The organism is Microbacterium sp. A93 (assembly GCF_051842835.1).
This window is the reverse complement of sequence record NZ_JBPXMT010000002.1, coordinates 228,271-284,707: the sequence shown is the minus strand read 5'-3', so window position 1 is coordinate 284,707 and position 56,437 is coordinate 228,271. Positions and strand designations below refer to the sequence as shown.

The window sequence follows — 56,437 nt, the reverse complement described above, 5'->3', positions numbered from 1 at the left end:
GGACCCGGACGTGGCCACCGGTCTTCTCGCCTCGCATGCGGAGGTGTCCCGCCACGGGGTGGCGATGCTGGTGGCGCTGCGCTACAAGGATGTCTACCGGAGGGTGGGCGGCCGGTGGATGATCGCGGACCGCCTGATGTCCTACATGTACTACCTGCCGGTCACGGAGTACGCCGAAGGCCTGGGGGATCCGAACAGCATCCGACTCTACGTAGAGCCCCAGCAGTCCGACTGGCCGGAGGCCCTCTACTCGGAGAACGGAAGCGCCTGGCTGCGGGACTACATCTAAGCGACGATTGATCCCGCATCGATCCCACGGGGACCGACGGACCTCCGGCATCATGGAGATGCCGGAGGTCCGTGGTGGTGGTGCCGGGTTCGGTCGCGGGGTCGGTTAGGGCTGGCCGCCGTCGACCGGGATGATGGACCCGGTCGTGTAGCTGGAGGCATCGCTGGCCAGGTACAGGGCCGCACCGACGATCTCCTCCGGCTGCCCGCCCCGGCGCAGGGCGAAGGACTCGGACCGCTTCGCGAAGGCCTCATCGTCCCAGGACTTGCTCACATCGGTCAGGAAGGTGCCGGCCATGATCGCATTGCAGCGGACGGTCGGACCGAAGGTATGGGCCAGGCCGATGGTGAGGGCGTTGAGTCCGGCCTTCGCGGCGGCGTAGGGCAACACGTGCGGCTTGGGACGCACGGAGGCGGCGCTGGAGATGTTGATGATGGAGCCGCCGGCCCCGTCGGCCATCCGGGTCCCGATCAGGGCGGCGAGCCGGAACGGTCCCTTGAGGTTCACGTCGAACACCTTGTCGAAGAGCTCCTCGCTGACGGTGTCCACGGAGTCGTACAGTGGGGACATGCCGGCGTTGTTGATCAGGATGTCCACCGTGCCGAACGTCGAATAGGCCGCGTCGACGAAGCCGTCCAGTTCGCTCCAGCGACCCACGTGCACACCCAGTCCGGCGGCGCGGCACCCCGTTTCCGCCTCCAGCTCCCGGGCGAACTCCTCGCACGCCTCGCCGTTGCGGCTGGCGACGATGATGTCGGCTCCGGCGCGGGCCAGGCCGTAGGCCATGGCCCGGCCCAGGCCGCGGCTGCCGCCGGTGACGAGGGCGACCCGGCCCTTCAGATCGAAGGTGTTGGGCATCTGGGTATTCACGTAGTCCCCTAACTTGGTGGTCCCTCGCCCCTCGGCCGGTGGTGCGAGGTTCAGAAGTTCTCTCCGGCCTCGCCGAGGCGAGTGATGATCTGGTAATCTATTATCATTATTACTACCTATAAGTGTAGCACCGAGGGAAGAAAGCGAGACTGACATGGATCAGCCACTGTCGGAGAATCCGCGCCTGTTGGACGGGGTGCGGGTCGTTGAGCTGGGCTCGATGTATGCGGCACCCACGGCGGGTCGAATGCTGCGTGATTTCGGTGCCCAGGTCACCAAGGTGGAAGATCCGGTGGCCGGTGACATGGCCCGGCAGTGGCAGCCGCAGAAGGACGGTCTGGCCCTGGGTTTTGCCCGGTTGAACTCCGGCAAGCGTTCTGTCGGCATCGACCTGCGCCGCCCGGAAGGTCGCGAGGTGGCCCTGGAGCTCATCCGCGGGGCCGACGTCGTGATCGAATCCTTCCGTCCGGGGCGCCTGGACGCGTGGGGGATGGGGTACGAGGCCCTGTCGAAGGTCAACCCCCGGCTGGTCATGACCAGTGTCAGCGGATTCGGCCAGAGCGGGCCCTACAAAGCCCGGCCGGGCTTCGGGACGGTGGCCGAGACAGCCAGCGGCTACGCCCACCTCAACGGCTGGCCCGACACCCCGCCGACCTCCCCACCCTTCGGCTTCGCCGACTCCATCGCCGGCATCTCGGCCGCCTTCGGTGCGGCCATGGCCTTGTTCCGCCGCGAGGTCAACGGAGTCGGCACGCACGTCGACGTCGCCCTCTACGAACCGTTGATGTTCATCCTCGGCGACGCCCTGCTGAACTACACCTCCACCGGCACGATCATGACCCGGGTGGGGAACACCTCCGGCTCGGCCTCTCCGCGGGGCATCTACCAGGCCGGTGATGGCGCGTGGCTGTCCATCGCGGCCTCGGCCCAGACGATCGCCATGCGGCTCTTCGACGCCATGGAGCGGTCGGACCTGAGGGAGAACCCGAAGTTCGCCACCAACTCCGCACGCATGGACAACAACGACGAGCTCCAGGAGATCGTCAAGGCCTGGGTGGGATCCATGTCCCGGGACCAGGTGCTGCGGATCCTGGAGGAGTTCCAGGTGGTGGCCGCCGCGGTGAACGATTCCAGTGACATCGTCCAGGACCCGCATTTCCTGGAGCGCACCCTGGTGAAGCTGTCCGGAACCATCCTGGGCGACGCCCTGATGCCAGGGGCCATCCTGCATGCCTCCGACAGCGCCCGGCCCGTCTACGACGGGGTGCCGACGGTGGGCGAGCACACGATGGACGTCCTCGGCGGGGAACTGAACATGGACGAAGCGGCCCTGCGCCGGCTCGCCGCCGACGGCATCGTCTCGGGGGGCTGACGGATATGTCGCCGGCAACCATGCGTCCCCAGAAGACCGCCATGCTGGTCGCCCAGCGCATCGTCGCGGACATCAGGAAGAGCGGCTACACGGCGGGTGACCGGCTCCCGCCGGAGAAGACCATGCTGGAGCAATACCAGATCGGCCGGGGGACCCTGCGGGAGTCCTTGCGGTTCCTGGAACTCCAGGGGGTCATCGCCCTGAAGCCGGGCCCCGGCGGAGGGCCCGTCGTACAGCAGCCGGACAGCAGTGGGCTGTCCACCGCGCTGACCCTGCTGCTGCAGTTCGAGAACGCCCCGTTCCGGACGATCGCGGAGTCCCGGGAAGGCCTCGAGCCGATGATGGCCCGACTGTCGGCCACCCGCATGAGCGGTGAGCAGCTCGAAGAGCTCCGCTACAGCGTGGAGCAGATGGGTGAGTCCATCGAGGATGAGGACGTGTTCCTCGAGATGAACCGTCGCTTCCACGACGTCATCGCCCATGGCTCGGGAAACGTCATGTTCGGCCATCTGGTGGGCTCACTGCTGGGCATGCTGGACGGTAGCGCCATCGGCTTCGACTACCCCGTCCACCGCCGTACTGCCGTCTACGAGGCCCATGCGGCGATCTACCGGGCTATTGCGGACCGCGATCCCACGGCCTCCTTCGAGGCCATGCACGATCACATCTCCGCCTACTCGCGATATGCAGAGCGGAAGTTCCCGGAACTGCTGGACACCCCGATCTCCTGGACGTCGTCCTAGGAGGTTCGGGCAGACTCGGAGGACTCGGGGGAGGGGGCTTCGTGGGGGCCGTCAACGGAGCTGTTCCCTCCGTCGGCCGCTGAGGCACGGCCAGCGGCGAACCCCCGGGAATAGGCCTCGTCGGTACCGAGCCGGAACATGTCGTTCTCGGCCGGACGCACCAGGTGCCGAGCGGTGACGGCCGGGCCGCCGGCCTCCAGATCGGTCAGGACCAGGTGGCCCTGACCGCGGACCAGGGCCACCGGCCGTCCCGTGGCCTTGCCCTTGACCAGGTCGGCAGCCCCGGCGAGTTCGTCGGCCACCGCGGCGGCCGAAACCGCGAGGACGTTTCCGTGGGCGTCTGCCGTACCCCTGTAGTCCAGCAGGACGTGGAGCCCGGCCGCGCCGATGGCTACATCGGTCTGCCCCTCACGCCACGGCCGCCCGAGGGTGTCCGAGAGGATCACCCCGACCTCGGCCCCGAAGCGGGCGCGCAGGGCGAGGCATAGCCGTCGTGCGGAGGCATCGGGATCCTCGGGCAGCAGCAGGATCGTGCCGTCCGGGGTGTTGGAGTTGTCCACCCCGGCCGCGGCCAGGACCAGACCCAGGCGGTGCTGCACGATCCTCGTGATGCCGCCGGGATGGGGGCGGCTGGCCACGAGGCGCACCGTCTCCCGGGTGATGGCGGCTTCCCGGTCGTCGGCCGTGACCTGCCGGCCCTCCGCCTTGGAGACGATCTTGCTGGTCACCACGAAGATGTCCCCATCGCGGACCCCCTCGGGTGAGGCTGAGGCGGCGTCTCCGATCAGTGCGGCCAGGTCGTAGCCGGGATAGACCTCGGGGATCCCCTCCAAGGCCGTGATGGACAGACCGGTCATGGTCTCCCCTCTCTTCCGGATGGTTCCGGGACGTATCGGTTCGGGGGTGGAGAACCCTATTTATGACATTGATCAGCATTATAACGAGGAGGATCCTCAGACTCGATCGTGTGAAGCGGCAGGGCGCCCGTCCTTGACCGCTAGGACGGGTCAGCGGTTCAGGAAGGCGGCCATCAGCGCCTGGGCCTCGGCCGTCACCACGCGTTCGCCCATCATCGAGGCCTCACGGGCGCCGATCTCCTCGCGGGTGCCGGTGGTGCTCTGCCGCAGCAGCACCCGAGCCTCGCCGAGCGCCTCGGGCGCCCCGGCCGCCCACCCCGCGGCCACGTCGTGGGCGCGGGCCAGGGGATCGGCGGCGATCTCGGTCACGAGGCCTTGGGACTGGGCCTCGGCCGCGTCCAGCGGGCGGCCGAGGAGGGCGAAGGCCAGCGCCCGGTGCAGCCCCATCGCCCGGGGCAGGGACGCTGAGGCGCCGCAATCCGCGGTCAGCCCGATGGAGGGGTAGGCGTAGACGAACTTCGTGCCCTCGGCGGCGATGATCACATCGGCGGCCAGCATGATCCCCAGGCCTCCTCCGGCGACGGCTCCCTGGACGGCGGCGACCACCGGCTTCTTGAGTGATTCCAGCGTCTGGACGGCCGTATCGGCGGTGGCGGCGAGCTCTGTGAGGTATGGCCCCGGGGCGGAGGCTGAGGTGAAGGAGGAGATGTCCCCTCCGCCGCAGAATCGGGTGCCGGCTCCGCTGAGCAGGACGGCATGCACGTCAGGGTCGGCCGAGACCCGGGCGACGGCCTCGACCAGCGCCGAAGCGAGCGGCAGGGTGATGGTGTTGGCGGCCTCGGGCCGATTGAGCTGGATGTGACCGATGTGCTCAGACACGGTCAGCGTGACGGGCTGGGGCAACAGAGCCTCCGGAGTCGGCGAAACGGGGAGATCAGGAATTCTCCTCGGTAGTCGGAGGAGAACCGATGTGATCCACCTTACGGGAATCGGCGGAGGGGAATGGCGCTCGGGTACTGGGACCATGCCGGCAGCCGCATCCCACCGTCAGGCACCCTGCCCTCCACACCAGGGTGATGGATGACCGGCCCGGCCGAACCGGACTACTCAGGTCAACCATCGCCCTTCGGAAGGCGGACGCCAGCCGCCCCAGCGCGTGGGGCGGCTGGCGTCAGCGGTCAGGCGGGGGCGCCGGCCAGCTCCTGCCGGGCCGGGGCATTGGCCGAGAGGAACCTCCGGTAGGCCGGCAGCGTCAGGAAGTCCGGGTACTCCTCGGCCAGGGCGGAGCCCGCGAAGACCTCCAGCGCGTCGTCGAAGCGGTCTCCCTCGCCGCGCTCGATCCGACCGAACTCCTCGTCCATCAACTCCTGCACCCATTCGCGGGTCGCGGTGCGCGTCCCCCCGTCGGTGAGCTGCACGGTGGACCCGGCGTTGATCCACTGCCAGATCTGCGACCGGGAGATCTCCGCGGTGGCGGCGTCCTCCATCAGGTTGTTGATGGCGGCGGCGCCGTTGCCCCGCAGCCAGGACTCCACGTACCGAATCCCGACCTCGATGTTCATCCGTACCCCGCCCTCGGTGATGGAACCCGGGGTCTGGGACACCGCCAGCAGGCCTTCGGCGTCCCGCTGCACGTCCTCCCGCTTGGTGGTGCGGATCTGGTTGCGCGTCTCACCCAGCACCGCGTCGAAGACCTCCATGGCCACGGGGACGAGGTCCGGGTGGGCCACCCAGGAGCCGTCGAAGCCGTCGCCGGCCTCGCGGGTCTTGTCCTCGCGCACCTTGGCCAGGGCGTTCTCGTTGGCCTCGGGGTCCTTCCGGTTCGGGATGAAGGCCGCCATGCCGCCGATCGCCGAGGCGCCCCGCTGGTGGCAGGCCCGCACGAGCTGGTCGGTGTAGGAACGCATCATCGGGGCGGTCATGGTCACGTCCGCCCGGTCCGGCAGCACGAACTCGTCGCCCCGGTCCCGGAAGTTCTTGATGATGGAGAAGATGTAGTCCCAGCGCCCGGCGTTCAGGCCGGCGGAGTGGTTCCGCAGCTGGTAGAGGATCTCCTCCATCTCGAATGCGGCCGTGATCGTCTCGATCAGCACGGTGGCGCGCACGGTGCCCTGCGGGATCTCGAGGTAGTCCTGGGCCACCACGAAGATGCAGTTCCACAGCCGGGCCTCGAGGTGGTTCTCCGTCTTCGGCAGGTAGAAGTAGGGCCCCACGCCGCGGCGCAGCAACTCCTTGGCGTTGTGGAAGAAGTACAGCCCGAAGTCCACCAGTGCAGCGGACATCGGCTCGCCGTCCACGAGCAGGTGGTCCTCCTCCAGGTGCCAGCCGCGGGGGCGCACGATGATCGTCGGACGGTCCACCAGCTGCACCCCGCCGAGCGTGTACTCCTTGCCCTCGGGGGAGGTGAAGTCGATCTGGCGACGGATGGCGTCCCGCAGGTTCACCTGGCCGTTCAGCATGTTGGACCACGTCGGCGAGGAGGAGTCCTCGAAGTCCGCCAGCCAGCACTTCGCGCCGGAGTTCAACGCGTTGATGGTCATCTTCCGGTCCACCGGCCCGGTGATCTCCACGCGGCGGTCCTTCAGGCCTGGGGCCAGCGGGGCCACGCGCCACGAGTCGTCCTCGCGGATGGTGCGGGTCTCCGGCAGGAAGTCCGGGGTGTATCCCTCGGAGATCCGCTGCCGCATCTGATCACGCTTGGCCAGCAGCTCGGCCCGGCGGCCGTTGAAGCGGCGGTGCAGGGTGGCCAGGAAGTCGAGGGCATCCGGGGTGAGGATCTCCTCCTGGCGGGGCTGGTGCGGTCCGGTGATGGTCACGGAGTTGAGGGTGATGGACTGGTCGGTGGGGTACATGGGATTCTCCTCGGGGAGTCGTGCGCCCCCGGCTGCGGTGCCGGCGGCGCGGGCGCGCGGTGCGCGCCCGGGAAAAGCGGGATGAGGGTGAAGAGCCCCAGGGCTGGTGGCGGGGTGAAGCGGGGAAGAACAAGGGGCGACGCCGGCCGGTCGGGTGGGGGCCGGCGTCGCCCCTTGTCCGGGTGGTTCAGGTCCGGGTCAGAACTGACCGGCCTCGGTGGAGCCGGCGAGCGCGGTGGTGGAGCTCTCCGGGTTCAGGGCGGTGGAGATGGCGTCGAAGTAGCCGGTGCCGACCTCGCGCTGGTGCTTGGTGGCGGTGTAGCCGCGGGCCTCGTCGGCGAACTCACGCTCCTGCAGCTCCACGTAGGCGGACATCTGGCGCTCCTTGTAGCCGGTGGCCAGATCGAACATGGAGTGATTCAAGGCGTGGAAGCCGGCCAGCGTGATGAACTGGAAGGTGTAGCCCATGGCGCCGAGCTCGCGCTGGAACTTGGCGATGGTGGCGTCGTCCAGGTTCTTGCGCCAGTTGAAGGACGGGGAGCAGTTGTAGGAGAGCATCTGGTCCGGGAATTCGGACTTGACGGCCTCGGCGAACTTCTTGGCCAGCTCCAGGTCCGGGGTCCCGGTCTCCATCCAGATGAGGTCGGAGTACGGGGCGTAGGCCTTGGCGCGGGCGATGCAGGGCTCGATCCCGTTGCGGACCTTGTAGAAGCCCTCCGCGGTGCGCTCGCCGGTGATGAAGTCCGCGTCCCGGGAGTCCACGTCCGAGGTGATCAGGGTGGCGGCCTCCGCGTCGGTGCGGGCGATGACCACGGAGGGGACATCGGCGACGTCGGCCGCCAGGCGCGCGGCGTTCAGGGTGCGGATGTGCTGACCGGTCGGGATGAGGACCTTGCCGCCCAGGTGGCCGCACTTCTTCTCGGAGGCCAGCTGGTCCTCCCAGTGCACGCCGGAGGCGCCGGAGGAGATCATGGACTTCATCAGCTCGTAGGCGTTCAGCGGGCCGCCGAAACCGGCCTCGGCGTCGGCGACGATCGGGACCAGGTAGTCGTCCACCGTCTGGACGCCCTCGGAGAACTCGATCTGGTCGGCACGCATCAGGGCGTTGTTGATGCGGCGGACGACCTGCGGCACCGAGTTGGCCGGGTAGAGGGACTGGTCCGGGTAGGTGTGGCCCGAGAGGTTGGCGTCGGCGGCGACCTGCCAGCCGGAGAGGTAGATGGCGCGCAGCCCGGCCTTGACCTGCTGCACGGCCTGGTTGCCGGTGAGGGCGCCCAGGGCGTTGGTGTAGGAGCCCTCGGCGTGCTCGGCGGTGAGCTGGCTCCAGAGCTTCTCGGAGCCGCGGCGGGCCAGGGTGTGCTCCTCCTGGACCCGGCCGCGCAGCTTGACGACGTCCTCGGCGGTGAACGTGCGCTCGGTGTTCTCCCAGCGGGGGTTGTGGTCCCAGTCGTGCTGGATCTGCTCGGCGGAGGCCGGGGTGTGCTGGTTGGTCTGCTCGGTCATGGCAGGCTCCTGTGGGTCTCGACTGTGGATCTGGGGTGTCGAAGCGGTGTATCGCTGCTTCGTTGAGATCCAGTCTTGACCGAACTGGAGTGCCGCGGGCCGAAAATCCGGCGAAAGTTCCGTCTAGTCTGACAGCTGTCAAAAATACTGGGGTTTGTCGGATCTGCCGCCAGCGGCCAGGCTCACCGCGGTTGGCGTCGGCATGATTGTCAGTTCTTGTCGGGCGGCCGGCCGGCCTCAAGGTCTCCGTCAAAGAGGTCCACGTCGGCGAAGCCGGTCACCCTCGGGGGTTTCCCGTCCGTGACCTGTGGGATGACGGGCTGGACGGGGCCGGTGGGGGCCAAGGCCTCCGCCAGAGAGCGGGCCGGGAGTAGGGCCCGGAACTGCGCCCACGTGGGCGGCATCAGCTGGTGCCTGCCGGCACGGAAATCGGCCAGGGCGCCGGCCGCGGTCGTCCATCGGCTGTCGACCCCCTCGAAGGACAGGGTGCCGGGAGACTGACCCGCCGGCAGCGCGGCCGCGAAGAAGTAGGTGTCGTAGCGCCGTGGTGGCCCCTCCGGGGTGATCCACCGGGAGAGCGGCCGCATGCCGGTCACCTCCGGGCGCAACTCGTGCTCGGCCAGGAGGGTACCGAAATCCAGTCCGTGGTGCTCGATCTGGATCCGGACGTCGGCGGGGAGTCCCGTCAGGGTCTCGGGCCGCGCCGGGGTGCCGTCACGATGCCGTGCCAGGAGTACGCCGGTCTCCTCGAAGGTCTCCCGCACGGCGCCGGCGAGGACCATCCCCGCGGCGTCCGCCTCCAGTCCGAGCAGGGCCCCCCAGGCGTCCAGGTCGGTGCCCTCCCACAGGCGGTCGGGGAGTTCGTCCGCCGGGTCGATGCGGCCGCCGGGGAACGCTGAGACGCCGGCGCTAAAGACGAGCTGGGTCGAGCGGGTGATGGTGAAGACCTCGGGTGCCGCGTCCCCGGTGGGACCACTGGTGCCGGGGCGTAGCAGCAAGATGCTGGCCGCCTGAGGGACGGGAAGGCTCACTGTGCTGCTCCTGTGGTTCCAGTTGGTCTTGTTGCTCCGGTGGCGCCGGCCCCCGCCAGGGAGCGGAGGGCCATCCCGGCCAGGATATCCCCGGCTGCCGTCTGGTCCGTGTCTCCGACGGCGCCACCGGGGGAGTGGGCCGCGACCCGGTCGGCGCTGTGCGGGGTGGAGTTGAGCAGGCCGAAGGTGCCCAGCAGGCGGACCTGGCGCTCGCCGTCGTCGAGCGCCGGGCCGAGGGCGGCCAGCACCCCGTCCCAGAGCTGGACATACTCTCGCTGCAGCCGGCGCACGACCTGGTTGTCCTCGGCCGAGAGCGACGGCAGCTCGCGATCCTGGATGCGGATCACGTCCGGGTCCGTGGTGGCGAAGTCGAGGTGGAATCGGACGAGTCGTTCGAGGGTCTCGGCCGGGCCGCTTCCGTCCTGGGCGTCCGCGGCCAGGATGGCCCGGCATCCGGCCAACAACCGCTCGGAGGCATCCACCAGGATCTCCGCCAGCAGCGCGTCCTTGGATGGGAAGTGCTTGTAGAGGGCGGGCCCGCTCATCCCGACGGTCTCACCGATTTCGGCCGTGGATACCGCGGCGAATCCGCGCTCGGCGAAGAGTTGGGCCGCGGACTCCATCAGGGCGGCACGGCGGTTGGCCTTCTGGGTGGCCCTCCAGGTTGCGGTCATCTGTTCCTCCGGGGTGCGTGTGGCTCCAGTGTAGACAATTTCGGTTACCACCCGATAACCTGATTTCAGTTACCGCCTGATCACCCAAAGGACGGCGACGTCGATGTCGACAACCTACCCAGGCCTGATCGCCGAGCTGCGCGAGCGGCGGGCCACCGCGGCCCTCGGCGGCCCGGAGCGATCCCGTCAGAAGCACACGGATCGCGGCAAGATGCTGGCCCGGGGCCAGCTTCTGTGGCCTTGAGGGGGCTAGTGGTTCACCACGCGATCAGCCGGAGACGCCGGTTGACGATCATGGGAGAAAGGTCTTGACGATGGTTGCCATGTCACCTCGGCGAGGTCGTTAGTGAGCACTCTTGTCGGCGGACCCTGGCCCTGTCCGGAAGGTCCGCCCTGATGAGCGTGTTCGGCCAACCACGGACTCGGGAAGCGGATGAGTCGTGCGGACCGCATCTCGGTGGGCAACCCCATATGCGTGCGAGAAGTCCAAAACGATACAGAACGCATACCTGGCCTGCTTTACGAGTGCTGGCGTATATGGTCTTTACTGTGCATCTGGAGCGGATTCGAAGACCATGACATCGGGTGCCAGTCAAGCGTGAAGGACATGGGTGTTATGGAAGTCATGCCGACGAATGATCGGTCCGAGGGCAGTCACCGGGGAGTCGAACGCATCGCGCGTATTCTGGGACTTGCCGCTGCGTCACCGACGGGCGTACGGCTCACCGACGTCGTCGACCGACTCGAGGCGCCGCGATCGTCTGTCCACAGCCTGCTGAAGGGCATGGTTGCGGTCGATTTTCTCGTAGTCCGCAACAATCGGTATGCAATCGGCCCCGGAATCAGGCGACTGCTCGCGCCCTATCGTGCCTCCTCGATTGTGGAGATGGCGAAAGACGACATCGAATCTCTGAGCCGAAGGTTCAATGAGACGGCCCTGCTCGGCACCGTCATAGACAATTCAGTGGTCTATCTCTTCCAGTCGGAGAGCACCGAGCTGATCCATTACGCGGCACGTCTCGGTGAACCTCGTCCCCTGTATCCGACAACAATCGGGAAGCAGTTCTTGGCGTCACTGACCGACGATGACCTGGCTGATTTCCGTGCTACCCTCGAGGCCGAAGACGCGCATCGGGTAGTCGATGAGATCGCCGAAACCCGACGCACGGAGCTGTCGTTCAACCGCGAAGAGACTGTCAAGGGAACGACAGCAGTGGCCGCTGCAATCCGCGGAGGTGACGGGGAATTCATTGGAGCGGTCAGTGTCGTCGGGCCCGTCTATCGGATGGACGAACACCAGCTCGCACAGATCGGGCCGGAGGTTCTCGCCGCTGCGCATCGCATCAGTTTTCGTTTGGCAGTACAGGAATCAGCCGACCCTGCGAACTGACAACCGCAATCCTTATGGCGGGTCTCGAAAAGAGGGCGTGCAGATACTGCGTCATCGAAGTCCCCAGGCCACGTCGATCTATGTCAGAGCCGATCAGCCTTGGTCTTGGAAGCTGCTGGGGCCACACCTTTTGACACCGTTCCTGCGACCCGCAGGCAGCAGCGGCGTGACCCGACAGCCGAGGCCGGCACGACCAAGGACTCTACAAAGGGTCACTCCGCGTCGGGAGCCTGAGTAACCCCTGCTTTCCGAGGCGCAGAAGCCCGACCAGACCAGAACCAAGCGGGCGTCCAGAAGCGGCTCAGTGGATCACGGACTATTAGGAAGCTACTCTTGGCTGGGCCGCGGCCACCTGTCGCAGTATGGCCTCGGTATCGGATCCACGAAGAGACGGGCCTGTAGCTACCCTTCCGGGCGTCCGCGAAAGCTTGATCGGAATACCGACTGTTCGGTACTCGCCCAACTCTAGAACCATCTCACGATGCTGGGCATGCGGGGACAACAGAGCCTGCCCAATGTCCTGTACTGGCGACGCTGTGACTCCGTGTGCCAGGAGTTCTGCGCTCAGTTCGTCTGGGTCCCAATCCTGAATTTTGGACGCCAGAACTTCTCTGAGATCCGCGATGTTCTCCAGCCGCTGCTCATTGGTGGCGAATTTGCTGCTTTCCGAGAGCTCTTCAACCCGAAGCACTCTGCACAGTGCATCGAATTGGCGGTCATTTGCCGCAGCGATGAAGAAGGCTCCCCCAGCAGTGGAGAAGGTTTCGTAGGGAGCGATCGAGGGGTGGGCGGCTCCGGTGCGCACCGGCAGTTTGCCACTGGTAAGCCAGTGTGCGGAATGCGGGTGGAGCAGGCTCAACGAGGTGTCGAAAAGCGTGCATTCAACGATCTGACCTAGTCCAGTGCGCGCACGCTCATACAGTGCCATCAGGATGCCCGAAAATGCATTCATGCCAGTGACCATGTCGACAATGGGCACGCCGAGGCGCATGGGGTCACGGTCCGCCTCTCCATTGATGCTCATCATCCCGCTGTACGCCTGAAGCGCCGCATCGTAGCCCGGCATTCCTCCGAGCGGGCCGTCGTCGCCGTATCCGCTGATGCGGCAATAGATCAGTTCTGGCTTGTGAGGCTGCAAGTCACGTTCAAAGTCCATGCCCCATCTGGCCATGGTTCCAGGCTTGAAGTTCTCGATCACGACATCTGCTTGTTCCACTAGCTCCCAGAGAATCTCTCGGGAAGACTCCTCACGCAGGTCGAGGCAGATGTTCTGCTTGTTGCGATTGACCGAGTCATAGTAGGAGCTTGAACCTTGTGGAAGGATCGTGCCCCACCCACGTGTATCGTCGCCGCTCGGAGACTCGACCTTGATCACCCGAGCCCCGTGGTCGCCGAGCAGTTGACCGCACAGCGGTCCGGCGAGAATTCGAGATAGGTCCAGAACTCGAATGCCGGCCAGCGCACCGTAGTCCTCCGACTTCGACTTTTCCTTCATCGGGCGCCGGCCCTCACTAGGGGCTGGTCCCATGCCAACCATTCTTGCTTGAGTTGGGCGCGCAGCACTTTGCCAGAGTCGTTTGTCGGCAGCGGCTCATCGCGGAACAGCCATTTCGAGGGGATCTCGAATCGGCCCAACTGACGTCCGGCATGCAGTTCCAACTCTTCCTCGGTTGGAACCGCTCCCACCGGAACAATGACGGCACCGACGACTTCGCCCATATCCGGGTCGGGCAATCCGACGACACTGACTTCCAGCACTCCGGGGTGGGTGTTGAGAACGGACTCCACTCGAGCGGCTGAAATATTCTCACCCCCGCGGATGATCACGTCTTTCAGACGCCCTGAGATGAACAGATGTCGGTCCGGCCCGACCCGTCCCAGGTCACCGGTGCGGAACCAGCCATCGGCATCGATCCCAGATTCTTCCTCGCCCCAATAGTGCTCCATGCAGGCGGGGGAGCGGACGAGAATCTCTCCATTGCCGTCCTCATCGGGCTTGTCGATGCGTACTTCGACAACGGGGGCGAGTCTCCCGGAAGAGCCAGGATGGGCTCGCATCGAGTCACCTGCCCCTGTGCTCACCACTCCACCGGCTTCAGTCAGCCCATACGTCTGACCGACACCTCGGGAGGCGCCGGGGAACGCGGCATGGACGCGCTTCAAGAGCCCTTGGTCGACGGGGGCTCCGCCCAAGATGATCGTGCGCATGCTGGCGAGGTTGAGCTCGTCATGACCAATTTGCTGGAGCATCCGTTCCATCATGGTCGGCACCCCGGAAAACATGGTGGCCTGGTGATCCGAAATCAACCGCAGCACTGCGGATGGATCGAACCGTCCCTCGAGGAACACGATCTTGCTCCCAGTCATGAGTGGGACAAGGACTAGCTGGATCGCTCCGATGTGGAACAGTGGCAGGCCCACCAAGGTCACGCTCGGTCGGGCGTCGTCGGGAACGTCCTGGGGTAGTTTGCGTGCGACACCGAGCAACGTTTGTAGATTCGAGACGAGCGCGCGATGCGAGAGAACGGCCCCTTTGGGGAACGCCGTAGTGCCGGCCGTGAAGAGGATGACAGCTGGCTGGTTCTCATCGAAGTCTGCCCACCGAGCCTCATCCGTCCACGGCACGGAGGTATCGGCTGCTTTCCCAAGGTCAGTGGTCAAGAGCACAGGAATCTGTTCCGGCACGCGATGGCGACGCTCGTCGTCCGTGACGATCAACGCAGGATTCACCGCTTCTACCGCGTGTGCCACCTCGTCGCTCGACCACCAGCCGTTGAACGGCACCGCTACCGCGCCCACCTCAAGGATGGCGAAGAATGTTGCAACCCATTCGGGGGAGTTGGCCGCCAGGATGCCAATTCTCTGGCCTGATGTGACGCCTCTAGACCGCAACACCTCTGCAGTCTGATGTACCAGTTGCTCGTGTTCACGAAATGTCATCGTTCGGGCGCCGTGCACGATGAACGGGCGGTCGGCCCATCGACGCGACTCAACGATCGCTTCAAGGATCGAGGCGGGACGATGTCTATAGACGAGGCCGGGATGTCCATTCCAAGCACTCGGTTCTACGGTGTATCCCCATGTCGGATGCGTGTTCATGTGTTGCTCCAGTGCAGTTCTCGTGAATTCTTATATGTGAACTAGTTTCCCTGAATAAGAAACTATGCCCAAGCAGCGGGGCTGTCAAGGTTGGCTGCGGCGCGACATGGACGTCCGATCATGGGCTGCTCAACCTCTTGACAGCGTGTGTGACGAGCGTCATGATTCTCTCAGTAGGAACACAAGTTCATAAATATGCACAACGTGTTTCGGCTAGCACAAGGACAATCTGGACTAACAACAAAGGAGCTTGCATGACCACGCTCGAGGAAACGACGGAACGACAATTCGCATCGATCAGCGACGACCAGGTCGCACATCTGCGCTCAATGATCGGATTGCCTATTCGCAGTGACCGGCCCCATATCACTGAACTCAGCTCCGACGCCATCAGGCACTATGCCCACGGCATTGGCGACCGCAACCCGCTGTGGACAGATCCCGAATACGCCGCCTCACGTGGCGGACAGCAGTTGGCACCGCCGAGCGCACTTCTGGCTATGGATAAGGTCTTCAGCGGCTATGTCACCGGCCTGCCGGGAATTCATGCGATGTACGCGGGGGCCACGTTTGAGTTCGAACGGCCTTTGCGGCTGGGCGACCGATTGACCGGATCCGCCAGCCTCAAGGAACTCATCGAGCGTCCCAGCCAATTCGCTGGACGATCCTTCCAGCAGATCTATGAGGTTCCTTTCCACACGCCCGAGGGTGAGCTCGTCTGTACTGGGACCTCCTATTGCTTCCGCATCGAACGGGACTCCGCGAGGACGAACAAGAAGTACGACGAGATCAACATTCAGTGGACGCCCGAGCAAATCGACGAGATCGCCGCACGTTACGTGGAAGAAGAAGCCCGTAGGCGCGGTGCCGAACCCCGTTACGTCGAGGACGTCACCGCCGGCGACGCGGTCCCGCGCATCACCAAGGGGCCCTACACCGCCACCACCGCGGTGGCCTACCTGCTCGGCTGGGGTGGGCTCTACGTCCGGGCGCACGCCGACGCGTTCGACCTCTATACCCGTCATCCGGCGCTCGGCATCCCGAATGAATGGGGCGTTCCCGAACCGCCTGAGCGGGTCCACTGGGACCCCGTCCTCGCCCGCCGAGTCGGTGTCCCCGGTGCCTATGACTATGGCCCCGAGCGCGTGTCTTGGATGAGCCAGGTCGTTACCGACTGGATGGGTGACGACGGCTTCCTCAAACGTCTCGACGTCCAAGTCCGTCGTCACAATGTCATCGGTGAACTCGTCACTCTCGACGGCATCGTCGAATCAGTCGACCCGACCACCGGAACCGTGGAAATCACACTCAATGCGACCAATCAGGATGGACACGAATCCGCCCGCGGGACAGCCACGGTCATCCTTCCCACTCGCAACGACTGAACGCGCCATCGAGCGGATCTCCGGAAGCAGCGGGTACGGGATTCGCTCTCTTTGGTACCTCGTTTTCATGGCGGCGCCATGAGATCCCGCTTAGAGTGTCGAGACCTGGTGTGGCACATGGAATCCGGCGTTGACTACCATCAATGCGCTGGTTCATGTGCCACACCGCGTCGGCGGGCATCGTCTAAGCAACCGCTAGAGACGCACCGAGACATGGAGACGTGGGATCTTGAAGGCCGATCCACCAAGCACTTCTCTTACGCAAGGACCCCCCCCGAGGTCGTGATCCGCGGCCATGACAGAAGGCAGAAGTTGCATGAAAAACCTAACTCCTAGAATTTTGTTGGTCACGGTTTCCAGCCTCTCAACCCTTGCAGTACTCACTGCCTGCACTGCCGCAGGACAGGAGAGTGAGTCCTTTCAAATCGGCACAGCCAATGAAGGCGGAACCTACTACTACCTCGGGACGGCGTTCGCCCAGGAGATTAGAGATGACACTGGGCTGGCTGCGGATTCCGTCGCTACGGCAGGTGGCACCGAAAACGTTCGCCGGGTGGCAAGCGGGGATCTGGATCTGGCATTCGCCTCAATCGATGACTACCTGCGGGTCATGGAGGATGAAGGTAGAACAGGCGGCGAGCTTCAGATTCTCGGTACTGGCCATCTCACAATTCAGCAACCCGTAGTGACCTCCAGCAGCGGAATCGGAACTCTCGAAGAGATGAACCAACCCGGCAATCGCATCTCGGTAGGCGAGCCGGGTAGCGCGATACAACTGTTCTCAGCACTCTCCTTGGGGGCCCATGGAATGCAGCCTGACGACCTCGAAGCCTTCGAAGTGTCTCTGACCAGTGCGACTGAGGAGATGAAGAACGGTCAGTTGGATGGGGCATACATGGCCGGCGGCGCACCACTTGCGGCGATTACCGACCTTATGACAGGCGGGGATTTCCAGGTACTTCCTACTGATCAGAAAACCCTTGACTATTGGGACGAGAACACTGCGGTCGTGGAAACGGAGATCCCCGCTGGAACCTACGACGGTCAAGAGGAGGCGTTGCCAGCAGCAGGCAGCCCGACTCTGCTTCTAGTATCGAGCGACATGCCGGAGGAACGGGCATACGAGATCATCCGCGTCTTCCACGAAAACGGCCCAGAAATGGGCGACGTGCATCCCGCTGCCGAAGAATACACAATAGAGAATGCGTTCAGGGACGCCGAGTTCATCGTCGGCGAGGCGGGACTCCAATACCATCCAGGGGCTATTAAATGGTATGAAGAGAACGATTCCTGGATTGGTAAGTAGGTCGTTGGCATATGACTAATCTTCATGCTTCTTCCAACACTACGGAGGTTGCCATTGAACTGGACAGCCCCGACATGACCAGGGACGGCACCCAAGTACCTTCACTGCCGCAGCTAGACAGGCTGGTGCGACGTGCATTTTGCGGCGCGGCAATCCTCTTTGCGATGTACCTGCTGATGTCGGCCTGGAGCCTCCCCCTCGCATCAATGCAGCACCGGGCTATCATCGCGTCTTTCGCCTGGGCACTTGGTTGCCTGGCGGTATACCAAAGCGCAAAATCTGCAACAGTACGCATGACGTCATTGGGTATGTTGCCGGGTGGAATCGTCGCGGGTGTCTACGCATTCCGTGAGTTTGAGACATTGTCTGAACGCGTGGGAATGCCTGCGACTCCGGCTGACATGACTCTGATGATCATCGCGGGTTTGGTGACCCTGTTCATCGCCTGGAATAAGATCGGCTGGGTTTTTCCGTCCCTCGTGATGGTGGCAATCCTTTATGCGTTATTCGGCGCCGCAATGCCCGGCTTTCTGCGTCACTCTGGATTCGACCTCAATGGGTTCACCAATGCCTTCTATCTCACCGGAAATGGAGTTTTTGGGTCCTTTACTGGAATAGCAAATTTCATTGTGCTCTTTGTTATTTTTTCCGCTTTGATGAGGGCGCTAGGGGCCACCGATTGGATGGCGCAAGGTGCGAACTTGCTGGTCGGTAGATTCAGGGGTGGAGCCGCGAAGGTGGCGGTGCTTTCAAGTTCGGCGATGGGGTCGATAACCGGCGCAAGTACAGCGAACGTGGCGGCTACGGGTACTGTGACGATCCCGCTCATGCGAAAAAGCGGATACTCGGCGGTCACCGCTGGGGCCATCGAAGCGACGTCAAGTGCCGGCTCTCAAATCATGCCGCCAGTGATGGGCGCGACGGTATTTCTGATGGTGGAGCTCATTGGCATTCCATACATCGAGATAGCTGCGTCGAGTCTGCTGATTGCCATCTTGCTCTACGCATCCATCCTAATTTCAGTTGACCTGCATGCCGTAAGACACAACCTGCGAGGATCCTCCAGCATTGACAGGCCTGACAGCTGGGTTCGTTTTGGGGTCGACGGCTTCTTCTACCTTCTTCCCGTCGTTGTGCTTGTCTATTCTCTTGGTATTGCACACCTCTCGCCTTCGAGGTCTGCACTCAATGCCATAGCGTGTACCGCGATTCTTCTCGTCGCTTCGAGGATTCTCAGCAACGGCGGGCCCGGCGTGTGGGCGGGTCTTCGGGATGCTGTCCTGGCTGTGATCGACGGCGTGCGGGGGTCGATTGGAATCTTGGCACTTGTCATTGCTGCAAGCCTTATTGGGGGCATTCTGACAGTGACTGGCCTCGGTGCCCGCATGTCCGGGATCATACTTGACGCCGCCGATGATCAGTTGCTTCTGGTTCTACTGATGGCTGCTGGTGCCTCCATCGTCATCGGTCTTGGAGCTCCCACTCTCGTGGCTTATTCATTGGTCGCTCTCCTGGTGGCGCCGGCAATCGCGTCGATGGGTGTCCCACTGTTGGCGGCCCATTTATTCGTCTTCTACTATGCCATTCTCGGTTTGCTCACTCCCCCGGTGGCTCCGGACCCGTTCGTAGCTGCGAGTATCTCGGGGGCCTCAGGACTGAAGACCGCGCTTAAATCTGTCCAACTCGCACTTCCGTTGTACTTGCTTCCGTTTGCTCTCGTCTTCCACCCAGCGCTAATACTGGACGGAACCATCGGCGAGATTGTCCTTGCTTTCCTGACTGCTTTGGTCGGCGTGTATGCCGCGTGCGTTGGGTTCGAGGGAGTGACAGTCTTGGGCTCCAGGCTGAACATCGTGACACGTTTGGTGGTCCTTCTTGTGGGAGCCGTTCTCATGGTCACTACTGCAGTCTGGATTTCTGTCATTTGTGTCGCTCTCATTGCGTTGGCCCACGCGAAGTTCAGGCTCATTCAGCCTAGGAGACCGGAGGCTGACAAGGCCAGGACAAATTCCAGTCTCGATATTCAACTAACTGGATCTTCGTGAATGGACAGATCTGGTTTCCAAGGGAGAAGAAGGCGATATACCACCCCCATGTAAGTGGAGTAGCGATATTCGACGTGTGGGGCGCCGACAAAGGGCCTGCGCGGCATTCTCTGCGATTTCCGAATTCACTAGCGCCGGCCGTTCCTCGACTTTTAGCTGCAGCACATGCCTGACCTTGGTCTTCCGCACCATCGATGGTCCGCGTGCCGCCGTGTGGTCTATGAGTGCGGCGGAGAGGTTTTGGCGCCGAGGGCCCCCACTCGGCGGGGCTGCGGGGGCGAAGGCCGGCCTCAGTAGTGAATCAGCCTCAATCCCCTGATGCTGCTGCTCGATCCGCTGGGTGGGCATGCGGCAAGCGGGACATCCCTCGCCGAGTGTGCGACGAAGCGTGGACAACTTGGGTTATTGACCGATAACCTGATCCTAGTTACTGACTGCTAACCCAAAGGACGGCTCCGTCGATGTCGACAACCTACCCAGACCTGATCGCCGAGCTGCGCGAGCGGCGGGCCACCGCGGCCCTCGGCGGCCCGGAGCGATCCCGTCAGAAGCACACGGACCGCGGCAAGATGCTGGCCCGGGATCGGGTGGACGCCCTGCTGGACGAGGGCAGTCCCTTCCTCGAGGTCGCTCCGCTGGCCGGCTTCGAGCTGTATGGGGGAGATGCCCCGGCGGCCGGGGTGGTGGCCGGCATCGGGCTCGTCGAGGGCCGCCACGTGATGATCGTGGCCAATGACGCCACCGTGAAGGGCGGCACCTACTATCCCATCACGGTGAAGAAGCACCTGCGCGCCCAGGAGATCGCCGCCGAGAACCGGCTGCCGTGCCTGTACCTGGTGGACTCGGGTGGTGCCTTCCTGCCGATGCAGGATGAGGTCTTCCCGGACCGGGACCACTTCGGCCGCATCTTCTACAACCAGGCGCGGATGTCCCGGGACGGCATCCCCCAGATCGCCGCCGTCATGGGATCCTCCACCGCCGGCGGTGCCTACGTGCCCGCCATGAGCGATGAGACCGTGATCGTGCGGAACCAGGGCACCATCTTCCTCGGCGGACCGCCGCTGGTGAAGGCCGCCACCGGCGAGATCGTCACGGCCGAGGATCTGGGCGGCGGCGAGGTGCACTCCAAGGTCTCCGGCGTCACGGACCACCTGGCCGAGAACGATGAGCACGCCCTGCAGATCGTCCGGGACATCGTCGCCACCCTCCCGGAATCCTCGGCGCTGCCCTACGTCCCGGCAGGTGTGACGGAGCCCGAGCAGTCACCCGAGACACTCACGGACGTGGTGCCGGTGTCCCTGACCAGCCCCTATGACGCCCGGGAGATCATCGCCCGCACCATCGACTCCGGCAGCTTCCACGAGTTCAAGGCCGAGTACGGCACCACCCTGGTGACCGGCTTCGCCCGGATCCACGGCCACCGGGTGGGCATCCTCGCCAACAACGGGGTGCTCTTCGCCGAGTCCGCCCTGAAGGGTGCCCACTTCATCGAACTGTGCGAACAGCGCCAGATCCCCCTGCTGTTCCTGCAGAACATCGCCGGGTTCATGGTGGGCCGCGAATACGAGTCCGGTGGCATCGCCAAGCACGGCGCCAAGATGGTCAACGCGGTGGCCACGGCCTCCGTGCCCAAGCTGACCGTCGTGGTCGGGGGCTCCTTCGGGGCCGGCACCTACTCGATGTGCGGCCGCGCCTACTCGCCCCGGTTCCTCTGGCTGTGGCCCAACGCCCGCGTCTCCGTGATGGGCGGCCCGCAGGCCGCCTCGGTCCTGTCCACCGTGCGCCGGGACCAGATCGAGGCCGACGGCGGCACCTGGTCCGCCGAGGACCAGGCCGCGTTCGAGGCCCCCACCCGCGAGCAGTACGAACTCCAGGGCAGCCCCTACTACTCCACCGCCCGGCTCTGGGACGACGGCATCATCGAACCCGCCCAGACCCGAGACGTACTGGGCCTGGCCCTGGACGTCGTGATGCGCGCACCCTCGGACAGCACCGCCCAGACCCCCGCCGGCCAGACGTCGTCCTTCGGCGTCTTCAGGATGTGAGCCCCATGTCAGCAGCAAATCCGTCGCCAGAAATCACTCCCCAGACCATGTTCAAGACCGTCCTCATCGCCAACCGTGGCGAGATCGCCTGCCGGGTGATCCGCACCCTGCGCTCGATGGGTATCCGCTCCGTGGCGGTGTATTCAGACGCCGACGCCGGCGCTCGCCACGTGCGGTTGGCGGACGCCGCAGTGCGGCTGGGCCCGGCCCCCGCGGCCCAGTCCTACCTGGACATCGAGGCAGTGCTGGAGGCGGCGCGCGCCACCGGTGCCCAGGCGATCCATCCCGGCTACGGCTTCCTGGCCGAGAACGCCGCCTTCGCCCAGGCCTGTGCGGACGCCGGGATCGTGTTCATCGGCCCGGAGGCGGAGTCCATCCGGGTCATGGGGGACAAGATCACCGCCAAGAACGCCGTCGAGGCGCGGGGGGTGCCGACCGTCCCGGGCATCGCGAGGACCGGGATGGACAATGACGCCCTCGCGGCGGCGGCCCCCGAGGTCGGCTACCCGCTGCTGATCAAGCCCTCCGCGGGAGGCGGCGGCAAGGGAATGCACGTGGTGGAGTCCGAGGACCAGCTCGCCGCCTCCCTGGAGGCCGCCCGACGTGAGGCCGCCGCGAGCTTCGGCGACGACACCCTGTTCCTCGAGCGGTACGTCACCACCCCGCGGCACATCGAGGTCCAGGTCCTCGCCGACGCCCACGGCCACGTCATCCACCTCGGGGAGCGCGAGTGTTCCCTGCAGCGCCGCCATCAGAAGGTCATCGAGGAGGCGCCCTCGCCCCTGCTGGATGAGGCCACCCGGGCCCGGATCGGCGAGGCCGCCTGCGAGACCGCGCGATCCGTGGGCTACCGCGGTGCCGGCACCGTGGAGTTCATCGTCCCCGCCGACTCCCCGGACGAGTTCTTCTTCATGGAGATGAACACCCGCCTGCAGGTCGAGCACCCGGTGACGGAGGAGGTCACGGGGGTGGACCTGGTGGAGCAGCAGCTGCGGATCGCCGCCGGCGAGGTGCTGGAGCTGGACCAGGACGACATCGTGCTGGACGGACATGCGATCGAGACCCGCATCTACGCCGAGGACCCCGCCGCCGGCTTCCTGCCGACCGGCGGACTGGTGGACTACGTGCGCCATCCCGAGGGCGAGGGCGTCCGCGTGGACACGGCGCTGGAGGACGGGCTGACCGTCTCCGTCGACTATGACCCGATGCTCGCCAAGGTCATCACCTGGGGCCGTGACCGCGAACAGGCCCGAGCCCGGATGGTCGCCGCGCTGGAGAACACGGCGGTGGTCGGTTTCACCACCAACGTCGAGTTCCTGCGTGCACTACTGGAACTGCCGGCCGTCGTCGCCGGGGAGCTGGACACCGGCCTGATCGCCCGTGAGTTCGACTCGATCGAGTTCGCCGCCCCGGGGCGGCGCGAGTTCGAGGAGGCCGCCCTGCTGATGGACGCCGCCCGGGGCTCCTCCGCAGATCCGTGGCAGCGCCGGGACGGTTGGCGCCTGGGAGTGCCGGCACCCCGCCGGTTCCCGCTGATCGCCGCGGACGGCACCAGCCGGACGGTCCTGCTGACCGGCACCGTGGACGCCCCCGCCGTGGTCATCGAGACGGTGGCGGGCACCGCCGCGGAGATCGAGACGGGGGCCAACGCTGGGCCTGAAACGGTGCCCGACGCCGGCCGGTCCGGTCCTGCTGATCACTCGCCTGCGCTCGTGAAGCGCCGGGGGCAGGACGTGACCGTCACGATCGGGGGCGTCGGGCGCAGCTTCACGGCCGTCGTCGGACCCGAGGGGGTCCAGCTCACCCGGCGGGGAGCCCTCTTCGACATCCGCCGGGTCCACGCGGACCACAGCATCCAGGGTGAGGCCGAGTCCAACCCGACGCTGACCTCGCCCATGCCGGGCACCGTGCTGCTGACACCGGTGGCGGACGGGGACGTGGTGGCCGAGGGTGATCCGGTGATCGTGGTCGAGGCCATGAAGATGGAACACGTCATCCGGTCCACCGTGGCCGGCGCCGTGGCACTGCACGCCTCCGTGGGGGATGCCGTCTCCCGTGGCCAGACGCTCGCGGTGATCACGCCGGCAGCGGTCGTGGGGGATGCAGAGAACCAGAGTGAGGAACAGGCATGAGCGGGGAGCGGATCGAGCGGCGGATCGTCCAGCGGGGGCTGTACTTCGACGAGATGGTGGAGGGCGCCGTCTACGTGCACAGCCCGGGCCGGACGGTGACCGAGGCGGACAACGTCCTGTTCACCACGCAGACCATGAACACCCAGTCCCTGCACCTGGACGCGGCCTGGTCGGCCGGCACCGAGTTCGGCGAGCCGCTGGTCAACAGCATGTTCACGCTCTCCACGCTGGTGGGGCTGTCCGTGGCTCAGCTGACGCAGGGGACCATCGTGGCCAACCTCGGCTTCAGTGAGGTGGCCTTCCCCGCGCCGATGCGGCACGGGGACACCCTGTACGCCGAGACCCTGATCGCGGGCAAGCGGCGCTCGAAGTCCAGGCCCCACCATGGGATCGTGGAATTCCACCACACGGCCCGGAACCAGGACGGGGTGGTGGTCGCCACGGCGAAGCGGTCCACGCTGATGCAGCTCTCTCCGGAGGCGCTGGCCCAGGAAGCCAGCCAGGACCAGGAAGGTGCCGGGGGAGCGGCTGCCGAGCGGCCGACGTCGGGCGGGGTGGCATGACCGCCGCCGACCGGATCCCGGGACCGTCCATCCTGTTCTGTCCAGCCGACCGACCGGACCGTTACGCCAAGGCCGCCGCGGCGGCTGATGCCGTCATCCTCGACCTGGAGGACGCCGTCGCCCCCGCGGACAAGGCGGCGGCCCGCGAACACGTGGTGGCATCCACGCTCGACCCGGCGACCACCATCGTGCGGGTCAACCCGGTGGGCGGTGAGACGGCGGAGGAACACCGCCTGGACCTGGCGGCGCTCGACACCGGCCGATACCGGACGCTGATGGTCGCCAAGGTCGAGGACCCGGCCCAGCTGGACCACCTGCATGCGGCCGGATATCGGGTGATCGCCCTGTGCGAGACGGCCGCCGGAGTGGAACGGGCCTATGAGATCGCCCGTCATCCGGCCGTCGTCGCGCTGATGTGGGGTGCCGAGGACCTGGTGGCCTCGATGGCGGGAAAGTCCAGCCGCTTTGCCGACGGCCCGCGCGCCGGTCAGTACCGCGAGGTGGCCCGCTACGCGCGCTCGCGGGTGCTGGTGGCGGCCAACGCCGCCGGGAAGGTCGCGGTGGACACGGTGTTCATGGACATCGGCAACCTGGACGGGCTGCGGGCCGAGGCCGAGGACGCGGCGGCCTCGGGATTCGTCGCGAGCGCGTGTATTCACCCCTCGCAGGCGGAGACGATCCGGCAGGCGTACGCGCCGAGCGCCGAGGAGCGCGAGTGGGCGCATGCGGTGCTGGCCGAGGCGGAGGTGCAGCCGGGGGTCTTCCGGTTCCGGGGGCGCATGGTGGATGAGCCGATCCTGCGGCAGGCGCGGCGGATCGTGGGCTGACCACTGGTGGTGACACGGGACACATCGGCTATGGACAGGCAATATCCCGTGCCCTACTATTCAAACGAATCATGCTCATTGATTTTCCGGTGTGACGAGGGAGGATCGTGGTGATTCGACAAAGGACTGCAGTGCATTGCGCAACGCAGCCCTCAGTGACCGCGGCGTCGCGTCAACGCTGACGTTCGTCTGCGGCCCTTCGGATCATGAACGGAACTCCGCTCGCGGTGGACCGGTCGCCTTGAGCCTGATTGACCGTTGGTCCCAGAACCTCAGGGGTTCCAGGCCCAGCCCGACTAGAACGCCACCTCGGTGGACCCCCCCCGACTTGAGGAGCCGACCATGACCAGCCGTATCGCGATCGAGAACCTGCTGAATACCTACTCCTTGGCCTACGACTCCAGCGATCTGGAGACCATGGAATCCTGCTTCACCGCAGATGCCGTCTTCAGCATGCGCATTGCAGGACAGGACCCGGTGTCCTTCGAGGGCCGGGACACCATCATGAAACTGATGACCGACTCCATGGCGGCGCAGACCGACCAGCGCCGTCACATCAACACCAACCTTCTGGTGTCGGAGGAGGGCGGTGTGGTCCACACGACGAACTATCTCACGCTGGTCGCCACCGAGAACGGGCAGATCCAGTTGCTGAGTTCAGGGGTGTACCGCAACGAGATCGTCGAGGAAGAGGGCTCCCTCAGGCTTCGGAAACTGCACCTGGATCTGGACAAGGCGTACTGAGCAATAACCGGATCTAGGGACAGAGGAGACGTCAGTGGCGAATCAGGGACTCATACCGGCCAAGTGGGCCGCACTCACGCCGGATAAGCAGGCGGTTTACGATGTGCCCAATGACCGGAGGGTCTCCTGGGTCGAGTTGGACTCCATGGTGCGGAGGATGGCCAACGGGCTGCTCGGGCTGGGCCTCCAACGAGGTGACCGGGTGGCCATGCTCTCGCGGAACAGCGTCGAGTATCAGGCGTTGTACTTCGCAGCGGGCCGGGCCGGACTGGTCACCCAACCGCTCAACTGGCGGTTGGCTGCGGGTGCCCTCACGGAGATCATCCAGGACGCTGGACCGAAGGCCGTCATCGTCTCGGACGAGTTCCTCGACCTGGCCAACGAGCTGCGTCCCACCCTCAGGATCGAGCATTGGTTCGAGTATGGAGCGGCTGGCAACGGCAGCCTGGAGCGGCTTCTGGAGGACTCCTCCGACGAGGAGCCCGCCACGTCGGCAGAGGTCGGTGACGACGACCCGTTCTTCATCCTCTACACGGGGGGAACGACCGGAAAGTCCAAGGGCGCCATCCACTCGCACCGGAGTGCAGCGGCCGGCATGCTGAACCAGACCGTGGCCGAGCGGATCGTCCCGACTGACGTCTACATGCTGACGGGGCAGATGTATCACATCCCGATCATCCTGGCCATGAACTACTTGAAGCATGGATGTCCTCTCGTCCTGGTGAACTTCGAGGCCAAGCAGGCGCTGGAGATCATCGAGGCGGAGAAGGTGTCGGCGTTCCTCGGCATCACCACCATGCTCAACTGGATGATGGCGGTCGAGGGGTTCGAGAAGTACGACCTCAGCAGCCTCCGGAATATCCAGTACGGCGGTGGGCCCATGCCCTCGTCGGTGGTCCGGCAGGCTCTGGAGTCGTTCCCCTGCACCCTGATCCAGGGCTATGGCCAGACCGAGGGAACCACGATGTGCTTCCTCTCCCAGGAGGATCACGCCAAGGCCGTCGCGGGGATCCGGCCTGAACGGCTTCGATCCTGTGGACGTGAGGGATTCGGCACCTCGGTCCGGGTGGTGGATCATCTGGGCCAGGACGTGCCTCGGGACAACAAGACGCCCGGTGAGATCATCGTGCGGTCCGAGGGCAACATGGTGGGCTACCTGAATCAGCCCGATTTGACGGACCAGACGCTGCGGGACGGGTGGATGTGGACCGGCGATGTGGCGACCTGGGACGAGGAGCGGTACGTCTTCATCGTTGACCGGGCGAAGGACATGATCATCTCGGGCGGGGAGAACATCTTCAGCATCCAGGTCGAAGAGGCCATCGCCAGCCACCCCGCTGTTCTGGAATGTGCCGTCATCGGCGTGCCGGACACCGAGTGGGGTGAGTCCGCCATGGGATTCGTCGTCCTCAAGCCCGGCCGGCAGGCAACGGAGCAGGAGATCATCGACCAGGCCAAGAGCCAATTGGCCAGCTATCAGAAACCGCGATCCATCGTGTTCGTGGATGAGCTCCCCAAGGCGCCCACGGGCAAGATCCTGAAGCGGGACCTCCGGGCCCCGTTCTGGGAGGAGCAGGAGCGCAGTGTCTGAGGCAACCGGATCGCACCATGCACTGATCGGACGCCAGTTCCCCGGGGGCAGCTACACGCTGGAGCCGTGGAGGGCTTGGCTCTTGGCCGACGCCCTGGGGGCTGATCCCTGGGACGAGCAGCCCCACCCGGTGATGGCCTGGATGGCCGCAGTGGGCGGGATGGGCATGACCTGGGATGAGCTGTTCGCCTGGTTCGACGCGACCGCTGACGACGGGCCCATGTTCGGCGAGCACGAGACCACCCTGCACGTCCCGCTGAAACCTGCGGTGACGTACCGCGTGAGTGGGAAGATCACATCATTCGACCGTAAGACGGGCCGGCGCGCCGGTACTTTCGACGTCGTCGGCTACGAACTCAGTCTCCACGATGGGCAGGAGCACGTGGCCACCTGTTGGAACTCGCTGGTGCTGCCGAGGAGGTCCCCAGCATGAGTATCACTGTAGGAACGGAGCTGCCGGTCTATGAGGTCCTGGTGGACCGTCAGCCGATGAAGACCATGGCGGCGTTGCTGGGCGATCCGAACCCCATCCACTGGGACCCGCGGGCCACCGCAGAGCTGGGTATGGGGGACCGGCCCGTGAACCAGGGTCCGCTCAATATGGGGTATCTGATGACGATGCTGACCGGGTGGGCCGGGGGGCGGGACCGGATCCTCTCCTTCCGCGTGAGGTTCATGGGCAATGTATTGGCCGAGGACCGTGTCCGTGCCACCGGAACGGTGACCGCGGTGCGCGCGACCGCTGCAGGCCGCGTGGCCGACTGCGACCTTTCCTTGGACGTTGTGGATGGGGAAGCCGCCTTGGTCGGCACGGCGAGTGTCTTGATTGAACCGAGTCATGAGGGCACCGACCGCCCCGCGAATGAAAGCAGCGCCGATCCGAAAGAAGGCGACGGATGACGACCACGAAGACGAGTCTGGACTTTCAGCTTTCCTATGGCGATTGTGACGCGGTAGGCATCGCCTACTTCGCCATCTACTACCGGTGGATGGAACGCGCCTACACGTCGTGGCTCTTCAGCCAGGGACTACGCAGCGGTGAGATGCAGTCCGAGCTGGGGATCGTGACGGTGGGGATCAGCTCCGGCGCCCGGTACGTCTCCACGGCCCAGGTCTTCGACCACCTGACCTGCCAGGTGGTGCTCGACAGGTCAGGTGAATCGTCCTACCGGGTCGGGTATGAGTTCACGCGGGACGGGGAGCTGATCACGCGCGGGCAGATGAGCTATGCCTGCCGTGACGCGAGCGACTTCTCCAAGGTGCAACTCCCGGACCGGCTGAGAGAGACGTTGAATCGGTTGCCGGCCCCGTCATTCGACGTCGATCTGGTGTAGAGGCGGGTGGCGGTCCCGGCAGTCCAGCTGGGTCGGGGGATGACTCAGCGCAGTAGCTCGTCGGTGTACTCCACCGCTGCCGGACCGTCGGCGACAGTCCCCACTGCGAGGCCGCCGTCGGGATGGAGCTGTTGTTCCCGCCGGCGCAATTCCACCCGGCGGATCTTGCCGGAGATGGTCTTGGGCAGATCGTAGAACTCGAGGCGCCGGATGCGCTTGTACGCCGCCAGGGAGTCACGGCAGTGCTGCAGGATGGCACGGGCCGTCTCCTCGGTGGGCTCCCAGCCCTCGGCCAGCCTGACGTAGGCCTTCGGCACGGCGAGGCGGATCGGATCGGGGGACGGGACCACGGCGGCCTCGGCCACTGCGGGGTGCTCGATGACGGCGGACTCCAGCTCGAACGGTGAGAGCCGGTAGTCGGAGGCCTTGAACACGTCGTCATTGCGGCCCACGTAGGTGATGATGCCCTCGGCGTCCCGTGAGACCAGGTCGCCGGTGTGGTACAGGCCGTCTCGGAAGGCGAAGGCCGTCTTCTCGGGATCGCCCCAGTACCCGGGGGTCAGGCCGACCGGCCGGGGGTCGATCCGCAGGCAGAGCTCGCCGGACTCGGCCTGCACCTCACCGGTATCCGGGTCGATCAGCACGACGTCATACCCCGGCAGGGGCCGGCCCATGGCACCGGGACGCACCGGCTGCTCAGGGGTGTTCGCGACCTGCAGGGTGGATTCGGTCTGGCCGAAGCCGTCACGGATCTGGCCGCCCCAAGCCGCCTCCACCCGGGCGATCACCTCGGGGTTGAGCGGCTCGCCGGCAGCCACGATCTTGGTCGGCGGGGTCTTCAGCTGGGACAGATCAGCCTGGATGAGCATCCGCCACACGGTGGGCGGGGCGCAGAAGCTCGTGACGTTCTCCCGGGCCATCTGGTCCATCAGCGCCTCGGCGCTGAAACGCCCGTAGTTGTAGAGGAACACGGTGGCCTCGGCGATGAAGGGCGCGAAGAAATTGGACCAGGCGTGCTTGGCCCATCCCGGGGAGGCCACGTTCAGATGCACGTCTCCGGGTTCGAGGCCGATCCAGTACATGGTGGACAGGTGGCCCACGGGATAGGACGTATGGGTGTGCTCCACGAGCTTCGCTCGGGAGGTGGTGCCGGACGTGAAATAGAGCAACAGCGTCTCATCCGCGCGGGTCGGGGTGTCCAGGTGGAACTCGGCCGCAGCGCTGAAGGACTCCCGCCAATCGTGCAGGGGGCGGTCCGGGGTTCCACCCTCCGGGATCTCGCCCAGATGGACGATCTGGAAGTCGCCGGGGACGTCACGGAACTTCGGGACCTCCGGGCCGTTGGTCACCACCCAGGTGGCCGCCCCGCGCTCCACACGGTCCGCGAGGTCGGCCGCACCGAGCATCAGGGTGGAGGGGATCACCGGGGCGCCCAGCCGGAAGCAGGCGAGCATGACCTCCCACAACTCCACCTGGTTGCCGAGCATCACGATCACCCGGTCACCGCGGCGCACACCGATCTGTGACAGCCAGGCCGCCACCTGATGGGACCGCTCGGAGAGTTCGCGGTAGCTGCGCCGCTCAGCGTGGCCGTCCTCCTCCACGATGACCAGGGCGGGTTGCCCACCACGAGGCCCGGCGGCGATGTCATCGATCCAGTCCGAGGCGAAGTTGAAGGACTCGAATCGGGGCCAGATGAAGGTGCGGTGGGCGGTGTCTGGATCGGTACGGCAGTCCAGCAGCTGGTCCCGCGCAGCACGGAACTGATCGGCGGTCGTCAAGGCAGACATGGTGACCTTTCGGTGGTCCGGCGGATGGTGACCCGGTCCCCTCATGCATACACCGTTCGTCTCGCGGAGCGCTGTGGAGTGAACCCGATCACTCAGCGGAATTTACTAGGATGCCCTAGTAATTACAAGGAAGGCCTAGTATCTTGGTGCGCAGATCAAATATCACCCCATGTCGAGGAGAACGCTCCATGAAGATTGTCGTGTTGGCGAAGCAGGTTCCGGATACCTGGTCGGATCGGAAGATCGACCTGGAGTCGGGGCTTTTGGATCGTGCCGCGTCGGAGCCGGTGCCGGACGAGATCAATGAGCGGGCGCTGGAGAACGCGCTGGCGTTCAAGGATGAGAACAAGGACACCGAGATCGTGGTGTTGGCCATGGGCCCGGAGGACGCCACGAAGACGCTGCGGAAGCTGCTCTCGATGGGCGCCGACTCCGCCGTTCTGGTCTCCGATGCGGCCCTGGCCGGTTCGGACATGGTCCAGACCGCACGGGTGTTGGCCGCCGCGATCGAGAAGGTCGGCGGGGCTGATCTGGTGGTGGCCGGCAATGAGGCCACTGATGGCCGGGGCGGGATGATTCCGGCCATGGTCGCCGAGGTGCTCGGGCTGCCGGTGCTGCCGGGCTTGGACGAGATCCAGATCGCTGCGGACCGGGTCTCCGGTGAGGCCGTGGTGGACGGTGGGGCCTTGCAGGTCTCCTCCGGTTACCCGGCGGTGGTCTCGGTGACGGAGAAGACGGCCGAGCCTCGTTTCCCGAACTTCAAGGGGATCATGGCGGCGAAGAAGAAGCCGTTGGAGAACTGGTCGTTGGCGGATCTGGGGATCCAGGCCGGCCCGGAGGCGGCCTCGGTGCGTTCGGTGATGGTCTCCGCGGCCGCCCGTCCGCCGAAGGAAGCCGGGCCGAAGGTGGCCGATGACGGCACCGCAGCGGCGCAGCTGGCTGACTTCCTGGCCACGAACCGGCTCATCTGAGCCCGACGTCCGGGCTTGGTCCCGACTGAGAACCTCACGAGACTTTTGAGTTGAAGGAAGCACACACATGTCGAACGTTGGAAATGTACTGGTCCTGATCGAGACCACCGCCGAGGGGACCCCGAAGTCCACGGCGGCTGGCCTGCTGGGGGCCGCTGCCGGTCTGGGGAACCCCGTGGCGGTGGCGGTGACCGCCCCCGGGGCGTCCGGGAGCCTGGCCGCCGACCTAGGGGCCCTGGGGGCGGCTCAGGTCTACCTGGCCGAGTCGGAGTCCGCAGCCACCGAGCTGGGCTCCGCCGCCGTCGGTGCCCTGGCTGATGCGGTGCAAGCCTTCTCGGCACCGGTCGTGTTGGCCTCGGCCACGAATGATTCCAAGGCGGTGGCCGGACGTCTGGCGATCGTGGCCGGCGGGTCCGTGGCCAGCGACGTCGTCGGCATCGCCTACGACGAGGAGGGCCAGGAGGTCATCGCCTCCCACGCCGTGTTCGGCGGGGACTTCACCACCGAGTCGACCGTCGAGGGCGGCCTGTTGATCGCCACCGTTCGCCCCGGTTCGATCGAGGCCCGCGCCGAGGCCGTGACCTCCCCGGAGGTGACGACGGCGGCCGTGTCCACGGCGACCGCGAAGGGCGCTGTGATCGATTCGGCCAGTGAGGCTCCGGCCACCTCGGATCGGCCGGCGCTGCGCGGTGCGAAGGCCGTGGTCTCCGGCGGCCGAGGGGTGGGCTCGAAGGAGGCCTTCTCCGTGGTCGAGGACCTGGCCGATGTGCTCGGGGCGGCAGTCGGCGCCTCGCGTGCGGCGGTGGATGCCGGGTATGTGCCGCAGTCCTACCAGGTCGGTCAGACCGGTGTGACCGTGACCCCCCAGCTGTATGTGGCACTGGGGATTTCCGGGGCCATCCAGCACCGTGCGGGCATGCAGACCTCCAAGACGATCGTGGCGATCAACAAGGACGAGGACGCCCCGATCTTCGAGGTCGCGGACTTCGGGATCGTCGGAGACGTGTTCACCGTGGTCCCGCAGCTGATCGAGGAGATCGGCAAGCGCCGCAACTGATCCCTGCCGGCCCGCCACCTGCAGACCATCTCAGTCTGCAGGTGGCGCGGCCCGGCCCGGCATCTTCCGTGACCGGCGAACTTGGTGCACCTGGCGCACCGTGATGATCCCTTCAGAAGGACTGAATACCACCATGAGCAGCGAGCAGAACCCGGGACAGCCTCCGGCACGGCGTCGGATGGCCGGCTACACGCCACCCGCCGTGCAGCCCGAGGCGCCAGCCACCGAGCACGAAGCCCCGAAACCAGCCGCGGTTGCGCCGGACGCTCAGGCTGCGGCACCGGTAGCCCCCCAGACCCAGGTACCGGAGTCTGCGGCCGCGGCCCAGGCCTCGACTCCGGCGGAGCAGCCGGGACCGGCGTCCGCGGTCCAGCCCCCGGCCCCGACGGACCAGCCGGCGCAGACTCCCGCGCCGGCCCCGGCCGCATCAGACGTCCCCGCCCGGAAGCGCCGCATGGGCAGCGCCCCGGCCCCGGCTGCAACCGCCACGACGGCCGCACCGATCGGTCAGGACACCTCACCGGCCGGTCAGGGAACACCGGCTGCTCAGCCTGCCGCTGGTGAGTCCACGGCGTCCCCGATCACCCCGGCCGCTTCGACCGCGCCGGCTGCTGGGGCGCCAAAGCGTCGCATGGGCAGCGCTCCGGCGGCTCAGGCCACCACGCCGTCAGCGCCGAACCCGCCGACTTCATCCCCTTCATCCTCGGCTGCGCCGACGGCCGAAGCCCCGGCCTCCGGAGCCGGTGAGACGGCAGCGGCACCGAGGAAGCGGATGGGCGGTGCCCCGGATCAGGCCAAGACCCGCATGGGTGGCGCCCCTGCCGCCGTGCCGGCCGCCTCCTCCGCTGCACCCGTTGCTGCTGCTGCCGCCTCCACCTCAGGAACCGCCGTGCCGCCCACCTCGGCCGCCCGGCCGACGTCGGGCAGGGCGGGGACGCCGGGTCCGGCAGGTGCGGCGACCCCGCCCAAGCCAGCCCGCCCGTGGGTTAAACCGGCCCTGATCATCGGGTCCCTGGTGGTCGTGGCCGCCGCAGTGGTGTTGGGCGCCCGGTGGTTGCGGACCCTGGAGGGTGTGCAGGAGTTCATCGCCACCTATGACGGCCACTCCACCCAGCTGGAAGCCGCCCCGGAGGGCATGCCCTGGTGGATGGGCTGGCAGCACTTCTTCAACATGTTCCTGATGGTGCTGATTATCCGCACCGGGCTGCAGGTCCGCAACGAGCGCAAACCCCCCGGTTACTGGACGGCCAAGAAGGGCTCGTTCTTCTCCCCGAAGGGCAACACCCCCAAGAAGGTGTCCCTGACCCAGTGGCTGCACCAGTCCCTGGATGTGCTCTGGGTCCTCAACGGGCTGGTCTTCATCATCCTGCTGTTCGTCACGGGGCATTGGATGCGGATCGTGCCCACGGACTGGGACGTGTTCCCGAACATGCTCTCCGGGGCGATCCAGTACGCCTCCTTGGACTGGCCCACCGAGAACGGCTGGGTGCACTACAACGCCCTGCAGACCATGGCCTACGGCGCCACCGTGTTCATCGCCGCCCCGCTGGCGATCCTCTCCGGGATCCGGTTCTCCACCTGGTGGCCGGACAACGCGGACAAGCTGAACAAGGCCTACCCGGTCGAATGGGCCCGGGCCACCCACTTCCCGGTGATGCTCTACTTCGTGGGCTTCATCATCGTGCACGTGTTCCTGGTGTTCTTCACCGGGGCCCTGCGGAACCTGAACCACATGTACACCTCCCGCGACGTCGTGGACTGGTGGGGCCTGGTGATCCTCCTGATCTCGCTCGTGGTGATCGCGGCGGCCTGGTTCCTGTCCAAGCCGCTGTTCACCACCCCGATCGCCGCCCAGATGGGCAAGATCTCCAAGTAACACCGCCCGAACCCCTCCCGGCGCCCACCCCGTGACCCGGGGCGGGGCCGGACCGCACGCCACCCCGTGATCCGGGAATGGCCACGCACAAAGGACTGACAGCATGCTTCGCATCACCGAAGACCAACAGGCCCTCGTGGACGCCGTCCGTGACTTCGCCACCGAGCGCATCGCCCCACACGCCCTGGAGTGGGATGAGCAGAAGCACTTCCCGGTCGACGTCCTGGCCGAGGCCGGCGAGCTCGGCCTCGGAGGCATCTACGTGGACGAGGCCTACGGCGGTGCCGGATTGGAGCGCAAGGACGCGGCCCTGCTCTTCGAGGAGCTGTCCAAAGCTGATCCGGCACTGGCTGCCTACATCTCCATCCACAACATGGTGGTGTGGATGATCGATTCCTACGGCACCGATGAGCAGCGGGCGCAGTGGATTCCGGATCTGGTCACGATGCAACACCTCGGCAGCTACTGCCTCACCGAACCGGGAGTCGGCTCGGATGCTGCCGCCCTGACCACCCGCGCCGTCCGGGACGGGGATGACTACGTCCTCAACGGCGTCAAGCAGTTCATCTCCGGCGCCGGGGCCTCCGAGTATTACGTGGTGATGTGCCGCACCGCAGACACCGGGTCCAAGGGCATCTCCACCCTGGTGGTCCACCGGGACACCCCGGGGCTGTCCTTCGGACCGGCTGAGAAGAAGATGGGCTGGAACACCCAGCCCACCCGCCAGGTGATCTTCGAGGACGCCCGGGTCCCCGTGGCACATCGCCTCGGGGCGGAGGGGGATGGCTTCCACATCGCGATGAAGGGGCTCAACGGGGGCCGCATCAATATCGGCGCCTGCTCGCTCGGCGGGGGCCAGGCCGCTCTGGAGAAGGCCACCGCCTACCTCAAGGAACGCACCGCCTTCGGCGCCCCGCTGACCACTAGGCAATCCCTCGTCTTCGACCTGGCGGACATGGCCACGAGCCTGGAATCGGCCCGCACCCTGTTGATGCGCGCTGCCGACGCCCTGGACCGCCAGGACCCGGACACCGTCCGCCTGTGCGCCATGGCCAAACTCGTGTCGACCGACGCCGGCTTCGACGTGGCCAACAAAGCCCTCCAGCTCCATGGCGGCTACGGCTACCTGCACGAGTACGGCATCGAGAAGATCACCCGTGATCTGCGGGTCCACCAGATCCTGGAGGGATCCAACGAGATCATGCGACTGATCGTCGGCCGCATGCTGGTCGACGGCTGAGAGGAACCCATGAGTCACGACACGCCTGAACCCGAGGTCATCGTCCACCGCGCAGGCCGCCTCGGACACCTCATCCTCAACCGCCCCAAGGCGCTGAACTCGCTGACCCACGGCATGGTGCAGACCGTCCGGGACACCCTGGAGCGGTGGCGGGATGACGACGCCGTCGCGACCGTCCTGATCAGCGGCGCGGGGGAGAAGGGGCTGTGCGCCGGGGGTGACGTCGTCTCCCTCTACCGTGCCGCCGTGGACGGTCGCCCGGAGGTCGGGGACGCCTTCTTCGCGGACGAGTACGCCATGAATGCGCTCATCGCCGACTACCCCAAGCCCTACGTGGCCTTCATGGACGGGATCGTGTTGGGCGGTGGCGTCGGGATCTCCGCGCACGGCAACCAGCGCATCGTCACCGAGCGGACCCGGCTCGGCATGCCGGAGACGGGCATCGGTTTCTTTCCCGACGTCGGCGGGGCCTGGTTGCTCTCCCGCGCCCCCTCCGGCTTCGGTCACCACCTGGGTCTGACCTCCTCGCACGTGGCCGGTGCCGACGCGCTGGCGCTCGGCTTCGCCGACCACTACGTGGAGTCCTCCCGGCTGGAGGAACTGGCCACCGCACTGGAGACCACCGGTGCGCAGGAGGCCATCGCGGCGGTCGCCGCCACGGGCGCCGCGGTGCCAGAGTCGGCGCTGATGCAGCAGCGGGACTGGATCGAGTCCGCCTACGCGCAGGACACGGCGGAGGGCATCGTCGCCGCCCTCCAAGCCCACGGCGACCCCAACGCAGCCGAGGCCGCCACCCAGATCCTGGCCAAGTCGCCGACCTCCGTGAAGATCACACTGGAGCTCATCCGCCGGGCCGCGCAGCTGTCCACCGTGCACGAGGTGCTGGCCCAGGACGCCACGGTGGCCCACCACCTGCTCCGCGGCCATGACATGCGTGAGGGCATCCGCGCCCAGTTGGTGGACAAGGACCGCAATCCCCGGTGGAATCCGCCGACGCTCGATGACGTCCCGGTCGGCACCGTCACCTCAGCCTTCGAACCGGTCGGCTCGCACGCCCGGAACTGACCTTCCCACTTCAGGAGCATCTGACATGTCCGAGAACACCGCAGCCAGCGTCACCTCTGCAGGGGCCGAAGCAGCCCAAGCGGCCCCAGACCCGGCGGAGCCGCCCGCCATCGCCTTCATCGGCCTGGGCAACATGGGTGGGCCGATGGCTCACAACCTCGCCGCCGCCGGCTATCGCGTGATCGGGTTCGACCTCGTCCCGGAGGCGCTCGAGAGGGCCCGGGCGGCGGGGGTCGAGATCGCCACCTCCGGGGCCGGGGCCGTACGCAGAGCTGCTGCCGCCAACCCGTCCGGCGGCAGTCTGGTCATCACCATGCTGCCGGCCGGCCGGCACGTCGTGGGCGCGCTGAAGGGCTCCGACGGTTCCGATGGGCGCGATCCCGTGGAGGGCCTGCTGGCCGCCGCCGGGCCGAACACCCTGTTCATGGACTGCTCCACCATCGCGGTGGAGGATTCCGTGACGGTCCGCGAGCTCACGACGGCGGCCGGGCACCGGGTGCTGGACGCCCCGGTGTCCGGCGGCACGGTCGGGGCCGAGGCGGGAACGCTGGCGATGATGGTCGGCGGCGCGGCCGAGGACGTCGCCGAGGCGATGCCCGTGCTCGAGGTGGTCGGCAAGCGCATCGTGCACTGTGGCCCCGCCGGCAACGGCCTGGCCGCCAAGGTCTGCAACAACATGATCCTCGGCGCCTCCATGATCGCGGTGTCCGAGGCCTTCGTGCTCGGCGAGAAGCTGGGCCTGAGCCACGAGGCGCTGTATGACGTGGCCTCCGAGGCCTCCGGCCAGTGCTGGGCGCTGACCACCAACTGTCCCGTCCCGGGCCCCGTGCCGGCCTCGCCGGCCAATCGCGACTTCAAGCCCGGCTTCGCCGGCGCTCTGATGGCCAAGGACCTCGGGCTGGCCAAGAGCGCCATCGAGACCACCGGCATCGAGGGTCGCATGGGACTACTGGCCGAGGAGATGTACGCCGCCTTCGCCGACGGTGAGGGTGGTTCGCAGGACTTCTCCGCCATCATCCAGCAGATCCGCGAACAGTCCGCCACGGCCTGAGAGCAGTACGAGCAAGGAGCACCATGACCTCTGAGAACAGCACCGCAGACAACACCTACGAGACGATCCTGACCAGCACCACCGGCCGGGTCGCCACGATCACGCTGAACCGGCCGAAGGCCCTCAATGCCCTGAATCTGCAGCTCACCGAGGAGGTGCTCGAGGCCGCCGAGGCGTTCGACGTGGACCCGGGGATCGGGGCGATCGTCATTACCGGCTCGGAGAAGGCCTTCGCCGCCGGGGCGGACATCAAGGAGATGGCCACCCGTACCTTTGCCGACGTCTACGCCTCCGACCTCTTCGGTGCCTGGGAGCGGCTGGCCGCGGTGCGTACCCCGGTGATCGCCGCCGTGGCGGGCCACGCACTGGGCGGCGGCTGCGAGTTGGCCATGATCGCGGACATCATCCTCGCGGCGGACAACGCGAAGTTCGGCCAGCCCGAGATCACGATCGGCGTCGTCCCCGGCATGGGTGGCTCCCAGCGGCTGACCCGGGCCATCGGCAAGTCCAAGGCCATGGAGATGGTGCTGACCGGACGGGTGATGGGCGCCGATGAGGCCGAGCGCTCCGGCCTGGTGGCCCGCGTGGTCCCCGTGGCGTCGCTGGCGTCCGAGGCCGCCGAGCTGGCCGCGACCATCGCGGGGATGTCCACGCCCATCGCGATGCTCGCCAAGGAGTCCGTCAACCGCTCCTTTGAGTCGTCCCTGAGTGAGGGCCTGCTCTACGAGCGCCGGATGAACCACGCCTGCTTCGCCACCGAGGACCAGAAGGAGGGCATGGCCGCCTTCGTTCAGAAGCGCCAGGCCACCTTCACCCACCGCTGAACCGGCGGACCCATCCGACACCGGGCGCCGGGCAGCACCGAACATCATTGAGTATCACGGAGAGTAGGACCCTATGACCGAGATCATCCTGGACGAGCGGGCAGCCGGCATCCTGGCCGGCATCGAGCAGTTGCTGTGGATCGACGGGCGCGCCACGGAGGCGTCGACCGGCGAGTGGCGCGAGGTGCGCAACCCCGCCCGGCGCGGCGAGGTCATCGCGCGGGTGCCGGCCGCCGGGGTGGAGGACGTCAACCGAGCGGTCGCGGCCGCGCGTCGGGCCTTCACCGAGTGGCGCAGCGTGCACTTCACGGACCGGGCCCGGGCCCTGCTGGCCATCGCGGATGACGTCGAGGCAGAGGCGGAGAAATTCGCCCGGCTCACGGCCCTGGACACCGGAAACGCCCTGAGCTCCCAGGCCCGTCCCGAGGTCAAGACCCTCGTCTCCCTGTTCCGTTACTTCGCCGGCGTGGCGGGGGAGTCCAAGGGCGTCACCCTGCCCGCGGGGGATCAGCAGCTGCAGTACACCCGGCGCGAGCCGCTGGGCGTGGTGGCGTGCATCCTGCCGTGGAACTCGCCGCTAATGATCGCCGCCTTCAAGGTGCCGGCCGCCCTGGCCGCCGGGAACACGGTGATCCTCAAGGCCGCCGACGATGCGCCGTTGACGATCCAGTACCTGGCCCAGCTCTGCCAGCGGCACGTGCCGGCCGGCGTCGTGAACTCCCTGACCGGGCGTGGCTCCGTGATCGGCAATGCCCTGTCTGCCCACCCGGGCGTGGACAAGGTGTCCTTCACCGGCTCCACCGAGGTGGGCCGCGGCGTGGCCGCGCAGGCCTCCGAACGGCTGGCGCACCTGTCCCTGGAGCTGGGCGGCAAGAACCCGTCCATCGTGTTCCCGGACGCGGTCGAGGACGAGGGCATCCTGGACGGGCTGATGCTCTCCTCGCGCTTCGCCCGCCAGGGCCAGTCCTGTACGGCCGGCTCGCGGTTGTTCCTGCATGAGGACATCTATGACGAGATGCTGGAGAAGCTGGCCGCCAAGCTCGGCGCGATGGTCGTGGGGGATCCGCTGGACGAGGCCACGGACATGGGCGCGGTCATCAACCAGTCCCAGTTCGACCAGATCTCCGGTTTCCTGCAGGACGGGCGGGACCATCCGGAGCTGACCACCGTCCTCGGCGGCTCCGCGCCCACCGAAGGCCCGCTGACCGAGGGTTTCTACCACGTGCCGACGATCTTCGGCGGGGCCCGGAACGACTTCCGGCTGGCCCAGGAGGAGATCTTCGGCCCCGTGCTGGTGGCCATCAGGTGGAAGGACGTGGACGAGGTCGTGAAGATGGCCAACGATTCCCACTACGGTCTGGCCGCGTACGTCTGGACCCACGACCTGGACCACGCCCTGAACACCGCGCACCGGCTCGAGACCGGCTGGGTGCAGGTCAACCAGGGCGGCGGGCAGGTGGTGGGCCAGTCCTACGGCGGCTACAAGCAGTCCGGCATGGGCCGGGAGGCCTCCCTGGAGGGCATGCTGGAGGGCTTCACCCAGATCAAGCAGGTCAACGTGAAGCTGCGGGGTTGAGTATGAAGAACCAGCGTGCGGACAACACCCTGCCCGACGGCGGCGCGGCACCCGCCGCGGCTGGCGCGGGACTCCCCTTGGCCGGGATCACCGTGATGGACCTGTCCCGGGCCCTGGCGGGGCCGTACTGCACGGCGCTGTTGGGCGACCTCGGGGCGGACATCATCAAGGTGGAGTCCGCCAGGGGTGGGGACTCCACCCGGTCCTGGCCGCCGTTCGAGGATGAACACTCGTTGTACTTCGACTCCACGAACCGGAACAAGCAGTCCATCGCGGTTGACTTCTACACGGAGCAGGGCCGTCAGCTGCTGTGGGACCTCGCGGTGTCCGCGGACGTCCTGGTGGAGAACTTCCGCCCCGGGGTGCTGACCGCCATGGGTCTGGATCCGGCGGCGTTGCGGGAGGCGAATCCGGGGCTGGTGATCGCCTCCGTCTCCGGCTTCGGGACCACCGGTCCGCTGGCCCAGGCCGCCGGACTGGACCAGGTGGCCCAGGGGATGTCTGGGCTGATGTCCGTGACGGGCCCGGACGCGGATTCCCCCACCCGGGTGGGTGTGCCGGTGATGGACCTCTACGCGGGGGTCTTCACCGCCGTGGGGATCTGCGCCTCGCTGGTCGGCCGGGCCGGCAACGGGGGGCAGGGCCATCAGGTGGGGACGTCCCTGCTGGAGGCCGGACTGGCCGTCTCGGCGTTCCAGGGACAGAACTACCTGTCCACCGGCGCGGTCCCGGTGCCGCAGGGCAACCACCACCCGGTGCTCTCCCCGTACGGGGTGTTCCGTACCGCGGACATCCCGGCGATCATCGCGGTGGGCAACCAGGCCCACTGGGCGAAGTTCTGCGCGATCATCGGCGCGCCCGAGCTCGAGCACGACCCCCGCTTCGTCCTGGGACGTGATCGCTCGGAGCACCGCGCCGAGCTGACCGAGTTGATCGAGGCGAAGCTGGTGCACCGGCCCGGTCTGGAGTGGATCGAGGCGTTCCGCGCCGCGGGGATCCCCACCGGCCCGATCTACACCTACGCCCAGGCCTTCGAGGACCCCCAGGTGCGGGCCTTGGACATGGTGCAGACCGTGGCGCGGACGGACGGCTCGGCGCTGCCGCTGCTGCGCGGGCCGCTGAGCATCAACGGCACCGCCACCGGCGTGCGCAAGGCACCCCCGGCCCTTGGGGAGGACACCCGATCCGTGCTCGTGGGCCTGGGCCTGGACGAGGGGCAGATCGCCGGCCTCGTCGAGGCGGGCATCGTGCAGGAGCACGGTCGGGAGGGAGTGCTGTCATGACCGAGACCACTGCAACCGGCGGGGCGGTGGAGATCTCCCAGCAGGGGCCCATCGCCACCGTGACCCTGTCCAACCCCGGTCGGCGCAACACCATGACGGAGGCGATGTGGCGGGCCCTCGAGCCAGCCTGCGCCCGACTGGCCGATGATGCATCGGTGCGCGCCGTCGTCGTGCGCGGGGCCGGAACGGATTTCTCCACGGGGGCGGACATCTCCGACCTGTCCTCGATCCTGCGGGACGAGGACACGGGGCTCCAGGACGGCGGCGCCGTGGCCGCCGGCGAGGCAGCCCTGGCCGGACTGCACAAGCCGACCATCGCAGCGGTGGAGGGCTACTGCCTGGGCGGCGCCTGGCAGATCGCGGCGGCCTGCGACATCCGGCTGGCCTCCTCCGATGCGAGGTTCGGGATCACCCCCGCGAGGATCGGGATCGTGTACCCGACCGCGGGGATCGAACGGCTCGTGCGGATCGCCGGGCCGGCCACCGCCAAATTCCTGCTGTTCAGCGGCGACTTCGTGGGCGCCGAGCGTGCCTGCGCGCTCGGCCTGGTCCAGGCGGTCCACCCGGCCGAGACCTTCTGGGAGGAGGTGGGCACGTTCGTGCAGCGGCTCGCCTCCAGGTCCCAGCTCTCCATCCAGGCCATGAAGGACATCGTGGACACCGTGGTGGCCGGCGACGGCGCCGGGGAGGACCGTGGATCGGAACTGCGGCGGGCCAGCGACCATTGGCAGCACCTGATGGCCGGTGCAGGAGCTGTCGACGCCGAGGCCGGGATCGGGGCGTTCCTCACCAAAGGGACCCCGGAGTTCACCTGGAACGGGGGCCGGGACACGCAACGGCGCACTGCGGGCGCCACATCATGAGTCCGCTGCAGCACGACCCCGTGGCGCAGGCCCACCGGAACTGGGTCGGCCACGGCTGGGGCGAGGCCGCGGACGCCATGGCCGCGGTGACCTCCCTGTTCCGCGTGCAACAGATCCTGATGGCGCGGATCGATGCCGTCCTGCGGCCCTTGGACCTGACCTTCGCCCGCTTCGAGATGCTGACCCTGCTGGGGTTCTCCCGGACCGGGGCCATGCCGCTGGCCAAGGCCTCGAACCGTCTCCAGGTCCATCCCACCTCGGTCACCAACACCGTGGAGCGCCTGGGGCAGGCCGGGCTCGTGGAGCGGCAGCCGCATCCCACGGACGGCCGGGCCAACCTCATCGCCATCACCCCCCAGGGCCGCGACCTGGCGCTGCAGGCCGCCCGCGAGCTCAACCGCGAGGTCTTCTCGGACATCGGCCTGCCCACGGGGGAACTGGCGGACCTGAACCGCATCCTCGGCACCCTCCGCTTCGCGGCCGGGGACTTCTCCGAGCCCAGTGAGCTGATGGGGGGCTCGGGAGGGGGCGCGGCCGGGCCGGGGCCCGCAGGCGGAGACGAGACCGGGACGGTGCGGGACACCGGCGGCCCGGGGACCGGCGCCGGGCGCCACCGTGCTCTGGACCCCGGCGCAGTCACGGCGGGGGCAGGACATCCGGAGGAGGACGGGCCCCCGGCAGCGGGGCAGCCCTCGGGACAGGCCTTGGGACAGGACGCAGCCGAGCCGGCGCGGCCCCAGCGGCGCAGGTTGCCGAGAGCATAGGGCATCCAGCCATCCTGAGGGCCCAAGGACACACCCTCGATTTGCTTTCGGGAACAAACAATGAGAAAATAAATAGGTCTATTTCCCGGTGCCTGCTTTTCTCGGCCCCGGTGACATCTCGGTGTTAGCAACAGGAAGGTGCATCCCACCCATGCGTCTGGTTCCCGGTCAGTTTGTGGTCCATCCCCATCACGGACCCGCAGTGGTCCTCGACCGTCAGGTCCGGCAGTTGAAGGGCAAGGACGTCGCGTATGTGGAGCTGGAAATCCAGGATAAGGGCTTGCGCATCTCCGTCCCCGAGGCGGGGATCAAGGATATCGGAGTCCGGGACGTCAGCAGCCACACCCAGGTGCGCAAGCTGATGTCCCTGCTGGCCAAGCCGAGTGACCACGTGGAGGAGCAGTGGTCCCGCCGGCTCAAGGCCTTCCAGGAGAAGCTCGCCACCGGTGACCTGCACCGCGTGGCCGAGGTGGTCCGTGATCTGCACCGCCGCCAGGCGCTGAAGGACCTCTCCATGGCCGAGCGCACCCTCTACCGCGATGCCGCAGAGGTGCTGGCCGCCGAGGTCGCGATCGTCCTGGACATCTCCGTGGTCGAGGCCGAAGAGGTCATGGTCCAGGCCGTTGACGGTGTGCCACTGAAGGACCTCGGGTTGGACCGCGGCAAGGACGGCAAGCGGGAGCGTCAGGCCGCCTGATGCCCCTGACGCTGACGCAGTGATCTGCGGCGGCCCGCCTCATCCCCTCCGGGGCGTGAGGCGGGCCGCTTTCGTGGTGTCTGGGGCCGCAGTGCGGCGGTGGGCCCGAAGCCCGAAGGAGATCAGTCGATGTGGCGGCTTGAGCCGTGGCGCATGCCACGGCTCTCCATGGTGGAGAGCAGCCGCCAGAAGAACTCCCGCAGCAGGCGGGGTCCGTCTGCCGAGCCCGAGGCCAGCTCGACGCTGATCTCCCGGAACTCCTCGCCCCACACGTGGACGAGGTCGTCCGCATCATAAAGCCGGATCATGCTGACCGCGCGGACCACCATGGGTCCCGCCATCCGCTTCAACTCGTCACTGCCGGCCCCGTCCAAGAGTGACTGTACGAAGGCCCCGAAGGCCTGTTCCGCGCCGTCGCGATCATCGCTCGGGACCACCTCTGCAAACCTCGCCGCGGCCCGCGAGACCGCCAGGGCCGCCTCCGAGTGGGGGTCCAGGCGTTCCATGGCGCCGACCAGGATGATGCTGAGGACATCCATGAGTTCCTCGGCGCGCCGTTCCGTCATCACGGTCACCCGGCGCCGCTTGTTCGGCAGGACCTCGATCAGTCCTTCGGCGACGAGGGCCACCACCGCCTCCCGGACGGGGGTGATGCTGACGCCCAGCCGCTCGGCCAGCTCGGCATCTCGAATCGGTGCGCCCGGTTCAAGACTGCGGGTCAGAATTTCGTGGCGCAGTCGATGCAGTACGGCGGATCCTCTCGACGGAGGGATGACGAAGGCGTCGGGCTCTGAACTGTGGGCGGATGGCACCGCTTCACTATAGGTCGGCCCGGCTCCCGCTGCCCTCATTTGACGAACCCCCTTCACCGCTCAAGCCCCGGGGCCATCCCGTGGGTTCCAAGCGCATCTGTGTGGACACCGACTACTACGCGACGTTCAACGAAGGCCTTGTGGAACTGGTCGACGTCAGGGAGGAACCGATGGCCGAGATCACGGCCCGGGGTATCCGGACCGAGGACCGGGAGATCGAGGTGGATGCCATCGTCTTCGCCACCGGCTTCGACGCGATGACGGGTGCCCTTCTGAGGATGGACATCCGTGGTCGTGGCGGGCGGGGACTGCGGGAGCACTGGGGGCCGGGCCCGGCAGCCCGAGCGTGCTCGCCAATGTGGTGACCGCCATCGAGCAGCACGTCGACTGGATCCACGACCACATCACCTACTGGGCGAAGAACGACCTGGTGTCCGAGGCGAAGCAGGATTTCGAGGACCAAGGGGTCGACCATGTCAACGAGGCAGCGGCCCAGGGCTACCCGGGGTTCCAGCTGACCTGAGACCGTGCCGGGTCAGCCTCAGACACCCCGGCCGGTCAGCGGGCGGTGCGGAAGACGGCCTGGGCCTGAACGAAGGGCTTGATCACACTGGATCCGTCCCGGTTGCCGTCCGCGCCGTGGAGTTCGATGTCGACGACGCGGACGGATCGACCGGCATGGCGCACCCGGGTCCGGGTCAGGACGGCGCCGTGGGTGGGTCGGAGGTACATCACCCGCAGCGACTGCAGGTCGAAGTCTGTCCGGTCCGGCATGGCGTGCTGGGCGGCCAGCCCTGCCATGACTGTCACCGCTCCGCCGTGGACAGCGCCCTGGGGGTTGACGTATTCGTCGGTGGAGGGAAAGTCCGGTCCCGCGTGGAAATCCTCGGTAACCGGTGGGCGCCCGGCTGCCCCGGCCGGCGGCGTCGTGGTCCTCATGCCGAAGACGCGGTCCAGGGGAACTTCGGTCTCCGGGCCCAACGGCAGGGAGGCCATGTCGCGGAAGAGTCCGAGGTTGCCCTCCGTGGTGGGGCCGACTGTCTGGAACCATCCGGTGGCCTGGACATAGGTCTTCCCGTCCGGCCCGCGGAGGGTGCCGTGGGCCATTCCCCCGAGCGGATCCGAGCCGGCGCAGGCGGTCCACGCCTCGAGGACCGTGCCGTCGGTGGGTGGGGCGGCCAGGAAGTTCAACTGCAGTTCAGTGGTCACGATCCAGACCAGCTCGGGGGCAGCGGCGTGGATCGAGGTGGCCAGCGTGTGGTCCATGAGGGAGGCGGCGGCCAGTCCACTGGGACGATGGTCGGCATCCAGGCCCCAGGGGCCGCTGGCCATGGACCCGGTCAGTTCCGGGCTCTGCCCGTGGAACGCGCCGTGGAGTTCGATCCGCATGAGCTGTTCGACGCGCCCCAGCGGCAGGCTGAGCGCGCCGTGGAGTGATCGGGTCGTGATGGGCTGGTCGGCGGTGGTCGTTTCGCCGGGGCCCGGAGCGCTAGGGGTCATTCCACGAAGGTATCGCAGTGAGACGGGCTGGGCGCCGCCCCTACGCCATGTGACCCTCATATCAGGCATCACCCCGATCCCCAAATATAACGGAATGATAAAGATCTCGGGTCAGGCATTCATGCGCGAATGATTTGCGCGGGCAACCGCGCCAACGGTGGGATCCAGTGGCGTGTCGCAGGGGTCCCCGGGGACCGCTTTCAGACCCTTCAAGCCCGGGAAACCGCCGAACCGGGCTTGAAATCAGATTTCATCTCGTTAGGTTAGTGGGGATGGCAGATGATGCAGGCACAGCACTGACCCACCGACCGACAGCCCCCGTGCTGCGTCCTCCGAGAATCGAGGACGGAGCCGCGTTGTGGCAGATCACGAAGGACTCGAAGGTCCTGGACGTCAACTCGTCCTACTACTACCTGTTGTGGTGCAGGGACTTCGCAGACACCACCGTGATCGCCGAGATCGAGGGCCGTCCTGCCGGATTCGTCACCGGATACCTCCGGCCCGAGGCCCCCACCACGCTGATGGTGTGGCAGGTGGCCGTGACCGAGGCGGCCCGTGGCTACGGGCTGGCCTCGCGCATGCTGGACGAACTCGTGGAGCGTACCTCCGCCGAGGCGCTGGAGACCACCATCACCGAGGACAACGCGGCCTCCCAGCGGCTGTTCGCCAGCTTCGCGGAACGCTTCGGGGCGGGTCATGAGATCACCCCGCTGATCACCGCGGAGATGTACCCTGACGGCCACGACACCGAATTCCTGCACCGCATCGCTCCGTTGGCACCGTAGGAGCCCATCCGGCACATCGCGGCCCGCACCACGGACCGCCGCATGCCTTCAGCCACTGGTCACTCGCCAGCCCCACCGCACCTGACTGGCCGCACGCCTCGCGCGCCGGCCACCACCGTCCACGAAAGGGATCTACACCATGGACACCACCGTCTTCACCACCGTCGAATCAGAGGTCCGCAGCTACAGCCGCGGATGGCCCACCGTCTTCGTCAAGGCCAAGGGCGCCGTCCAGACCGCCGAGGACGGCAAGGAGTATTTGGACTTCTTCGCCGGCGCGGGCTCGCTGAACTACGGCCACAACTACCCGAAGGTGCAGCAGGCCGTTGCCGACTACATCACCACCGATGCACCCATTCATTCATTGGACATGATGACCCCGGCCAAACGGGAGTTCCTGGAGACCTTCCGGGACGTCATCCTGCAGCCGCGCGGACTGGACTACAAGGTCATGTTCCCCGGCCCGACGGGCACCAACACCGTGGAGGCCGCCCTGAAGCTGGCCCGCAAGGTCACCGGCCGGCAGCACATCCTGTCCTTCACCAATGCCTTCCACGGCATGACGCTGGGCGCCCTGTCCGTGACGGGCAACTCCATGAAGCGCAAGGGCGCCGGCATCCCGCTGACCAACAGCTCGAAGATCCCCTATGACGACTACTTCGGCGGGGCCACCGAGGACTTCCTGTGGCTCGAGCGGGTCCTGGACGATTCGGGCTCCGGCGTGGACAAGCCGGCCGCCATCATCGTGGAGACGGTCCAGGGTGAGGGCGGCGTGAACGCCGCACGCCGGGAGTGGCTCAAGGCCTTGGCGGATCTGTGCCAGAAGCACGAGATCCTGCTGATCGTCGACGACGTCCAGGCCGGCTGCGGCCGGACCGGCACCTTCTTCAGCTTCGAGGACGCCGGTTTCACCCCGGACATCGTCTGCCTGTCCAAGTCCATCTCCGGCTTCGGGCAGCCGATGGCGCTGACCCTGTTCCGTCCCGAGCTCGATGTGTGGGAGCCGGGCGAGCACAACGGCACCTTCCGCGGCAACAACTTGGCGTTCGTGGCAGCGACCACGTCCCTGAAGGAATTCTGGGCCGACGACTCGTTCCAGAAGGGCCAGCTGGCCGAGAACATCGAGGTGCTGAGTGGCGGACTCGCGCAGATCGCCGGGGCCGTGGAGGGCGCCAGCGTCCGCGGCCGTGGCATGTTCGGCGGCCTGCACTTCCCGGATCTCGAGGTGGCCGGCAAGGTGGCCGCCGAGTGCTTCGCCAACGGACTGCTGGTGGAGACCTCCGGCCCCGACGACGAGGTCCTGAAGTTCCTCGCTCCGCTGAACATCCCGAGGGAGCAGCTGGAGCGTGGCCTGGGCATCGTGGCCGCGGCCGTCGCCACCGTGACCGGTGCCTCCGTCGGCTACAAGCCAGGCGAGACGAAGCTGGCCGGCGCCGCCTGAGCGCCACCCCACGACCCATCACGAGAGCGGTGACTGTCGAACCGCACGGCGTGTCTCGACAGTCACCGCTCTCATGATCAATCCTCACAAGACGTCCCCCTCGAAAGGAACCACTCATGCTGGTGACCAACCTGAACGACCTGAACGACACCGAGCGCGACATCAAGTCCGAGACCTGGCGCTCACGCCGCATGGTGCTGGCCCGCGAGGGCGTCGGCTTCTCCTTCCACGACACCGTGATCTACGCCGGCACCACCTCCACGTTCCACTACGCGAACCACATCGAGGCCGTGTACTGCGTGCAGGGTGAGGGCACCCTGACCAACGAGGTGACCGGCGAGGTGCACGAGCTCAAGGACGGCACCATGTACCTGCTGGACGGCCACGAGAAGCACACCGTGCGGGCCACCACGGAGCTGCGCATGGCCTGCGTGTTCAACCCTCCGGTGACCGGCCGCGAGACCCACGACGAGAACGGCATCTACCAGCTGGTGCTCGAGGAGGGCTCGGACCGCAAGGTGCCGAAGAAGGCCAACGTGGAGACCGAATCGATGGCGTGATGGTCTGATGGCCTGATCTGAACCCACACCCACGACGGCGGCGCGTCACCTGCAGAAGGTGACGCGCCGCCGTCGTGCTCTCACGGTCCGGCCCAGGGCCACTCACTGGCGCTGGCCGGACATGGAGGGGATGCCCTACGGGGACTCGGCCGGACGGACCGCGTTCTCGATCAGGACGGCGTCCTCCGGGTGTTCGGCCAAGTACTGCTCATGGGTCTCGTCCACATGCAGGTCGGAGCCCTCCACGGACTTCGGAACCATGGACACGGCGATGAAGGACACGATCGCGAGTCCCGCGATGTAGACGCCGATGACCCAGCTCATCTTGAACTCGTTGAGCAGCAGCTGGGCGATCATCGGGGCGAAGGCGCCGCCGATGATGGAACCGAAGGCATAGCCGATGGAGACTCCCGAGTACCGCACGTGGGCCGGGAACATCTCGGCATAGAGCGCGGACTGCGGGCCGTAGGACGGGCCCAGGCCCATGGTCAGGATGACGATCGCGAGGGCAAACAGGGGCAGCGAAGCGGTGTCCAGCAGGAACCACATGGGGATCGCCCACAGGATGATGATGCCGTACCCGATCTGGAAGGTGCGGATCTTGCCGATCTTATCCCCGAGCCAACCGCCGTACATGGTGAACACCAGCCACCCCAGGCCTCCGACGAAGGACGCCACGAGGGTGGACGCCCGGCTCATGCCCAGCACATTGGAGCCGTAGGAGGCGAAGAAAGCGATCACCAGGTAGCCCGCGGCGTTGTTCGCGGCGAAGATCAGGGCAGCGAGGATGACACTTTTCTTGTGCGACTTCATCAGCACGCTCAGGGGAGCGGAAGACTCCTTCTTGCGCAGCTGCATCTCCTTGAACACCGGGGACTCGTCCACGGCCTTGCGGATGATGTAGCCGACGACGATCAGCACCACGGAGGACAGGAACGGGATGCGCCAGCCCCACTCGAGGAAGGCCTCCGGGCTCAACGAGCTCGTCAGGGCCCACATGAAAGCGGTGGCCAGCAGCATCCCCAGCGGGACTCCGATCTGCGGGTAGGACCCGAAGGCGCTGCGCTTGTTCTTCGGCGCGTGTTCCACGGCCATCAGGGCGGCACCACCCCACTCACCTCCAGCGGAGAAGCCCTGGATGATGCGCAGGAGCATGAGCAGGATCGGCGCCCAGAGGCCGATCTGGGCGTAGGTGGGCAGTGCCCCGATGAGGGCCGTGGCCCCGCCCATGCCGATCAGGGTGATGACCAGGACCAGCTTGCGGCCGTATTTGTCACCGATGTGCCCGGCCACGATGGCACCGAGGGGGCGGAACAGGAAGCTGATGCCCAGGGTGGCCCAGGAGATGACCTGGGCCAGTCCGGGATTGTCGGCCGAGACCGGGGCAAAGAACAGGGGTGCCAGGACGAAGGCCGCAGCCTGGGCGTAGATGAAGAAGTCGTACCACTCGATGGTGGTGCCGACGAGGGTGCCGGCGAGGACCCTGCGTTCTTCCCGGGTTCTGCGGGGGCGGGATATCGCTGGGGCTGGTTGATCTGCCATGGAGGCTCCAGGTGAGGTGTGGGAATTATGGAGGACGGCACTAATAGGTGACCGAACGTTCGGTCACCACATCAGCATAGGACACGGCTGTGAGTCGCGCCACATCGGGGCGCGCGGTTGACCTCACCGACGGGTGGTGCGAATCTAATAGTGAACGGTTGGTCGGTAATTCATGACCGCCTGTGCCCTGCCCGCCCGCACTCCCGGGGGCGGATTGTCGTCACGACGAATGGAGCCCCAATGAGCGAAGCATTCCTGATCGGTGGTGCCCGTACCCCGGTTGGCCGGTACGGGGGCGCCCTGTCCTCGGTCCGCCCGGACGACCTGGCCGCCCTGGCGGTCCGTTCCGCCGTCGAACGGGCCGGAATCGACCCGGACGTGGTTGACGAGGTGATCTACGGCAACGCCAACGGCGCCGGTGAGGAGAACCGCAATGTGGCCCGGATGGCGTGGCTGCTGAACGGCTTCCCGGACCACGTTCCCGGCATCACGGTCAACCGCCTGTGCGCCTCCGGCATGAGTGCCATCCAGATGGCCTCGCACATGATCCAGGCCGGCGCCGCGGACGTGGTGGTGGCCGGTGGTGTGGAGTCCATGTCCCGCGCCCCCTGGGTGATGGAGAAGCCGGCCCAGCCCTTCGCCAAGCCCGGTGGGGTCTATGACACCTCGATCGGTTGGCGCTTCCCCAACCCCGCGTTCCTCTCGGGCGAGTACTCCCGCGGTGGCAAGGCCACCTACTCGATGCCGGAGACCGCTGAGGAGGTGGCCCGCGTCTACGGCACCTCTCGCGAGGACTGTGACGCCTTCGCCGTCCAGTCCCACCAGCGTGCCCTCGCTGCCATCGAGGCCGGCCGCTTCGCCGAGGAGATCGTGCCCGTCACCGTCCAAGGCCGCAAGGGCGCCGAGACGATCGTGGACACGGACGAGGGTCCGCGTGCCGGTACCACCGCCGAGGTCCTGGCCGGCCTGCGACCGGTCGTGAAGGGCGGCTCCGTGGTGACGGCGGGCAACGCCTCGACCCTGAATGACGGCGCCTCGGCGATCATCGTGGCCTCCGCGGCGGCCGTCGAGAAGTACGGCCTGGTCCCGCGCGCCCGCATCCTGGCCGGCGCCTCCGCCGGCCTGGCGCCCGAGATCATGGGCATGGGCCCGGTTCCCTCCTCCCGCAAGGTGCTGGAACGCACCGGTACCGCGGTCGGTGACCTGGCCGCCGTCGAGCTCAACGAGGCCTTCGCCTCGCAGTCCCTGGCCAGCATGCGCGAGCTCGGCCTGGATGCCGGGACGGTGAACAACGACGGCGGCGCGATCTCCCTCGGACATCCGCTCGGCTCCTCGGGGTCCCGTCTTGTCATCACCCTGCTGGGGCGCCTGGAGCGGGAGGCCTCCGCAGGGGCCCGCGGGCTGGCGACGATGTGCGTGGGCGTCGGCCAGGGCTCGGCCCTGCTGGTGGAGGCCGTCTGATGGCCGGCACCAGCAGCGGCGGGGGAGTCGGCCTGGAGTCGGAGTCCTTCACCGCCGTGTGGGTGGAGGAGCGTGCGGACCGGCTGGTGGCCCGGTTGGACCGGCCCGAGGCCCGCAACGCGATCGACCAGGCGATGGTGGACGAGCTGCACGCGATTTGCGCGCAGCTGGAGCGGGCGCCGAAGGTGCTCATCCTCACCGGAACGCCCGCGGACGCCGAGGCCGGGACCCAGGGGATCTTCGCCTCCGGCGCGGATATCGCCCAGCTGCGTGAGCGGCGTCGGGATGACGCCCTGGCGGGGATCAACTCCTCCATCTTCGACCGGATCGCCACGCTGCCGATGCCTGTCATCGCCGCCCTGGACGGCTACGCCCTCGGCGGCGGAGCCGAGCTGGCCTATGCCGCGGACTTCCGGATCGGCACCGAGGCGCTGCGGATGGGCAACCCCGAGACGAACCTCGGGATCATGGCGGCAGCCGGTGCCACCTGGCGGCTGAAGGAGTTGGTGGGGGAGCCACTGGCCAAGGAGATCCTGCTGGCCGGCAAGGTCCTGAAGGGGGTCGAGTGCCTCGCGGCCGGGCTCATCACCGAGCTCGTGGCCGGCGAGCAGCTGATGGCCGCCGCCCACGCGTTGGCCGACCGGATCACCGCCCAGGACCCACTGGCGGTGCGCATCACCAAGTCCGTGTTCCACACCCCGCGGGAGGCCCATCCCGTGATCGACAACCTGGCTCAGGGCATACTTTTCGAGTCCGAGGCCAAGTTCGACCGTATGCAGGCGTTTCTCGAGAAGAAGAGGAAGTAGAGACATGACCGAGACCACCGGGGCGTCCGCGCCCGAGTTGACCGCCTCCGTCCCGGCTGCTGTCGGCGTGCTCGGCGGCGGTCGGATGGGCGCGGGTATAGCCCACGCCTTCCTCATCATGGGCTCCGACGTGGTCATCGTCGAGCGGGACGAGGCCGCGGCGGCCGCGGCTCGGGAGCGGGTGGAGTCCTCGACCGCGAAGTCGCTCGAGCGCGGTGTGCTGGACGGCAACCTGGACGCCATCCTCGAGCGCTTCGTCGTCTCCGTGAACCACCATCGCTTCGCCGACCGTGACCTCGTCATCGAGGCGGTGCCCGAGGACTGGGACCTGAAGGTGCAGTCGCTGCTGGCCGTTGAACGGGACATGCGCCATGACGCCGTGCTGGCCTCGAACACCTCGAGCCTGTCCGTGACCGGGCTCTCGGTGGAGCTCGAGCGCCCGGCGAACTTCATCGGCCTGCACTTCTTCAACCCGGTGCCCGCCTCCACGCTCGTGGAGATCGTGGTCGGCGCGCAGACCGCCCCCGAACTGGTCGAGGCGGCCCGGAGGTGGACCGTCGGGCTGGGCAAGACCCCGGTGGTGGTCAACGACGCCCCGGGCTTCGCCTCATCCCGCCTCGGCGTGGCCATCGCGCTCGAGGCCATGCGGATGGTCGAGGAAGGCGTGGCCAGTGCCGAGGACATCGACAACGCCATGGTGCTCGGCTATAAGCACCCCACCGGGCCGCTGCGCACCACGGACATCGTGGGCCTGGACGTGCGCCTGGGCATCGCCGAGTACCTGGCCTCCACCCTGGGCGAGCGTTTCGAGCCGCCGGCGATCCTGCGCGAGAAGGTCGCCCGGGGCGAGCTCGGCCGCAAGTCCGGGCAGGGCTTCTTCGACTGGAGCTGAGCGGCGGGCGGCCCCACCCTCGCAGGCCCGGACCGCCGCCGCCCCGCCTCCATGCCGATCCTGCTGCGCCCTGTGATCCAAGCCATGGCCCTGTTAGGCTGGTCAACAATACTGACCGACCGTTCAGAAAGGTAAGCCCGGATGACTACGCAGACCGCCGCGCCCACCGTCCCCAGTTATGTCCTCGACCAGTGGTGGAGTCCAGAGGAGGGTTCCCGCACCACGGAGGTCCTGGACGCCAGCACCGGCGAGGCACTGGCGCGCTACGGGGCCGACGGCCTCGACCTCGGCTCCGTGCTCGAGCACGCCCGGACCGTGGGCCAGCGCGAATTGGGGAAGCTATCCCTGCACGAGCGTGCGCTGAAGCTCAAGGAACTGGCCGCCTACCTCAATGAGCGCCGCCAGGACATCTACGACCTGTCCCACCGCACCGGCGCCACCAAGGTGGACAATATGGTGGACATCGACGGCGGCATCGGCGTGCTCTTCACCTTCTCCTCCAAGGGCCGCCGCGAACTGCCGAACTCCAACGTCATCCTGGATGGTGGGATCGAACCGCTGTCCAAGGACGGCTCCTTCATCGGCACCCACGTCTACACCCGGATCCCCGGCGTGGCCGTGCAGGTCAACGCCTTCAACTTCCCGGTCTGGGGCATGCTCGAGAAGTTCGCCCCGGCGTTCATCGCCGGCGTGCCGACCGTGGTCAAGCCCGCCACCCCCACCGGCTTCGTGTCCGAGGCCGCCGTGCGCCTCATGGTCGACTCCGGCATCCTGCCCGACGGCTCCCTGCAGCTGATCTCCGGTTCGGCCCGCGGCCTGCTGGACGTCATGGACTACCGGGACATGATGCTCTTCACTGGCTCGGCGTCCACGGCCCAATCCCTCAAGTCCCATCCGAACGTCATCTCCGGTGGTGTCCGGTTCTCGGCCGAGACCGACTCGCTCAATGCCGCCATCCTGGGCCCCGACGCCGTGGAGGGCACCCCCGAGTTCGACGCTTTCGTCAAGGCCGTGGTCACCGAGATGACGGTCAAGGCCGGTCAGAAGTGCACGGCCATCCGCCGCACCATCGTCCCGGAGGTCCAGCGTGAGGCCGTCGCGCGGGCCATCGCGGCCCGGATCGAGCAGCGCGTGGTCGTGGGCGACCCCCGCGCCGAGGGCGTGACCATGGGCGCGCTGTCCTCGCTGGCCCAGCTCCAGGAGGTCCGCGGTGCCGTGGAGGACATGATCGCCGCCGGCGGCGAGATCGCCTACGGCACCCTGGACGCCCCGACGGTGCGCACCGCCGGGGGCCAGGAAAAGGTCGTGGAGGACGGGGCCTTCATGTCCCCGATCCTGCTGAGCTGGTCGGACGCGGAGAACGAGATCGTCCACTCCCGCGAGGCCTTCGGCCCGGTCGCCTCCTTGATCGGGTACACCGACCTCGAGGATGCGATCCGGCTGGCTGCCCGCGGCTCCGGTTCCCTGGTCGCCACCGTGTGCACCAATGACCCGGACACCGCCCGCGAGCTGACCGTGGGTATCGCCGGCCACCACGGACGCGTGCACCTGCTCAACCGCGAGACCGCCAAGACCTCTACGGGCCACGGCTCACCCGTCCCGCACCTGGTCCACGGCGGACCGGGCCGCGCCGGCGGTGGCGAGGAACTCGGCGGCATCCGCTCCGTCAAGCACCACATGCAACGCACAGCGCTACAGGGCTCCCCGAACCTGCTCACCGCCGTCACGGGCGTGTGGCAGACCGGGGCGGACCGGTCCATCGCCGGTTCGGAGAAGTTCGGTGCCCAGCCGGGCAACGTGCACCCGTTCCGCAAGTCCCTGGCCGAGCTGCGCATCGGCGACGCTCTGGCCTCCGACCTGCGCCAGGTCACCCAGGAGGACATCACCGCCTTCGCGAACACCACGGGGGACACCTTCTACGCCCACGTGAACCAGAGGGCGGCCGAGGCCAATCCGTTCTTCCCGGGCACCGTGGCCCATGGCTACCTGCTGGTCGCTTGGGGCGCCGGACTCTTCGTGGAGCCGGCCCCGGGCCCGGTGCTGGCCAACTACGGCCTGGAGAACCTGCGGTTCATCACCCCGGTGGCCGCCGACGACTCCATCCGGATCACGCTGACCGCCAAGAAGATCACCCCACGGGTGACCGATGAGTACGGCGAGGTGGCCTGGGACGCCATCATCCACAACCAGGAGGATGAGATCGTGGCCACCTATGACGTGCTGACCCTGGTGGAGAAGGAAGACGCCACCTACAAGGACTGGCAGGACTGAGACCCGGGCTTCCGGGCTGAGCCTACACCTGCAGGGAACGACGGCGGCCGGTCACCTTCCGCGCGGAAGGTGACCGGCCGCCGTCGTTCCCGAGGAACACACAGTGGAGGGTGGACGTGGTTCAGTCGCGGGCGCGCAATCCGTCGACGATCATCGCGATCGCGTTCTCCTCCACCTCCTGGGGTGTGGCCGGACCGTCAGGCCGATACCACTCCACGAGGGAGTTGATCATGCCGAACATCAGGCGCGTGGTGGTGCGGGGCTCGACGTCGGCACGCACCTTCCCGTCCTGCTGCGCCGTGATCATCAGGTGGGTGACCCTGCGGTCCACTGCACGGCGACGCTCCAGCGCCTGACGCTCGATCTCGGTGTTGCCCCGCAGGCGCAGCAGCAGGGTCACGGAGGGCTGGCGCTCCAGCAGGACGCGGATGGTGGAGCGCAGCATGAACTCCAGCCGCTGGATCGAGGTGCCGGTGGTGGCGCGTTGGTCCTCACCGATGGCTTCCAGGGGGATCAGCGCCTCGTCCAGGGCCAGGCGCAGAAGATCGCCCTTGGAGGGGACATGATGGTAGATGGCGGACTTGCTGACACCGAGCTCCTCGGCCAGCATGCCCATCGAGGTGGCGTCATAGCCGTGCCGGTTGAACACGGCCACGGC

Annotated in this window: 52 protein-coding genes (2 of these 52 running past the window's edge); 38 read left to right on the top strand and 14 right to left on the bottom strand. The window is 66.9% G+C overall.

The features are described 5' to 3' along the window. A protein-coding gene (locus tag ACSU1G_RS05575) for a nuclear transport factor 2 family protein (protein WP_439278928.1) crosses the window boundary here: on the top strand, positions 1-289 show its 3' portion. 284 nt of this gene lie to the left of the window's left edge; the window shows 289 of its 573 coding nt (coding positions 285-573); its start codon lies off the left edge, out of view; the stop codon is at positions 287-289. A gap of 105 nt (positions 290-394) precedes the next feature. On the opposite strand, the gene ACSU1G_RS05570 is transcribed toward ACSU1G_RS05575, so the two are convergent. Further along, positions 395-1,159, bottom strand: a complete 765-nt coding sequence (locus tag ACSU1G_RS05570) for an SDR family NAD(P)-dependent oxidoreductase (RefSeq protein ID WP_439278927.1) — start codon at positions 1,157-1,159, stop codon at positions 395-397. Positions 1,160-1,313: 154 nt separating this feature from the next. Between ACSU1G_RS05570 and ACSU1G_RS05565 the strand changes: the two genes are divergently transcribed. Then, positions 1,314-2,531 carry a CaiB/BaiF CoA transferase family protein gene (locus ACSU1G_RS05565; RefSeq protein WP_439278926.1) on the top strand — a complete coding sequence of 406 codons (1,218 nt, stop codon included), beginning with the start codon at positions 1,314-1,316 and terminating at the stop codon, positions 2,529-2,531. Positions 2,532-2,551: 20 nt separating this feature from the next. Further along, positions 2,552-3,274: a FadR/GntR family transcriptional regulator gene (locus ACSU1G_RS05560; RefSeq protein ID WP_439278925.1), complete on the top strand. Its 723-nt coding sequence runs from the start codon at positions 2,552-2,554 to the stop codon at positions 3,272-3,274. Here ACSU1G_RS05560 and ACSU1G_RS05555 read toward each other — a convergent pair. The 6 genes from ACSU1G_RS05555 to ACSU1G_RS05530 all read right to left on the bottom strand — a co-directional run bounded on the left by ACSU1G_RS05555 (position 3,271) and on the right by ACSU1G_RS05530 (position 10,191). Beyond that, positions 3,271-4,131: a coenzyme F420-0:L-glutamate ligase gene (locus tag ACSU1G_RS05555; protein ID WP_439278924.1), complete on the bottom strand. Its 861-nt coding sequence runs from the start codon at positions 4,129-4,131 to the stop codon at positions 3,271-3,273. The genes ACSU1G_RS05560 and ACSU1G_RS05555 overlap by 4 nt on opposite strands. A gap of 150 nt (positions 4,132-4,281) precedes the next feature. Next, on the bottom strand, positions 4,282-5,034 hold the full coding sequence (locus ACSU1G_RS05550; protein WP_439278923.1) for an enoyl-CoA hydratase/isomerase family protein: 753 nt from the start codon (positions 5,032-5,034) through the stop codon (positions 4,282-4,284). Between the two features lie 275 nt (positions 5,035-5,309). Further along, positions 5,310-6,983 carry a malate synthase A gene (gene aceB, locus ACSU1G_RS05545; RefSeq protein ID WP_439278922.1) on the bottom strand — a complete coding sequence of 558 codons (1,674 nt, stop codon included), beginning with the start codon at positions 6,981-6,983 and terminating at the stop codon, positions 5,310-5,312. Positions 6,984-7,181: 198 nt separating this feature from the next. After that, positions 7,182-8,486: an isocitrate lyase gene (gene aceA / locus ACSU1G_RS05540; RefSeq protein ID WP_439278921.1), complete on the bottom strand. Its 1,305-nt coding sequence runs from the start codon at positions 8,484-8,486 to the stop codon at positions 7,182-7,184. 209 nt (positions 8,487-8,695) lie between these two features. After that, entirely contained in the window at positions 8,696-9,517 is an 822-nt protein-coding gene (locus ACSU1G_RS05535) for an NUDIX hydrolase (protein ID WP_439278920.1), read from the bottom strand. Next, positions 9,514-10,191, bottom strand: a complete 678-nt coding sequence (locus tag ACSU1G_RS05530; RefSeq protein ID WP_439278919.1) for a TetR/AcrR family transcriptional regulator — start codon at positions 10,189-10,191, stop codon at positions 9,514-9,516. The genes ACSU1G_RS05535 and ACSU1G_RS05530 overlap by 4 nt, the downstream gene beginning before the upstream one ends. 103 nt (positions 10,192-10,294) lie before the next feature. Between ACSU1G_RS05530 and ACSU1G_RS05525 the strand changes: the two genes are divergently transcribed. After that, positions 10,295-10,435, top strand: coding sequence for a hypothetical protein (locus ACSU1G_RS05525; protein ID WP_439278918.1), 141 nt, complete (start codon positions 10,295-10,297; stop codon positions 10,433-10,435). A 363-nt stretch (positions 10,436-10,798) separates the two neighbouring features. Next, positions 10,799-11,581 (top strand): IclR family transcriptional regulator, encoded by a 783-nt coding sequence (locus ACSU1G_RS05520; RefSeq protein WP_439279402.1) that lies wholly within the window; start codon positions 10,799-10,801, stop codon positions 11,579-11,581. Between the two features lie 319 nt (positions 11,582-11,900). Here ACSU1G_RS05520 and ACSU1G_RS05515 read toward each other — a convergent pair whose 3' ends face one another. Further along, positions 11,901-13,076 (bottom strand): CaiB/BaiF CoA transferase family protein, encoded by a 1,176-nt coding sequence (locus ACSU1G_RS05515; protein ID WP_439278917.1) that lies wholly within the window; start codon positions 13,074-13,076, stop codon positions 11,901-11,903. Then, positions 13,073-14,680: a class I adenylate-forming enzyme family protein gene (locus ACSU1G_RS05510; protein WP_439278916.1), complete on the bottom strand. Its 1,608-nt coding sequence runs from the start codon at positions 14,678-14,680 to the stop codon at positions 13,073-13,075. Before ACSU1G_RS05510 ends, ACSU1G_RS05515 begins: the two co-directional genes overlap by 4 nt. Before the next feature lie 254 nt (positions 14,681-14,934). Between ACSU1G_RS05510 and ACSU1G_RS05505 the strand changes: the two genes are divergently transcribed. The 12 genes from ACSU1G_RS05505 to ACSU1G_RS05450 all read left to right on the top strand — a co-directional run bounded on the left by ACSU1G_RS05505 (position 14,935) and on the right by ACSU1G_RS05450 (position 28,652). Beyond that, positions 14,935-16,065: an FAS1-like dehydratase domain-containing protein gene (locus ACSU1G_RS05505; RefSeq protein WP_439278915.1), complete on the top strand. Its 1,131-nt coding sequence runs from the start codon at positions 14,935-14,937 to the stop codon at positions 16,063-16,065. Between the two features lie 316 nt (positions 16,066-16,381). Continuing rightward, positions 16,382-17,371: a TAXI family TRAP transporter solute-binding subunit gene (locus ACSU1G_RS05500; protein ID WP_439278914.1), complete on the top strand. Its 990-nt coding sequence runs from the start codon at positions 16,382-16,384 to the stop codon at positions 17,369-17,371. A gap of 11 nt (positions 17,372-17,382) precedes the next feature. Continuing rightward, positions 17,383-19,416 (top strand): TRAP transporter permease, encoded by a 2,034-nt coding sequence (locus ACSU1G_RS05495; RefSeq protein ID WP_439278913.1) that lies wholly within the window; start codon positions 17,383-17,385, stop codon positions 19,414-19,416. 461 nt (positions 19,417-19,877) lie between these two features. Continuing rightward, positions 19,878-21,461, top strand: a complete 1,584-nt coding sequence (locus ACSU1G_RS05490; RefSeq protein ID WP_439278912.1) for a carboxyl transferase domain-containing protein — start codon at positions 19,878-19,880, stop codon at positions 21,459-21,461. 5 nt (positions 21,462-21,466) lie between these two features. Then, entirely contained in the window at positions 21,467-23,593 is a 2,127-nt protein-coding gene (locus ACSU1G_RS05485; protein WP_439278911.1) for an acetyl-CoA carboxylase biotin carboxylase subunit, read from the top strand. Beyond that, positions 23,590-24,156: a MaoC family dehydratase gene (locus ACSU1G_RS05480; protein ID WP_439278910.1), complete on the top strand. Its 567-nt coding sequence runs from the start codon at positions 23,590-23,592 to the stop codon at positions 24,154-24,156. Before ACSU1G_RS05485 ends, ACSU1G_RS05480 begins: the two co-directional genes overlap by 4 nt. Beyond that, positions 24,153-24,983 (top strand): HpcH/HpaI aldolase/citrate lyase family protein, encoded by an 831-nt coding sequence (locus tag ACSU1G_RS05475; protein WP_439278909.1) that lies wholly within the window; start codon positions 24,153-24,155, stop codon positions 24,981-24,983. Before ACSU1G_RS05480 ends, ACSU1G_RS05475 begins: the two co-directional genes overlap by 4 nt. Before the next feature lie 342 nt (positions 24,984-25,325). After that, positions 25,326-25,727 (top strand): nuclear transport factor 2 family protein, encoded by a 402-nt coding sequence (locus ACSU1G_RS05470; RefSeq protein WP_439278908.1) that lies wholly within the window; start codon positions 25,326-25,328, stop codon positions 25,725-25,727. Positions 25,728-25,761: 34 nt separating this feature from the next. Next, a complete protein-coding gene (locus ACSU1G_RS05465; protein WP_439278907.1) occupies positions 25,762-27,318 on the top strand; it encodes a class I adenylate-forming enzyme family protein in 1,557 nt (518 codons plus the stop codon). Next, on the top strand, positions 27,311-27,751 hold the full coding sequence (locus ACSU1G_RS05460) for a hypothetical protein (RefSeq protein WP_439278906.1): 441 nt from the start codon (positions 27,311-27,313) through the stop codon (positions 27,749-27,751). The genes ACSU1G_RS05465 and ACSU1G_RS05460 overlap by 8 nt, the downstream gene beginning before the upstream one ends. Next, positions 27,748-28,218 carry a MaoC family dehydratase gene (locus ACSU1G_RS05455; protein WP_439278905.1) on the top strand — a complete coding sequence of 157 codons (471 nt, stop codon included), beginning with the start codon at positions 27,748-27,750 and terminating at the stop codon, positions 28,216-28,218. Before ACSU1G_RS05460 ends, ACSU1G_RS05455 begins: the two co-directional genes overlap by 4 nt. Continuing rightward, positions 28,215-28,652 carry an acyl-CoA thioesterase gene (locus ACSU1G_RS05450; protein WP_439278904.1) on the top strand — a complete coding sequence of 146 codons (438 nt, stop codon included), beginning with the start codon at positions 28,215-28,217 and terminating at the stop codon, positions 28,650-28,652. Before ACSU1G_RS05455 ends, ACSU1G_RS05450 begins: the two co-directional genes overlap by 4 nt. A gap of 44 nt (positions 28,653-28,696) precedes the next feature. Here ACSU1G_RS05450 and ACSU1G_RS05445 read toward each other — a convergent pair whose 3' ends face one another. Next, entirely contained in the window at positions 28,697-30,442 is a 1,746-nt protein-coding gene (locus tag ACSU1G_RS05445; protein WP_439278903.1) for an AMP-binding protein, read from the bottom strand. 188 nt (positions 30,443-30,630) lie between these two features. Here ACSU1G_RS05445 and ACSU1G_RS05440 point away from each other — a divergent pair, with 188 nt between their 5' ends. The 12 genes from ACSU1G_RS05440 to ACSU1G_RS05385 all read left to right on the top strand — a co-directional run bounded on the left by ACSU1G_RS05440 (position 30,631) and on the right by ACSU1G_RS05385 (position 43,709). Further along, positions 30,631-31,413, top strand: a complete 783-nt coding sequence (locus ACSU1G_RS05440; protein ID WP_439278902.1) for an electron transfer flavoprotein subunit beta/FixA family protein — start codon at positions 30,631-30,633, stop codon at positions 31,411-31,413. Between the two features lie 67 nt (positions 31,414-31,480). Then, positions 31,481-32,470: an electron transfer flavoprotein subunit alpha/FixB family protein gene (locus ACSU1G_RS05435; protein ID WP_439278901.1), complete on the top strand. Its 990-nt coding sequence runs from the start codon at positions 31,481-31,483 to the stop codon at positions 32,468-32,470. A gap of 133 nt (positions 32,471-32,603) precedes the next feature. After that, positions 32,604-34,346 carry a cytochrome b/b6 domain-containing protein gene (locus ACSU1G_RS05430; RefSeq protein ID WP_439278900.1) on the top strand — a complete coding sequence of 581 codons (1,743 nt, stop codon included), beginning with the start codon at positions 32,604-32,606 and terminating at the stop codon, positions 34,344-34,346. 103 nt (positions 34,347-34,449) lie between these two features. Continuing rightward, a complete protein-coding gene (locus tag ACSU1G_RS05425; protein ID WP_439278899.1) occupies positions 34,450-35,586 on the top strand; it encodes an acyl-CoA dehydrogenase family protein in 1,137 nt (378 codons plus the stop codon). Positions 35,587-35,595: 9 nt separating this feature from the next. Beyond that, positions 35,596-36,651, top strand: coding sequence for an enoyl-CoA hydratase/isomerase family protein (locus tag ACSU1G_RS05420; protein ID WP_439278898.1), 1,056 nt, complete (start codon positions 35,596-35,598; stop codon positions 36,649-36,651). A gap of 25 nt (positions 36,652-36,676) precedes the next feature. Further along, positions 36,677-37,702: a 3-hydroxyisobutyrate dehydrogenase gene (gene mmsB / locus ACSU1G_RS05415; RefSeq protein WP_439278897.1), complete on the top strand. Its 1,026-nt coding sequence runs from the start codon at positions 36,677-36,679 to the stop codon at positions 37,700-37,702. Between the two features lie 23 nt (positions 37,703-37,725). Continuing rightward, positions 37,726-38,526, top strand: coding sequence for an enoyl-CoA hydratase (locus tag ACSU1G_RS05410; RefSeq protein ID WP_439278896.1), 801 nt, complete (start codon positions 37,726-37,728; stop codon positions 38,524-38,526). Between the two features lie 73 nt (positions 38,527-38,599). Next, positions 38,600-40,102: an aldehyde dehydrogenase family protein gene (locus ACSU1G_RS05405; protein ID WP_439278895.1), complete on the top strand. Its 1,503-nt coding sequence runs from the start codon at positions 38,600-38,602 to the stop codon at positions 40,100-40,102. A 2-nt stretch (positions 40,103-40,104) separates the two neighbouring features. Further along, positions 40,105-41,385 (top strand): CaiB/BaiF CoA transferase family protein, encoded by a 1,281-nt coding sequence (locus ACSU1G_RS05400; RefSeq protein ID WP_439279401.1) that lies wholly within the window; start codon positions 40,105-40,107, stop codon positions 41,383-41,385. Then, a complete protein-coding gene (locus ACSU1G_RS05395; protein WP_439278894.1) occupies positions 41,382-42,248 on the top strand; it encodes an enoyl-CoA hydratase/isomerase family protein in 867 nt (288 codons plus the stop codon). Before ACSU1G_RS05400 ends, ACSU1G_RS05395 begins: the two co-directional genes overlap by 4 nt. Further along, positions 42,245-43,012 carry a MarR family winged helix-turn-helix transcriptional regulator gene (locus tag ACSU1G_RS05390; RefSeq protein ID WP_439278893.1) on the top strand — a complete coding sequence of 256 codons (768 nt, stop codon included), beginning with the start codon at positions 42,245-42,247 and terminating at the stop codon, positions 43,010-43,012. The genes ACSU1G_RS05395 and ACSU1G_RS05390 overlap by 4 nt, the downstream gene beginning before the upstream one ends. Positions 43,013-43,163: 151 nt before the next feature. Further along, positions 43,164-43,709, top strand: a complete 546-nt coding sequence (locus ACSU1G_RS05385) for a CarD family transcriptional regulator (RefSeq protein ID WP_439278892.1) — start codon at positions 43,164-43,166, stop codon at positions 43,707-43,709. Positions 43,710-43,831: 122 nt separating this feature from the next. Here the strand turns inward: ACSU1G_RS05385 and ACSU1G_RS05380 are convergent, their stop codons facing one another. Continuing rightward, a complete protein-coding gene (locus ACSU1G_RS05380; protein ID WP_439278891.1) occupies positions 43,832-44,521 on the bottom strand; it encodes a GntR family transcriptional regulator in 690 nt (229 codons plus the stop codon). 80 nt (positions 44,522-44,601) lie between these two features. Between ACSU1G_RS05380 and ACSU1G_RS05375 the strand changes: the two genes are divergently transcribed. Then, positions 44,602-44,886, top strand: coding sequence for a hypothetical protein (locus ACSU1G_RS05375; RefSeq protein WP_439278890.1), 285 nt, complete (start codon positions 44,602-44,604; stop codon positions 44,884-44,886). Beyond that, complete coding sequence (locus ACSU1G_RS05370) at positions 44,868-45,044, top strand: hypothetical protein (protein WP_439278889.1); 177 nt, start codon at positions 44,868-44,870, stop codon at positions 45,042-45,044. The genes ACSU1G_RS05375 and ACSU1G_RS05370 overlap by 19 nt, the downstream gene beginning before the upstream one ends. Positions 45,045-45,079: 35 nt before the next feature. Here ACSU1G_RS05370 and ACSU1G_RS05365 read toward each other — a convergent pair whose 3' ends face one another. Continuing rightward, entirely contained in the window at positions 45,080-46,021 is a 942-nt protein-coding gene (locus tag ACSU1G_RS05365) for an acyl-CoA thioesterase domain-containing protein (protein ID WP_439278888.1), read from the bottom strand. Positions 46,022-46,293: 272 nt separating this feature from the next. Here ACSU1G_RS05365 and ectA point away from each other — a divergent pair, with 272 nt between their 5' ends. The 3 genes from ectA (at position 46,294) to ACSU1G_RS05350 (ending at position 48,807) form a co-directional block, all read left to right on the top strand. Further along, the gene (gene ectA / locus ACSU1G_RS05360) at positions 46,294-46,806 is read left to right on the top strand and encodes a diaminobutyrate acetyltransferase (RefSeq protein ID WP_439278887.1); all 513 of its coding nucleotides are present in this window, start codon (positions 46,294-46,296) and stop codon (positions 46,804-46,806) included. Between the two features lie 139 nt (positions 46,807-46,945). Further along, positions 46,946-48,247: a diaminobutyrate--2-oxoglutarate transaminase gene (ectB, locus tag ACSU1G_RS05355; RefSeq protein ID WP_439278886.1), complete on the top strand. Its 1,302-nt coding sequence runs from the start codon at positions 46,946-46,948 to the stop codon at positions 48,245-48,247. A gap of 116 nt (positions 48,248-48,363) precedes the next feature. After that, a complete protein-coding gene (locus tag ACSU1G_RS05350) occupies positions 48,364-48,807 on the top strand; it encodes an ectoine synthase (RefSeq protein ID WP_439278885.1) in 444 nt (147 codons plus the stop codon). Positions 48,808-48,942: 135 nt separating this feature from the next. Here the strand turns inward: ACSU1G_RS05350 and ACSU1G_RS05345 are convergent, their stop codons facing one another. Continuing rightward, on the bottom strand, positions 48,943-50,349 hold the full coding sequence (locus ACSU1G_RS05345; RefSeq protein ID WP_439278884.1) for an MFS transporter: 1,407 nt from the start codon (positions 50,347-50,349) through the stop codon (positions 48,943-48,945). Positions 50,350-50,589: 240 nt separating this feature from the next. Between ACSU1G_RS05345 and ACSU1G_RS05340 the strand changes: the two genes are divergently transcribed. The 4 genes from ACSU1G_RS05340 to paaZ all read left to right on the top strand — a co-directional run bounded on the left by ACSU1G_RS05340 (position 50,590) and on the right by paaZ (position 55,779). Continuing rightward, entirely contained in the window at positions 50,590-51,810 is a 1,221-nt protein-coding gene (locus ACSU1G_RS05340; protein ID WP_439278883.1) for an acetyl-CoA C-acyltransferase, read from the top strand. Next, positions 51,810-52,616, top strand: coding sequence for an enoyl-CoA hydratase/isomerase family protein (locus tag ACSU1G_RS05335; RefSeq protein WP_439278882.1), 807 nt, complete (start codon positions 51,810-51,812; stop codon positions 52,614-52,616). The genes ACSU1G_RS05340 and ACSU1G_RS05335 overlap by 1 nt, the downstream gene beginning before the upstream one ends. Positions 52,617-52,620: 4 nt before the next feature. Continuing rightward, positions 52,621-53,508: a 3-hydroxyacyl-CoA dehydrogenase family protein gene (locus ACSU1G_RS05330; RefSeq protein ID WP_439278881.1), complete on the top strand. Its 888-nt coding sequence runs from the start codon at positions 52,621-52,623 to the stop codon at positions 53,506-53,508. A gap of 141 nt (positions 53,509-53,649) precedes the next feature. Further along, positions 53,650-55,779, top strand: coding sequence for a phenylacetic acid degradation bifunctional protein PaaZ (paaZ, locus tag ACSU1G_RS05325; RefSeq protein ID WP_439278880.1), 2,130 nt, complete (start codon positions 53,650-53,652; stop codon positions 55,777-55,779). 121 nt (positions 55,780-55,900) lie between these two features. Here paaZ and ACSU1G_RS05320 read toward each other — a convergent pair whose 3' ends face one another. Next, a protein-coding gene (locus ACSU1G_RS05320; protein WP_439278879.1) for a TetR/AcrR family transcriptional regulator crosses the window boundary here: on the bottom strand, positions 55,901-56,437 show its 3' portion. It continues 78 nt past the right edge of the window; 537 of the gene's 615 nt are visible here — the last part of the coding sequence; its start codon lies beyond the right edge, outside the window — the gene reads right to left on this strand; its stop codon occupies positions 55,901-55,903.

Bases quoted from the DNA above. Each gene is read 5' to 3' on its own strand.
- ACSU1G_RS05530 (WP_439278919.1), bottom strand. From the start codon at position 10,191: ATGACCGCAACCTGGAGGGCCACCCAGAAGGCCAACCGCCGTGCCGCC.
- ACSU1G_RS05510 (WP_439278916.1), bottom strand. From the start codon at position 14,680: ATGAACACGCATCCGACATGGGGATACACCGTAGAACCGAGTGCTTGG.
- ACSU1G_RS05430 (WP_439278900.1), top strand. From the start codon at position 32,604: ATGAGCAGCGAGCAGAACCCGGGACAGCCTCCGGCACGGCGTCGGATG.
- ACSU1G_RS05520 (WP_439279402.1), top strand. From the start codon at position 10,799: ATGGGTGTTATGGAAGTCATGCCGACGAATGATCGGTCCGAGGGCAGT.
- ACSU1G_RS05475 (WP_439278909.1), top strand. From the start codon at position 24,153: ATGACCGCCGCCGACCGGATCCCGGGACCGTCCATCCTGTTCTGTCCA.
- ACSU1G_RS05400 (WP_439279401.1), top strand. From the start codon at position 40,105: ATGAAGAACCAGCGTGCGGACAACACCCTGCCCGACGGCGGCGCGGCA.
- ACSU1G_RS05405 (WP_439278895.1), top strand. From the start codon at position 38,600: ATGACCGAGATCATCCTGGACGAGCGGGCAGCCGGCATCCTGGCCGGC.
- ACSU1G_RS05440 (WP_439278902.1), top strand. From the start codon at position 30,631: ATGAAGATTGTCGTGTTGGCGAAGCAGGTTCCGGATACCTGGTCGGAT.
- ACSU1G_RS05470 (WP_439278908.1), top strand. From the start codon at position 25,326: ATGACCAGCCGTATCGCGATCGAGAACCTGCTGAATACCTACTCCTTG.
- ACSU1G_RS05425 (WP_439278899.1), top strand. From the start codon at position 34,450: ATGCTTCGCATCACCGAAGACCAACAGGCCCTCGTGGACGCCGTCCGT.
- ectA (WP_439278887.1), top strand. From the start codon at position 46,294: ATGGCAGATGATGCAGGCACAGCACTGACCCACCGACCGACAGCCCCC.
- ACSU1G_RS05565 (WP_439278926.1), top strand. From the start codon at position 1,314: ATGGATCAGCCACTGTCGGAGAATCCGCGCCTGTTGGACGGGGTGCGG.
- ACSU1G_RS05420 (WP_439278898.1), top strand. From the start codon at position 35,596: ATGAGTCACGACACGCCTGAACCCGAGGTCATCGTCCACCGCGCAGGC.
- ACSU1G_RS05525 (WP_439278918.1), top strand. From the start codon at position 10,295: ATGTCGACAACCTACCCAGGCCTGATCGCCGAGCTGCGCGAGCGGCGG.
- ACSU1G_RS05330 (WP_439278881.1), top strand. From the start codon at position 52,621: ATGACCGAGACCACCGGGGCGTCCGCGCCCGAGTTGACCGCCTCCGTC.
- ACSU1G_RS05340 (WP_439278883.1), top strand. From the start codon at position 50,590: ATGAGCGAAGCATTCCTGATCGGTGGTGCCCGTACCCCGGTTGGCCGG.
- ACSU1G_RS05555 (WP_439278924.1), bottom strand. From the start codon at position 4,131: ATGACCGGTCTGTCCATCACGGCCTTGGAGGGGATCCCCGAGGTCTAT.
- paaZ (WP_439278880.1), top strand. From the start codon at position 53,650: ATGACTACGCAGACCGCCGCGCCCACCGTCCCCAGTTATGTCCTCGAC.
- ACSU1G_RS05495 (WP_439278913.1), top strand. From the start codon at position 17,383: ATGACTAATCTTCATGCTTCTTCCAACACTACGGAGGTTGCCATTGAA.
- ACSU1G_RS05435 (WP_439278901.1), top strand. From the start codon at position 31,481: ATGTCGAACGTTGGAAATGTACTGGTCCTGATCGAGACCACCGCCGAG.
- ACSU1G_RS05445 (WP_439278903.1), bottom strand. From the start codon at position 30,442: ATGTCTGCCTTGACGACCGCCGATCAGTTCCGTGCTGCGCGGGACCAG.
- ACSU1G_RS05345 (WP_439278884.1), bottom strand. From the start codon at position 50,349: ATGGCAGATCAACCAGCCCCAGCGATATCCCGCCCCCGCAGAACCCGG.
- ACSU1G_RS05490 (WP_439278912.1), top strand. From the start codon at position 19,878: ATGTCGACAACCTACCCAGACCTGATCGCCGAGCTGCGCGAGCGGCGG.
- ACSU1G_RS05450 (WP_439278904.1), top strand. From the start codon at position 28,215: ATGACGACCACGAAGACGAGTCTGGACTTTCAGCTTTCCTATGGCGAT.
- ACSU1G_RS05560 (WP_439278925.1), top strand. From the start codon at position 2,552: ATGCGTCCCCAGAAGACCGCCATGCTGGTCGCCCAGCGCATCGTCGCG.
- ACSU1G_RS05455 (WP_439278905.1), top strand. From the start codon at position 27,748: ATGAGTATCACTGTAGGAACGGAGCTGCCGGTCTATGAGGTCCTGGTG.
- aceB (WP_439278922.1), bottom strand. From the start codon at position 6,983: ATGTACCCCACCGACCAGTCCATCACCCTCAACTCCGTGACCATCACC.
- ACSU1G_RS05485 (WP_439278911.1), top strand. From the start codon at position 21,467: ATGTCAGCAGCAAATCCGTCGCCAGAAATCACTCCCCAGACCATGTTC.
- ACSU1G_RS05480 (WP_439278910.1), top strand. From the start codon at position 23,590: ATGAGCGGGGAGCGGATCGAGCGGCGGATCGTCCAGCGGGGGCTGTAC.
- mmsB (WP_439278897.1), top strand. From the start codon at position 36,677: ATGTCCGAGAACACCGCAGCCAGCGTCACCTCTGCAGGGGCCGAAGCA.
- ACSU1G_RS05395 (WP_439278894.1), top strand. From the start codon at position 41,382: ATGACCGAGACCACTGCAACCGGCGGGGCGGTGGAGATCTCCCAGCAG.
- aceA (WP_439278921.1), bottom strand. From the start codon at position 8,486: ATGACCGAGCAGACCAACCAGCACACCCCGGCCTCCGCCGAGCAGATC.
- ACSU1G_RS05410 (WP_439278896.1), top strand. From the start codon at position 37,726: ATGACCTCTGAGAACAGCACCGCAGACAACACCTACGAGACGATCCTG.
- ACSU1G_RS05515 (WP_439278917.1), bottom strand. From the start codon at position 13,076: ATGAAGGAAAAGTCGAAGTCGGAGGACTACGGTGCGCTGGCCGGCATT.
- ACSU1G_RS05335 (WP_439278882.1), top strand. From the start codon at position 51,810: ATGGCCGGCACCAGCAGCGGCGGGGGAGTCGGCCTGGAGTCGGAGTCC.
- ACSU1G_RS05365 (WP_439278888.1), bottom strand. From the start codon at position 46,021: ATGACCCCTAGCGCTCCGGGCCCCGGCGAAACGACCACCGCCGACCAG.
- ACSU1G_RS05390 (WP_439278893.1), top strand. From the start codon at position 42,245: ATGAGTCCGCTGCAGCACGACCCCGTGGCGCAGGCCCACCGGAACTGG.
- ectB (WP_439278886.1), top strand. From the start codon at position 46,946: ATGGACACCACCGTCTTCACCACCGTCGAATCAGAGGTCCGCAGCTAC.
- ACSU1G_RS05350 (WP_439278885.1), top strand. From the start codon at position 48,364: ATGCTGGTGACCAACCTGAACGACCTGAACGACACCGAGCGCGACATC.
- ACSU1G_RS05500 (WP_439278914.1), top strand. From the start codon at position 16,382: ATGAAAAACCTAACTCCTAGAATTTTGTTGGTCACGGTTTCCAGCCTC.
- ACSU1G_RS05385 (WP_439278892.1), top strand. From the start codon at position 43,164: ATGCGTCTGGTTCCCGGTCAGTTTGTGGTCCATCCCCATCACGGACCC.
- ACSU1G_RS05505 (WP_439278915.1), top strand. From the start codon at position 14,935: ATGACCACGCTCGAGGAAACGACGGAACGACAATTCGCATCGATCAGC.